This window comes from Bacillus sp. FSL M7-1020 (assembly GCF_038050415.1).
Classification (GTDB): domain Bacteria; phylum Bacillota; class Bacilli; order Bacillales; family Bacillaceae_G; genus Bacillus_A; species Bacillus_A toyonensis.
Genome location: NZ_JBBOTW010000005.1, coordinates 1 through 55,516, shown reverse-complemented (window position 1 = coordinate 55,516; position 55,516 = coordinate 1). Strand labels below are relative to the sequence as shown.

66 protein-coding genes are annotated in these 55,516 nt (G+C 34.9%); 48 read left to right on the top strand and 18 right to left on the bottom strand.

Features of this window, described 5'->3' with window-relative positions; translation table 11 throughout:
• From MHB70_RS30700 to MHB70_RS30615, 17 genes are all read left to right on the top strand, one after another.
• Window positions 1-2,561, top strand: a 2,561-nt coding sequence (locus tag MHB70_RS30700) for an ATP-binding protein (protein WP_341343748.1), incomplete at its 5' end; no start/stop codon positions are given.
• Window positions 2,562-2,566: 5 nt separating this feature from the next.
• Window positions 2,567-3,409 carry a replication-relaxation family protein gene (locus MHB70_RS30695; RefSeq protein WP_341343747.1) on the top strand — a complete coding sequence of 281 codons (843 nt, stop codon included), beginning with the start codon at window positions 2,567-2,569 and terminating at the stop codon, window positions 3,407-3,409.
• 222 nt (window positions 3,410-3,631) lie between these two features.
• The gene (locus MHB70_RS30685) at window positions 3,632-3,886 is read left to right on the top strand and encodes a hypothetical protein (RefSeq protein ID WP_086387855.1); all 255 of its coding nucleotides are present in this window, start codon (window positions 3,632-3,634) and stop codon (window positions 3,884-3,886) included.
• A gap of 13 nt (window positions 3,887-3,899) precedes the next feature.
• Entirely contained in the window at window positions 3,900-4,877 is a 978-nt protein-coding gene (locus MHB70_RS30680) for a conjugal transfer protein (protein ID WP_098001585.1), read from the top strand.
• A 9-nt stretch (window positions 4,878-4,886) separates the two neighbouring features.
• Window positions 4,887-5,138 carry a TcpD family membrane protein gene (locus MHB70_RS30675; RefSeq protein WP_000281809.1) on the top strand — a complete coding sequence of 84 codons (252 nt, stop codon included), beginning with the start codon at window positions 4,887-4,889 and terminating at the stop codon, window positions 5,136-5,138.
• A 27-nt stretch (window positions 5,139-5,165) separates the two neighbouring features.
• A complete protein-coding gene (locus MHB70_RS30670; protein WP_000659657.1) occupies window positions 5,166-5,714 on the top strand; it encodes a TcpE family conjugal transfer membrane protein in 549 nt (182 codons plus the stop codon).
• Entirely contained in the window at window positions 5,674-8,244 is a 2,571-nt protein-coding gene (locus tag MHB70_RS30665) for an ATP-binding protein (protein WP_341343746.1), read from the top strand. Before MHB70_RS30670 ends, MHB70_RS30665 begins: the two co-directional genes overlap by 41 nt.
• Before the next feature lie 58 nt (window positions 8,245-8,302).
• Entirely contained in the window at window positions 8,303-8,812 is a 510-nt protein-coding gene (locus tag MHB70_RS30660; protein ID WP_098162193.1) for a hypothetical protein, read from the top strand.
• Window positions 8,809-11,532, top strand: a complete 2,724-nt coding sequence (locus MHB70_RS30655) for a CD3337/EF1877 family mobilome membrane protein (protein WP_341343745.1) — start codon at window positions 8,809-8,811, stop codon at window positions 11,530-11,532. Before MHB70_RS30660 ends, MHB70_RS30655 begins: the two co-directional genes overlap by 4 nt.
• A 55-nt stretch (window positions 11,533-11,587) precedes the next feature.
• Window positions 11,588-11,986 carry a hypothetical protein gene (locus MHB70_RS30650; RefSeq protein ID WP_341343744.1) on the top strand — a complete coding sequence of 133 codons (399 nt, stop codon included), beginning with the start codon at window positions 11,588-11,590 and terminating at the stop codon, window positions 11,984-11,986.
• Between the two features lie 27 nt (window positions 11,987-12,013).
• Window positions 12,014-13,141, top strand: coding sequence for a peptidoglycan DD-metalloendopeptidase family protein (locus MHB70_RS30645; RefSeq protein ID WP_341343743.1), 1,128 nt, complete (start codon window positions 12,014-12,016; stop codon window positions 13,139-13,141).
• Window positions 13,142-13,165: 24 nt separating this feature from the next.
• On the top strand, window positions 13,166-13,750 hold the full coding sequence (locus tag MHB70_RS30640) for a hypothetical protein (RefSeq protein ID WP_341343742.1): 585 nt from the start codon (window positions 13,166-13,168) through the stop codon (window positions 13,748-13,750).
• Between the two features lie 21 nt (window positions 13,751-13,771).
• Complete coding sequence (locus MHB70_RS30635; RefSeq protein ID WP_341343741.1) at window positions 13,772-14,089, top strand: hypothetical protein; 318 nt, start codon at window positions 13,772-13,774, stop codon at window positions 14,087-14,089.
• A gap of 25 nt (window positions 14,090-14,114) precedes the next feature.
• Window positions 14,115-14,411, top strand: a complete 297-nt coding sequence (locus tag MHB70_RS30630; RefSeq protein ID WP_000636253.1) for a hypothetical protein — start codon at window positions 14,115-14,117, stop codon at window positions 14,409-14,411.
• Between the two features lie 127 nt (window positions 14,412-14,538).
• The gene (locus MHB70_RS30625) at window positions 14,539-14,859 is read left to right on the top strand and encodes a hypothetical protein (RefSeq protein WP_088024389.1); all 321 of its coding nucleotides are present in this window, start codon (window positions 14,539-14,541) and stop codon (window positions 14,857-14,859) included.
• A 31-nt stretch (window positions 14,860-14,890) separates the two neighbouring features.
• Window positions 14,891-15,103: a hypothetical protein gene (locus tag MHB70_RS30620; protein WP_341343740.1), complete on the top strand. Its 213-nt coding sequence runs from the start codon at window positions 14,891-14,893 to the stop codon at window positions 15,101-15,103.
• Between the two features lie 582 nt (window positions 15,104-15,685).
• A complete protein-coding gene (locus MHB70_RS30615) occupies window positions 15,686-17,137 on the top strand; it encodes a toll/interleukin-1 receptor domain-containing protein (protein WP_341343739.1) in 1,452 nt (483 codons plus the stop codon).
• A gap of 137 nt (window positions 17,138-17,274) precedes the next feature.
• Here MHB70_RS30615 and MHB70_RS30610 read toward each other — a convergent pair whose 3' ends face one another.
• The 4 genes from MHB70_RS30610 to MHB70_RS30595 all read right to left on the bottom strand — a co-directional run bounded on the left by MHB70_RS30610 (window position 17,275) and on the right by MHB70_RS30595 (window position 19,117).
• The gene (locus MHB70_RS30610) at window positions 17,275-17,697 is read right to left on the bottom strand and encodes an NUDIX domain-containing protein (RefSeq protein ID WP_073541871.1); all 423 of its coding nucleotides are present in this window, start codon (window positions 17,695-17,697) and stop codon (window positions 17,275-17,277) included.
• 130 nt (window positions 17,698-17,827) lie between these two features.
• Window positions 17,828-18,316, bottom strand: coding sequence for a DUF4652 domain-containing protein (locus MHB70_RS30605; protein ID WP_239695319.1), 489 nt, complete (start codon window positions 18,314-18,316; stop codon window positions 17,828-17,830).
• Entirely contained in the window at window positions 18,309-18,773 is a 465-nt protein-coding gene (locus tag MHB70_RS30600) for a restriction endonuclease (protein ID WP_073541870.1), read from the bottom strand. Before MHB70_RS30600 ends, MHB70_RS30605 begins: the two co-directional genes overlap by 8 nt.
• 158 nt (window positions 18,774-18,931) lie before the next feature.
• The gene (locus tag MHB70_RS30595; RefSeq protein ID WP_073541869.1) at window positions 18,932-19,117 is read right to left on the bottom strand and encodes a hypothetical protein; all 186 of its coding nucleotides are present in this window, start codon (window positions 19,115-19,117) and stop codon (window positions 18,932-18,934) included.
• A gap of 259 nt (window positions 19,118-19,376) precedes the next feature.
• Here MHB70_RS30595 and MHB70_RS30590 point away from each other — a divergent pair, with 259 nt between their 5' ends.
• The 4 genes from MHB70_RS30590 to MHB70_RS30575 all read left to right on the top strand — a co-directional run bounded on the left by MHB70_RS30590 (window position 19,377) and on the right by MHB70_RS30575 (window position 23,136).
• Window positions 19,377-20,732: an RNA-guided endonuclease TnpB family protein gene (locus tag MHB70_RS30590; RefSeq protein WP_097980151.1), complete on the top strand. Its 1,356-nt coding sequence runs from the start codon at window positions 19,377-19,379 to the stop codon at window positions 20,730-20,732.
• 1,104 nt (window positions 20,733-21,836) lie between these two features.
• Entirely contained in the window at window positions 21,837-22,409 is a 573-nt protein-coding gene (locus MHB70_RS30585) for a tyrosine-type recombinase/integrase (protein WP_097842827.1), read from the top strand.
• Window positions 22,410-22,427: 18 nt separating this feature from the next.
• The gene (locus tag MHB70_RS30580; RefSeq protein ID WP_000650389.1) at window positions 22,428-22,679 is read left to right on the top strand and encodes a YueH family protein; all 252 of its coding nucleotides are present in this window, start codon (window positions 22,428-22,430) and stop codon (window positions 22,677-22,679) included.
• A gap of 22 nt (window positions 22,680-22,701) precedes the next feature.
• Complete coding sequence (locus MHB70_RS30575) at window positions 22,702-23,136, top strand: NucA/NucB deoxyribonuclease domain-containing protein (RefSeq protein ID WP_205190591.1); 435 nt, start codon at window positions 22,702-22,704, stop codon at window positions 23,134-23,136.
• A 185-nt stretch (window positions 23,137-23,321) separates the two neighbouring features.
• Here MHB70_RS30575 and MHB70_RS30570 read toward each other — a convergent pair whose 3' ends face one another.
• Window positions 23,322-24,002, bottom strand: a complete 681-nt coding sequence (locus tag MHB70_RS30570) for a hypothetical protein (protein ID WP_225913372.1) — start codon at window positions 24,000-24,002, stop codon at window positions 23,322-23,324.
• Window positions 24,003-24,185: 183 nt separating this feature from the next.
• On the opposite strand from MHB70_RS30570, the gene MHB70_RS30565 reads away from it, so the two are divergent.
• From MHB70_RS30565 to MHB70_RS30505, 13 genes are all read left to right on the top strand, one after another.
• Window positions 24,186-24,893 carry a hypothetical protein gene (locus MHB70_RS30565; protein ID WP_205190590.1) on the top strand — a complete coding sequence of 236 codons (708 nt, stop codon included), beginning with the start codon at window positions 24,186-24,188 and terminating at the stop codon, window positions 24,891-24,893.
• Window positions 24,894-25,233: 340 nt separating this feature from the next.
• The gene (locus MHB70_RS30560; protein ID WP_000386590.1) at window positions 25,234-25,635 is read left to right on the top strand and encodes a YkvA family protein; all 402 of its coding nucleotides are present in this window, start codon (window positions 25,234-25,236) and stop codon (window positions 25,633-25,635) included.
• 161 nt (window positions 25,636-25,796) lie between these two features.
• Window positions 25,797-26,435 carry a recombinase family protein gene (locus tag MHB70_RS30555; RefSeq protein ID WP_341343738.1) on the top strand — a complete coding sequence of 213 codons (639 nt, stop codon included), beginning with the start codon at window positions 25,797-25,799 and terminating at the stop codon, window positions 26,433-26,435.
• Between the two features lie 105 nt (window positions 26,436-26,540).
• Window positions 26,541-28,136 carry a type I restriction-modification system subunit M gene (locus MHB70_RS30550; protein ID WP_341343737.1) on the top strand — a complete coding sequence of 532 codons (1,596 nt, stop codon included), beginning with the start codon at window positions 26,541-26,543 and terminating at the stop codon, window positions 28,134-28,136.
• Window positions 28,123-29,376, top strand: coding sequence for a restriction endonuclease subunit S (locus tag MHB70_RS30545; RefSeq protein WP_341343736.1), 1,254 nt, complete (start codon window positions 28,123-28,125; stop codon window positions 29,374-29,376). Before MHB70_RS30550 ends, MHB70_RS30545 begins: the two co-directional genes overlap by 14 nt.
• A gap of 24 nt (window positions 29,377-29,400) precedes the next feature.
• The gene (locus tag MHB70_RS30540) at window positions 29,401-32,559 is read left to right on the top strand and encodes a type I restriction endonuclease subunit R (protein WP_341343735.1); all 3,159 of its coding nucleotides are present in this window, start codon (window positions 29,401-29,403) and stop codon (window positions 32,557-32,559) included.
• Between the two features lie 200 nt (window positions 32,560-32,759).
• Window positions 32,760-33,182, top strand: coding sequence for a hypothetical protein (locus tag MHB70_RS30535; protein ID WP_341343734.1), 423 nt, complete (start codon window positions 32,760-32,762; stop codon window positions 33,180-33,182).
• A gap of 217 nt (window positions 33,183-33,399) precedes the next feature.
• The gene (locus MHB70_RS30530; RefSeq protein WP_000658305.1) at window positions 33,400-33,657 is read left to right on the top strand and encodes a hypothetical protein; all 258 of its coding nucleotides are present in this window, start codon (window positions 33,400-33,402) and stop codon (window positions 33,655-33,657) included.
• Between the two features lie 93 nt (window positions 33,658-33,750).
• Window positions 33,751-33,990, top strand: coding sequence for a DUF3961 domain-containing protein (locus MHB70_RS30525; protein ID WP_088024517.1), 240 nt, complete (start codon window positions 33,751-33,753; stop codon window positions 33,988-33,990).
• Between the two features lie 173 nt (window positions 33,991-34,163).
• The gene (locus MHB70_RS30520) at window positions 34,164-34,382 is read left to right on the top strand and encodes a hypothetical protein (protein WP_086390725.1); all 219 of its coding nucleotides are present in this window, start codon (window positions 34,164-34,166) and stop codon (window positions 34,380-34,382) included.
• 15 nt (window positions 34,383-34,397) lie between these two features.
• Window positions 34,398-34,541, top strand: a complete 144-nt coding sequence (locus tag MHB70_RS30515; protein ID WP_000690452.1) for a hypothetical protein — start codon at window positions 34,398-34,400, stop codon at window positions 34,539-34,541.
• A 94-nt stretch (window positions 34,542-34,635) separates the two neighbouring features.
• Window positions 34,636-35,139: a hypothetical protein gene (locus MHB70_RS30510; protein ID WP_341343733.1), complete on the top strand. Its 504-nt coding sequence runs from the start codon at window positions 34,636-34,638 to the stop codon at window positions 35,137-35,139.
• A gap of 55 nt (window positions 35,140-35,194) precedes the next feature.
• Window positions 35,195-35,551 (top strand): hypothetical protein, encoded by a 357-nt coding sequence (locus MHB70_RS30505; protein WP_341343732.1) that lies wholly within the window; start codon window positions 35,195-35,197, stop codon window positions 35,549-35,551.
• Window positions 35,552-36,138: 587 nt separating this feature from the next.
• Here the strand turns inward: MHB70_RS30505 and MHB70_RS30500 are convergent.
• The 3 genes from MHB70_RS30500 to MHB70_RS30490 form a co-directional block, all read right to left on the bottom strand.
• Window positions 36,139-36,324: an aspartyl-phosphate phosphatase Spo0E family protein gene (locus MHB70_RS30500; RefSeq protein ID WP_427306305.1), complete on the bottom strand. Its 186-nt coding sequence runs from the start codon at window positions 36,322-36,324 to the stop codon at window positions 36,139-36,141.
• A gap of 217 nt (window positions 36,325-36,541) precedes the next feature.
• Window positions 36,542-36,730: an RNA chaperone Hfq gene (gene hfq, locus MHB70_RS30495; protein ID WP_000990397.1), complete on the bottom strand. Its 189-nt coding sequence runs from the start codon at window positions 36,728-36,730 to the stop codon at window positions 36,542-36,544.
• Entirely contained in the window at window positions 36,727-37,584 is an 858-nt protein-coding gene (locus MHB70_RS30490) for a hypothetical protein (RefSeq protein WP_341343730.1), read from the bottom strand. Before MHB70_RS30490 ends, hfq begins: the two co-directional genes overlap by 4 nt.
• 306 nt (window positions 37,585-37,890) lie before the next feature.
• Between MHB70_RS30490 and MHB70_RS30485 the strand changes: the two genes are divergently transcribed.
• From MHB70_RS30485 to MHB70_RS30470, 4 genes are read left to right on the top strand one after another with little or no spacing between them, the layout of a single operon-like run.
• Complete coding sequence (locus tag MHB70_RS30485) at window positions 37,891-38,307, top strand: hypothetical protein (protein WP_341343729.1); 417 nt, start codon at window positions 37,891-37,893, stop codon at window positions 38,305-38,307.
• 10 nt (window positions 38,308-38,317) lie between these two features.
• Complete coding sequence (locus tag MHB70_RS30480) at window positions 38,318-38,641, top strand: hypothetical protein (protein ID WP_098859267.1); 324 nt, start codon at window positions 38,318-38,320, stop codon at window positions 38,639-38,641.
• A gap of 12 nt (window positions 38,642-38,653) precedes the next feature.
• A complete protein-coding gene (locus tag MHB70_RS30475) occupies window positions 38,654-39,817 on the top strand; it encodes an FtsK/SpoIIIE domain-containing protein (protein ID WP_341343728.1) in 1,164 nt (387 codons plus the stop codon).
• A complete protein-coding gene (locus tag MHB70_RS30470; RefSeq protein WP_341343727.1) occupies window positions 39,801-40,454 on the top strand; it encodes a replication-relaxation family protein in 654 nt (217 codons plus the stop codon). Before MHB70_RS30475 ends, MHB70_RS30470 begins: the two co-directional genes overlap by 17 nt.
• Window positions 40,455-40,482: 28 nt before the next feature.
• Here MHB70_RS30470 and MHB70_RS30465 read toward each other — a convergent pair whose 3' ends face one another.
• Window positions 40,483-40,704: a transcriptional regulator gene (locus tag MHB70_RS30465; protein ID WP_097980178.1), complete on the bottom strand. Its 222-nt coding sequence runs from the start codon at window positions 40,702-40,704 to the stop codon at window positions 40,483-40,485.
• 380 nt (window positions 40,705-41,084) lie between these two features.
• Between MHB70_RS30465 and MHB70_RS30460 the strand changes: the two genes are divergently transcribed.
• Window positions 41,085-41,543 carry an endonuclease domain-containing protein gene (locus MHB70_RS30460; protein ID WP_341343726.1) on the top strand — a complete coding sequence of 153 codons (459 nt, stop codon included), beginning with the start codon at window positions 41,085-41,087 and terminating at the stop codon, window positions 41,541-41,543.
• A 32-nt stretch (window positions 41,544-41,575) separates the two neighbouring features.
• On the opposite strand, the gene MHB70_RS30455 is transcribed toward MHB70_RS30460, so the two are convergent.
• From MHB70_RS30455 to MHB70_RS30420, 8 genes are all read right to left on the bottom strand, one after another.
• Complete coding sequence (locus MHB70_RS30455; RefSeq protein WP_341343725.1) at window positions 41,576-42,133, bottom strand: MerR family transcriptional regulator; 558 nt, start codon at window positions 42,131-42,133, stop codon at window positions 41,576-41,578.
• 109 nt (window positions 42,134-42,242) lie between these two features.
• Window positions 42,243-42,626, bottom strand: coding sequence for a hypothetical protein (locus MHB70_RS30450; RefSeq protein WP_341343724.1), 384 nt, complete (start codon window positions 42,624-42,626; stop codon window positions 42,243-42,245).
• Window positions 42,626-43,786, bottom strand: coding sequence for a ParM/StbA family protein (locus MHB70_RS30445; RefSeq protein ID WP_086387843.1), 1,161 nt, complete (start codon window positions 43,784-43,786; stop codon window positions 42,626-42,628). Before MHB70_RS30445 ends, MHB70_RS30450 begins: the two co-directional genes overlap by 1 nt.
• 229 nt (window positions 43,787-44,015) lie before the next feature.
• On the bottom strand, window positions 44,016-44,297 hold the full coding sequence (locus MHB70_RS30440) for a helix-turn-helix domain-containing protein (protein ID WP_001189040.1): 282 nt from the start codon (window positions 44,295-44,297) through the stop codon (window positions 44,016-44,018).
• Window positions 44,281-44,706, bottom strand: coding sequence for a hypothetical protein (locus tag MHB70_RS30435; protein ID WP_341343723.1), 426 nt, complete (start codon window positions 44,704-44,706; stop codon window positions 44,281-44,283). Before MHB70_RS30435 ends, MHB70_RS30440 begins: the two co-directional genes overlap by 17 nt.
• Window positions 44,707-44,754: 48 nt before the next feature.
• Window positions 44,755-45,198: a molecular chaperone DnaJ gene (locus MHB70_RS30430; RefSeq protein WP_341343722.1), complete on the bottom strand. Its 444-nt coding sequence runs from the start codon at window positions 45,196-45,198 to the stop codon at window positions 44,755-44,757.
• A gap of 197 nt (window positions 45,199-45,395) precedes the next feature.
• Window positions 45,396-46,322, bottom strand: a complete 927-nt coding sequence (locus MHB70_RS30425; RefSeq protein WP_341343721.1) for a tyrosine-type recombinase/integrase — start codon at window positions 46,320-46,322, stop codon at window positions 45,396-45,398.
• Between the two features lie 1,072 nt (window positions 46,323-47,394).
• On the bottom strand, window positions 47,395-48,399 hold the full coding sequence (locus MHB70_RS30420; RefSeq protein ID WP_341343720.1) for a Replicase RepFR55: 1,005 nt from the start codon (window positions 48,397-48,399) through the stop codon (window positions 47,395-47,397).
• A 450-nt stretch (window positions 48,400-48,849) separates the two neighbouring features.
• Between MHB70_RS30420 and MHB70_RS30415 the strand changes: the two genes are divergently transcribed.
• Both MHB70_RS30415 and MHB70_RS30410 read left to right on the top strand, forming a co-directional pair.
• Entirely contained in the window at window positions 48,850-50,016 is a 1,167-nt protein-coding gene (locus tag MHB70_RS30415; RefSeq protein WP_341343719.1) for an AimR family lysis-lysogeny pheromone receptor, read from the top strand.
• Window positions 50,009-50,155: a hypothetical protein gene (locus MHB70_RS30410; protein ID WP_000170513.1), complete on the top strand. Its 147-nt coding sequence runs from the start codon at window positions 50,009-50,011 to the stop codon at window positions 50,153-50,155. The genes MHB70_RS30415 and MHB70_RS30410 overlap by 8 nt, the downstream gene beginning before the upstream one ends.
• A 330-nt stretch (window positions 50,156-50,485) precedes the next feature.
• Here MHB70_RS30410 and MHB70_RS30405 read toward each other — a convergent pair whose 3' ends face one another.
• Window positions 50,486-51,121 carry a helix-turn-helix domain-containing protein gene (locus tag MHB70_RS30405; protein WP_095022356.1) on the bottom strand — a complete coding sequence of 212 codons (636 nt, stop codon included), beginning with the start codon at window positions 51,119-51,121 and terminating at the stop codon, window positions 50,486-50,488.
• Between the two features lie 123 nt (window positions 51,122-51,244).
• Between MHB70_RS30405 and MHB70_RS30400 the strand changes: the two genes are divergently transcribed.
• From MHB70_RS30400 to MHB70_RS30370, 7 genes are all read left to right on the top strand, one after another.
• Window positions 51,245-51,481: a helix-turn-helix domain-containing protein gene (locus MHB70_RS30400; RefSeq protein WP_000881199.1), complete on the top strand. Its 237-nt coding sequence runs from the start codon at window positions 51,245-51,247 to the stop codon at window positions 51,479-51,481.
• Window positions 51,482-51,646: 165 nt separating this feature from the next.
• Window positions 51,647-53,911 carry a SpaA isopeptide-forming pilin-related protein gene (locus MHB70_RS30395; protein ID WP_341343718.1) on the top strand — a complete coding sequence of 755 codons (2,265 nt, stop codon included), beginning with the start codon at window positions 51,647-51,649 and terminating at the stop codon, window positions 53,909-53,911.
• A gap of 32 nt (window positions 53,912-53,943) precedes the next feature.
• On the top strand, window positions 53,944-54,126 hold the full coding sequence (locus MHB70_RS30390) for a hypothetical protein (protein ID WP_087969562.1): 183 nt from the start codon (window positions 53,944-53,946) through the stop codon (window positions 54,124-54,126).
• 35 nt (window positions 54,127-54,161) lie between these two features.
• A complete protein-coding gene (locus MHB70_RS30385; RefSeq protein ID WP_086401320.1) occupies window positions 54,162-54,698 on the top strand; it encodes a type IV secretion system DNA-binding domain-containing protein in 537 nt (178 codons plus the stop codon).
• Between the two features lie 60 nt (window positions 54,699-54,758).
• Window positions 54,759-54,941, top strand: coding sequence for a hypothetical protein (locus MHB70_RS30380; protein WP_000802604.1), 183 nt, complete (start codon window positions 54,759-54,761; stop codon window positions 54,939-54,941).
• A 59-nt stretch (window positions 54,942-55,000) separates the two neighbouring features.
• Window positions 55,001-55,240 (top strand): hypothetical protein, encoded by a 240-nt coding sequence (locus MHB70_RS30375; protein WP_341343717.1) that lies wholly within the window; start codon window positions 55,001-55,003, stop codon window positions 55,238-55,240.
• A gap of 32 nt (window positions 55,241-55,272) precedes the next feature.
• On the top strand, window positions 55,273-55,516 hold a 244-nt coding region (locus tag MHB70_RS30370), incomplete at its 3' end, for a hypothetical protein (protein ID WP_341343716.1).

Here is a 55,516-nt window from a genome sequence, read left to right as displayed (position 1 = left end):
GATACGTATTATTCATTCCGCACATCGATGATGAAGTCACACCAGATAAACTAGGGCAAATGATTCGGCATGTACATGGTTCGGGCCGAAAGCCTTTAGAACGTCTGTTAAAAGGGCGCGATTGGTACCGCATGACAATGTATCGTCCAGAGGGAGAAAACGAGCGTGTTCGCTTTTATGTAGGTGGTCCAGAAGATAAAATCAACCAGGTTGTGCAAGCCATACAAAGCGCCTATACCCACAGTGAAATTTATACCGTCCCAAAGGAAGAAATGCCATTTCCAACAAGGAAAGCGGTAGGAGGACGGATGGTATTAAAGAGAAAGCGGCTAGATGCCACGTTATCACTAGCACGCTATACACGTGATGTATTACCGATGTTAGGAAGTGCGATGGAAGAAAAGACATGGGTTGATGTTGCTTTTACACCAGATAACGGGTATCAGCTGACAAAAGGGATTCGAAAAGCAGAAAAGGCCATTCGAAAGAAGAAAAAGCATGGGCTAGATGCCTTTGAAAAAGAAGAGATTCGCGCATTAAATAAACGGTTTGCAAAAAATGAAGTGGCGTTTCAAGTATCTGTTTCATTTGCAAGTGACTATTATCCTGGTGTACCTGTTATTAAAAATTTAGGGCATATGGTAGCAAGTGTTATGGCCGATGTGAATGAGCTTAGATACAGAAGGTTTAGACGCAGTATGCCAGCTGTACCACATCCCGTATACGGGAAAATGATATGGACGGGATCAGAGCTATTAAACTTGTTCCACCTTCCTAACGTAACAGGGGATAAAAACAGCAAGACAGAGCGCAACATCTTGTATCTAGATAAAGGGGAAAACATGATACCAAATGATTTATTGGCCGAAGGCATTTCAATTGGCCATGTGATGCATCCCTATATCAAGGATCGATTAGTAAAAATTCGAGAAGACTTTTTCAAGAATCATGGTTACATTACGGGGAAAGTTGGGTCTGGTAAAAGCACCATTGCCATGAGATTGATGCAAAGTGTCATTGATAAATGGCTAGAAAATCCGAATGAAGCGGGTGGATTGTCTCTATTTGATCCAACCGAAGATTTGGCATATGTAGCAATGAATCGACTATTGAAAGCGGAAAAGGATGGGAAAGAAGTGGATTGGAGTAAGGTTCACTTTATCCGTTTTCGAAACACAGATCATCCGCCAGCTTTGAATTTGTTTCATCGTTTTTCAAATGAAGATATCCAAACAGTGGTTGAATCCATTATGGAAATGATTAAGTTAATGATTCAAGGGCAAGCACAACAAACAGAACGATTACTAAGGGCCATTATTGGGACGTTGCTTTGTGATAAGAGTCAAATTCATACCATTTTAAGTATCCCACTCTTCATTAGTGATGAACTGTTTCGAGCAAATGTAATCGCCAATTTACAAGGACCAGAACAAAAATATTACTCTCACTTTTGGAAATATGAAGTAGGAAGCGCGTTAGAAGACAGCACACAAGCGATTTTAAACCGATTAGATATCTTCCGTAATACGCTGTATTTAAAGCGTATGTACGGGCAAACAGGCTTTTCCTTAGAAATTCGGAAGTGGATGGATGAAGGGCACCTTATCTTTTATGATTTAGCGGGCATGGGGAAAGAAGATACATTGCTGACAGTCGGCTACATTTGTAACCAATATCACCGTATCGCCCAACAGCGGCCGCATGGTTCAAAGCTACATTTAGGAGTTATAGATGAAGCACATGATGTGCCAGTACCCGTTCTTCCGAAAATTATTGCGAAGGATCGGAAACATGGATTTGGACTATGGGTGATTACCCAGCAAGTTTCGGGACAGTTAGACAGAGAGCTTACAGACATGTTAACCGAGGCGGGCGGAAACTACTTTGTATGTAGGCAAGGTCATAATTCCGCGAAAACGTTAGAGGGCATTATGCAAAAGCAATTCCGTACAGAGTATTTGCAGAACCTTCCTAACTTAGTTGTAGCGATTCAAACGCAAGATTATATCAGAGGTGAGGCAAAAAATGTGTGGTGCACAATACGTGTTCCACCATTAGACCGATACCTACCAAATGGAACAGCGGCGAATTATAAAAACGAAAAAGAAATTCATGCATCAAATGAATGGACCAGAGCAAAGATTCACTCTTTAGAGCAACAAAATGGGAAAGCAGGATTAGAAATCGATAAGGAAATTGATGAGTTTCTATATGGAAAAGGCAAGTATCAACAAGCCGAAAAAGTCAATTTAACCAAAGAAGAACCTGTTGTGACATCGGGGCTAGATGAATTAGAAGAAAAATTGTCTTCCAATGAAGAAATAAAAGAACCTGTTTCGGAAACACAGCAAGTGGAACTCACACATCAAGCGCAAATTATCCCATTCCGAAAACAAGCTACGACAACAATAGAAGTAAAGAAAGAAGATAAGCCAGTAAAAGAGCCTGTTATAACAATCGAAAAAGAACAAACAGTATCAATTGAAACAGAAAACGTAGAAATAAAAGAGGATACACCACAAGAAGAAGTGAGCATTTTCGACATGTGGGAAAAGGAGTAAGGGGCATGGGAAACATTTTATTTCAAATTTCAGATGAACAACTACTCATGAGTTTGCATACACACATCTACTTGGATATTGAGTACATTCATCAAAAGGTGTATGCAGATTATACAAAAAAATCTGTAACAAATCGTTTATATAAGCTAGAGCAAGCGGGCTATATCCGTTACGAGTATTTACCTGTTACCTCACCACGAAATCAGAAACGAAAATTTGCGAAACCACAACGAATTTATACGTTAACACCAGAAGGAGTCGAGATGGTTCGTGGGTTTCGAGGGGAAGTGCATTGGAAAAATAGTTGGTCCAAACGTTCAGCATCCTTTGTGTATCACAGTTTAATGTTAGCGAAAATTGAATGTTCCATGACATTAATATCTAAACGAGAAGGAAAGTTGGAACTAAAGGAATGGATTAATGAACCGCGGGCAACGTTTCAATATGCAAAAGGAAAAAATCGCGTTATACGCCCAGATGGGGTTGCGGTAATTGGATTAAAAGAAGCAATCGATAAAAACATCGGTGTATTCATGGAAATGGAACGTTCTTACGGATCAAAAGAAGTATTAGAAAAAAAGATTATCCGTTATAACGACTTCATGACGCAAGAAGGAAAAAAGGCAGACTATCGGATACATGCTGGTATGGGATATGAAATACCGATATGGCGCCTAGTATTTGTCGCAGGTAGTGAAAGTAGGGAAAAAGAATTGATTCGCTACTTAAAAGGGATAAGTAGTCCAGAAATTCCAGTGTATATCACACTGTTCCAAGATATATTACAAGACCCATTCGGGAATATTTATCGGAATATTCAAAATACAACAGAGAAAGTGAGGTTCTAAGAATGTGTTTCGGTTTATTTTATCGATAAGCGCCAGTATTTTTCTGTTAATTGTTTTTTCAGATTGGTTATTTGAAAGAGTACCAGGATCGAGAGAAGCCTGGGAAGTGGTAAAAAGTAAAGTGGTGGAAATTTACTATACGCAAGGATGGGAAGGCGTGTTACTTCTCTTCCTGGTGGTAGTGGGAATATGGAAGATGGTCGATCATAAGGGGGGATGACAATGGATATATTGGAAGGTTTGGAGTTTGTAAGGGGGTTTCGGGCTACAGATGGAACGTCCTTTGAAGTAGGGAGGGATGAAGACAAACGGTATGTGGTTCATGCTAGATTTCCATATATCACAGGCAGTCAAACGAAACTCAACAATTTTATCAATTATGCAAGAAATGAAATACAAGATGAATCAACCGCGGTTGGCATGGCGTCATTTGCTTGTGATTGCTACGAACGATCTTTACGCCAGTACCGAAATTGAAGGGGGGATAAATATGTTTCAAAAGGTGAAACAGTGGTTTGCAAAAACATTTGAAAGTAAACAAGGGAAGGCAAGGAAAGCCACAAGAATTCCTTCTTATAAAGGCCGCTTAATTGGAAAATGGGCCTTTTGGCTCCTGTTTTGTTGGATGCTAATTGTATCCGTCACAACCGTAGTAAAAGGAAAGGGAGATACACAAGCAAAGGCCAGTACCACTCCAAAGGAAGTCACACAAAAACAAAACCTTGCCTCGCGTCCAGAAGCGATTGAATTTGCGCGCGGATTCGCAAAGGAATACTTTACGTGGCAAAGAGGGGATGAGGGAAAGAAGAAGCGTTCAGAGCGCTTACAGCCTTATATACCGAAAACATTTGATCCACAAGTTGGTTTAGATTTCGTAAGTATGCAATGGGATTCAAATTTTCTATATGCAACTGTATTAAAGGTAGATGAGGTCACAGATAAAGAAGCAAACGTAATTTTTAAAGTGAAATACAAATTAAGTCGCATGAAAGCAGATAATAGCGGACCAGAGGATAAGGAGGTGATCCAGCAAGTGTCGGTTCCTGTTCAATCAGATGGAAAGGCTTTTGTCATTAGTGGATTCCCTCAAATTGTTAAGGTACATGAAAAAGCGGAAGTACCAGAAGGGAAAGAAGAGAAAGACCGAGAGGAAGTCCATGAACTCGCTGTAAAAGAAGACATTCGAGAATTTCTACCCACTTTCTTTAAATCCTATACAACCGCAACACAAAAAGAACTCGCGTATGTGCTAGCTAATACGGATATTAAAGGGTTAGAAGGAGCCATGAAATTTGAAAATGTACTTTCCTCTAAGATTTATCCAGGAAAAACAAAAGGCACGTATGAGGTACAAACAGAGGTATCTATGATTGATCCGCATTCTGAAACGAAAATGAAAACAGGTTACACGTTGTTTGTAAAACAAGATGGAAAGCAATGGGTTGTAAAAGACTTAAAAACAAAATAGGAGAGGGGCATGTATATGTTCAATATAAATCATTTTGTGTTAGGAATCGGTCTGGAAGGATTTTTCGAAATGATGAAGACACAAGGAACATACGCGTTATATTGTGCGTTTATCATTGTTATCTTGATCGTAGCGGCAAAGCGCGCATGGGGAAAAGCGATTACGTTAATTGTTGGCGGCGGGATTGTTGTATTCTTCATTAACAAACCAGATGCATTAAAAACAATCGGAACGTGGTTAGGCGGATTGTTTGGCGTCTAAGTAAGGGATGGAAAGGAAGAGGGCTACATGAAGGAAAAAGAATCAAAATCTATCATTGTCTATTGTTTCGGAAGCTATATGAACTATATGCGAAGACAGTACGAAATTATGGGGTATCGTCTTCCGCGTGCGGTTACATGGAGGGCACTTGGTTATTTTGCGGCGGTAGAAGCGGGGCTTGTAGCCTTCCGCTTCCTTCCTCCCTTTAAATGGATATTTGGGGATATGATCGATCAAGTTTGGCTCATGTATTATGGTGTGATCCCTCTTTTCCTTGTATGGGGCGCAGATAAATATAAAACAGATGGAAAATCACTTTTCTCTTTTGTTCGGTCCTGGATCACATTTCGTTTACGGAAGCATCAAAGCAGTCGATTGGTGAATGTACCCAAACTTAAAAAACATGTGTTTTATGGTCATGTATGTGTACAACATGACGTCAAAGATTTACCAATCGTACATTCATTCAGTGAAGAAGAGAACGACATACACGCTTATGATGTAACATTTTTACCCCAAAAGGAGGAAGTTGAATATGTTGAAAAAGATGAACAGACCACCATTAAAGCACGTTGAAAAGAATTTAGCGTTTAGTACAGACGGAAAAGTATCCGCAGTGTATGAAGTAGACGGATTTGAATACGATCATCAAGACGAAAGTACAAAAAAAGTATATTATCGCAATCAACTCGCTCTATTTACCCATCAAGAATATGATATCCACTTGCTTGTGATTCCTCGTACAACAAATTCAGATGAAATTCTGGATGAACATATTTCCACTTTAAAAGGGCCAATGGCCCCAACAGGACGCTTTCTTTTTAAAAAGGTAAAAGAATACTTACGAAATGCGGCCATTGCGAAAGAGAACATGGAATATCGCTTTTTCGTTTTAGTACAACTGAATATGGAACAGAAAGAAAGACAAATTCGTAATCCTGTCGTAGAAACATGGAAGTTTATGAAGAAGGTTAGAGAAGGATTTGCAGAGACAGCCCAAAACATATCGGGTATGAATGTGACGGATATTTTAGAAGAGGAAATTGAAAATTATTTAGAAGTAGAAGACGTGTTATTTAGCCAGGTTAGAGGGGCCTTTCATAATACAAGACGTGCGAAACCGTCAACAACGCGCTTTTTATTCCATCATAACTTCAAACGTGGCATGAAAGAACTGAATCGGGATCAAAACTGGAAAGTAGGTTCTACAGTTACCTTGAAAAATGAAGAAGGAAAGGTGGTAAAAGTACGTCGGCCAGATTTACAAGAAATGGTGCACTTAACGGATACGGTGATTGATGAAAGCCCAGGGCGCTCTCTGATACTCGAAAGACAAAATGAAGAAGGGGAAATGGAAACCTCTCATGTTGCTTTTCTTGCGGTGAAAGATATGCCCGAAATATCGGCTTTTCCTGGTGGAGAGTGGATTTATCGCATTCAATCTCATTCATTAAAGTTTCCTGTTGAAATAAGTATTCGAGCGTATCATTTAGAAAACCAGATGGTTACCCAAAAACTTTCGAACAGTGAACTGGAATTAAACGATCAACGCCAACAAGCGATGGTAGGTGGTCGCACAACAGATTTAACAATTGATCGTAAAGCAAGAGGCGTCAAAATTGTAAAAGATCGATTTGAAACAACGGGAGCACCTGGATATGAATTAAGTGTACTGTTTTGCGTGTATGCCGAAGATGAAAAAACATTAAAATCACGTGTAAATACGCTCATTACAGAATATCGCAAAATGAAAATTGAATTGGTCAATCCATATGGAGAACAATTAGCATACTTCTACGAGTTCTTACCAGGCTCTAAACGTTATAATACGGACTTTAAGTTATTTGTGGAACCAGGCGTACTTGCAATGGGCATGTTCGGGGCCACAACACAAATTGGCGACAATCAAGGGTTTTACATTGGAAAGACAAAAAAATTAAATCGTCCTGTTTTTGTTCGTCCCGAACTAGCGGCGAAAGCATTAGATAACATTGTGACAGCATTTGAGAGTTTATCGGTTATGTTTGCGGGGCAAACAGGGAAAGGAAAATCCTTCTTGATGAACTTACTCGCTTTCTGGATTGTTATGAGTGGCGGAAGAGCATTTATCATTGATCCTAAGGGCGACAGAACAAGGTGGCCCGAATTATTGCCAGGGTTCAATGAGGATACCTTGCAAGTATGGACGCTTGGAAAGAATAAGGAAGATGCGGGCTGTTTAGACCCATTCCGAATCAGCGCAACAATAGAAGATGCGAAGAGTTTAGCACTTGAAATTTTGACGTTCCTATCGGATGTAGGTTTAGAGGATATCCGATATGACTATTTATATAAAGCTATTGAACGAGTGGCGGAAAAAGAAGATGCATGTTTAACTTTGGTTCGTAAAGAGCTAGTGGAAATGAAGAAAGAACCTAACTTATTGCCAACTGAATTAGAACGGTTAAACGCTCTTACAAATCGTTTAGCAACCTTAGAAGGCATCCAGCTAGGAGATTTATTGTTTGGTAGACCAGGTCAAGATTACCGCGTATTAAGCCTAGAACGCCCATTACAAGTATTACAAATTCAACATTTACGCATTCCGAAATCAGAGGAAAAGAATGAAAGTGTTACAGACAAATTATCTCGTAGTATCTTAATTGCATTAGCGGCATTTGGTAAATCCTTAATGCATTCCGACCGTAGTATTTTCAAAGTATACCTACAAGATGAGGCATCAAGTATTTTGAAAAATAAAGAGGGTGCGGCGTCTTCTGACAAAATCATTCGAGAAGGACGTTATCACAATATCGGATTGTATTTAGGAACACAAAACGCATCCGATTATCAATCTGAAAACAAAGAGGTTGCAAATGTAGGTATGAAGTTCTGTTTTGCACTGAAATACGATAAGGAAGCGGAAGAAATGTTGCGTTACTATAACTTACCGGTCACAGAAGAAAATATCTTAATGCTACGCCAACTTAGACGCGGCGAAGCGTTGTTCCAGGATATTTTCGGCCGCACAGCGGTTGTAGAAATTGATCCTGTTTTCCAAGAATTAAAGACTGCATTTGATTCCTCTACGAAAACAGACGAAGAACGCGCACAACAATTGGCGTAATTCGTATTACAATACAGATAAGAGTATTCTAAATTATCTGTATATGGAGGATGGAACAATGAAAAAATTACGTATGTTATCTGGATTATGTGTAGCAGGAATGTTGATGGTAACAGGTGTTGCAGGTTGCTCAAATGAAACGAAAAGTAATGCAAACCAACAAGAGAATCAGAAAGAACGTGATATGAAAGAAGCGGATAAAGCCGCGATGGACTATGTAAGAGCCTATATTGAAATGGATCGAAAAAAATTGAATGAATTACAATACAAAAAATTTGATTTTGGAGAAGATCGAATTAAACATCCAGGTGCTAGTAAGGGAATGAAAGAGCGATATGACCTGTATCGGTTTGACTTAAAAGAAGGAGAAAATGAGTATTACTATCGTGTGAAATATTTTGATCCTGTAGAAAATGCACAGATGGGAATGAAATTGAAAGTAGTAAAAGATGAAAAGGACAGGAAATGGAAAAATTACGAATGGAACTGGGATGGTCATAATACTTTAGAGTCTATTGTGGGAAGTATAGAGCCAGTTCATGTTCATAAATGGGGGCAAAAGGAATGAAAAAACTTTTCTCTATTTGTATGATTCTTGTATTCTTTTTACTACCGTTAGGGCCTCATGTGGCCCTAGCGGAAGATACAAAAAAGGAAGAAAAACAGGAACAAAAAGGGGCACGAATTTCTGAAAATCTATTTAGTGGGTACACAGATGGGATTTACAAAGATAAGTATTACGAAATAGATACGTACCAGCCGAAAGAAGACGATAAAAACGTGTTTCAAAAAGTTGGTGGGTATTTGTTCGGTGATGATAGTGTTGGAAAAGACCTGCAAAGAATGTTATATACAACCTGTCAATGGTTTGGAAATATGGCCTTTCAGTTAAATGTGATTCTCGGCCAATTAACAATCTTTTTAGTCGATCAAGCGTTGAACCTGGACATTGTAGATGCGGTAGCGGATAAATTAGGAGCGGCTATGCAAAATATTGCTGGTATTGAAAAAGGCGGCTTTTTATCTTCTGGGCTATTCCCAGCAATTATCGGCATTGCATGTGTGTTATCAGCTTGTTACGCAGGCTATATCTTCTTTATTAAGCGCCAACCATCAAAAGGTTTAAGTGAATTAGTGAAAACGGTACTTGTTATTGCTTTTATTGTTACGTACATTGGAAACGCAAGTACAATTTTAAAGAGTGCAAATACGATTAGTTCTGAAATTAGTGTAACAGTATTAGCGAAAGCGACGGGAACGGTTGCGGGTGATCCAGGACGTTCCAAAGCGGATGCAATCTTTTCAGTGAAAAAGCAGATTTGGGATTTGTTAGTTGAACGACCATATTTATTTTTACAGTATGGAGAAGATTCAAAAGAAAAAATAGGAACTAAAAGAGTAGATGGATTATTAGCGAAAGCACCAGGTAAAGAGCGTGATGATTTGGTTAGAAAAGAAATAACAGATGATGGAAACCAAATGATGGTGATTTCTTCTGTAGGAGAGCGCCTTGTATTTACAGTTATGTATTATGTGGTGAATACATTCGCAGGTGTTCCAGTAATCGCGTTTTGTTTACTGATTGTAGCATTCCAATTATGGTTCCTTGTCATGAGTATTATCTCACCAATCGTCATGGCGGTGGCTCTATTGCCAGGACATCGTAGAGTCATTGAAAGCTGGGCTTCACAATGGATTCGCCCATTGGCATTAAAAATCTTTATGTCAGTTATGCTTGTTATCATTTTTACGATAGCAGAACTATTATACGTATTACCAGAAGCGGGCGTTGCAGGGTATGTGTCTACAATGATTTTCCAAATTCTTGTTTTTGTTCTCTGCTACCTGTTTAGAGGAAATATTGTTGCGGCCTTTAGTCGAGCACGTGGCGTGTATGAGACAGTCACAAATATATCTCTTATGACTGAAAACTTTGTAGATAAAGGAAAAGAGTACGCTGGAAATACAATGTCTTATATTGGAGATAAAATGGGAGCACATTTTAACAGCGCGGCTGAATTAGCGGCGGCAGGCGGCCAGTTAGAAAATGCAGGGACAGACGACGAAAAGGCAAAAGCCAACCCGTTAGTGCAAGCAAATATACCGAATGATTTACCGAATAATCAAGCGGAACAAGAAAAAGAAGAGAATCAAAAGAAAGGAAACCTTATTTCCTTACAGGATCGTGATAAAGATGGGAATTTACCACAGCAAGGAGAGGAAGGAAAAGAACAAACGTTACCAGGTGAGGAAGAGGCGCCAGTGCAACAAGACCTTATCAGCTTAGATAAAGAAGCATTAGAACAAGAAGTAGAAGGACAACAAGAAGGAACAGAGGTAGAAGAATCAGAAATGGATGTTCAACCAGAACTTGTATCTTTAGAGAATGAGGAAATTCCGACAGGGGAAGAAATACCAGCTGATATAGAGGGATATGAAGAAATTCAACCAGAAGTACCAGAACAAGAGGTGCCATTAGAAGACATTCCGACTGATATAGAAGTATATGAAGAGGTACAGCCAGAAGTAACAGAGCAAGAAATACCACTAGAAGAAGTTTCAAGTGGTATGGAGGCATATGAAGAAATCCAGACAGAAGTACCAGAACAAGAAATACCACTAGAAGAAGTTTCAAGCGATATGGAGGCATATGAAGAGATTCAAACAGAAGTACCAACACAAGAACTTCCATTAGAGGAAGTTTCAACAGATCATGAAGCATATGAAGAAATCCCATCCGATATCCCACAACAAGACATCCCAACAGAAGAAATTCCGATGGATATTTCAAGAGAAGAAATACAACCAGAACAGGAAACTTTAACACATATTCCACAACAAGAAATTTCAACGCCAATTGAAACAGAGGCAAATGAACCTTTAATACCAGATACAATTCGTGCAGATGTAAATGAAGAAGGTGTCATTGTACCTCATACACCAGAAACAACAAGTGCAGATATTCCAGATGCTATTCGTGCAGAAGTGAATGAAGCGGGGCAAATTGTCGCTAAAAAACCTGATATAGATGTCGAGTCAACTGTACAAGTGTCAAACTCTTCTGACTCATTTATCCCAACGGAATCCGTTTCCACTTCTGATTTGGCACAAGTAAATGAGAAAGAAGTAAGCAAAAATGAGCCGATTCAAGAAAAAGCGGTAACGATCGATACGCCAGATATACAATATGGAGCTGTAGCCGCTGGAAGTGAAAATTGGATGCCTTCTACTGATCCGCAAAACTTAGATAACTTAGATGATTTGGAGCCACCAAAAAAAGATGAGTAGAGTCCTAGATTTTTAGGACTTTACTATCTTTTCATAAAAAGGGAGAGATATAGATATGAAGCACTGGGGATTAATTTGTATGAAAATGGTGAGTACCAGTATTTTTCTTTGTATTGGGTGTTTGGGATGGATGAACATAATCATTCTTTTTATTAAAGGCAATTGGCCAATAGATTTATTAGGATGGATTGGTTTAGGGGGCCTCATCTGGTATACGCTCATTTTTCTTACTATTCGAGTCATCCATCAAGAGACGCATTTTCGTATTGATGGTGGGGCAAAACTAGCCTTTTTCATTTGGTTTGTAGGAATTGGTCATTTTGGATTACTACATTTTATACAAGACCAGCAATCTACTGTTTTAACGTTACTATTTCATGTTTTAGCGATTATACCCATTCTTTTAGCCCTTACATATGGGCTGATTGTTCGAAAATATTCTAATCAATCTTGATGCATGTTGTAAGGGGGGAGGGATGATATGAGACCAGAAATAAAAGAAGTCGTAGACAAAACGATACAAGAAGATATTGCACAAGAACAAAAAAAGAAGAAGAAAAAGAAATCCTGGTTACTGACATTTCTTTTTGGGAGTTCTACTTTCACAATAGGATTGTTCGTCTGTATTGGATTTCTTTTATTTATTGTTTTGGGGCAAGGGATTGGCAAAAAAGAAGAGGAAGCACCAGCAACCATCCCAAGTAATGGAATGACGGTCTGTCGTCCAGGTGGAAAAACAGTGGCACCAGAAGAATTACAGCCCCATTTAGGAGGCGTTTTTACAGGGAAAGCACAAGCCTTTTTAAATGCAGGAACACAAAACCAAATCGATCCCGTTTTATTAGCGGCCATTGCAAGATTGGAAACGGGTAATGGTACTTCTAATGCAGTAAAGAACTATAACAACCCTGGTGGCCTCATGGACCCTAGTAGTTCACAAATGAAAGGGTTCATGAAATTTGCCACCTTAGATGAAGGAATCAACGCTATGGCCCGAAACTTATATAAAAACTATATCGGTATGGGGATTACAACTATAGAAGCAATAGGCGCTAAATACGCACCACCAGGCGCCGCAAATGATCCGCATGGTACAAATGGTTTATGGCCTGTATTAGTAACAAAGTTTGTTACGCAAATGGGCGGCCTTACTTTTAATTGTGAAGCGGGAAAGCCAGGCGGCGTTGTAGATACTGGATCAGCAAGCTCACAAGGGTTTATTCGTCCTATCGCTCAAACAACGATTACAAGCCCATTTGGGCCACGCTGGGGCACTATTCATAAAGGTATTGATTATTCTTGCCAAGACGGTGTCACACCAATTGCCGCGTCGAAAGGTGGCGTTGTAGAGTGGGCGAAATTTGGCGCTTCCGGTTCGGGGTTTGGCGGATATGGAAACGTAGTTGTAATCAATCATGGGAATGGATATTGGAGTTTATACGGTCATATGTCGTCCATTACTGTACAGGAAGGTCAAAACATTGGAGTCGGTCAACAGGTAGGTGTTTGCGGAAGAACAGGGCAAGTAACAGGGCCACATCTTCACTTTGAGATCAAAACATCTTTGACGTTTGGTCAAGTCGACCCAGCACCTTATTTGCCGAAATAAGCGGAAAGAAAGGGAGGATTAGGGATGAAACAGGGAATCGTTGGTTTAATCATAGTTGTACTAGTGGGTATCAGTGTATGGTTATGGAATCAAAATCGCACCTTACAGCATAAAGTTGAGCAGACAGAAAAGAAATGGATGGAACAAGTAAAAGAGCTAAAAACAGAGAATCGAGCATTGGAAAAGCGTGTAACAGTTTTAACAGAAAATACCCAAGATAAAGGGCAAGAAGTAGCGAAACAGTTTGTAGAGCTGTTAATACAGAATGATAATAAACAAAAAGAAAAGCCGGGGTTTGAGAAAATCAAAGAAATGATAACAGGAGAAGCACGAAACAAATTATTAAACGCGCCAGAGGATGAACATAAACATATAGAAGATGATGGCTCTATGCATATTCAAACGAAAGCAAAGATAACAGATATGTACTATATCAAAACCGCTGATAATAAAGCGGATGTAACAGTTAAATATGATTATCTTGTAACGGTTGATGGAACAGAACAACAAGAAAAACATACCATGAAATTGAATTTATTGTTAGAAGGTGACAAGTGGTTTGTAGAAAATTATGAGTTCCAGATCAATACAGGAATTGAAGGACCATAGAGAAAGGAATGAGGGGAGTTGGTGAATCAAAATGTATTGCATCATATCGGGTATGAAATATTGCAAGAAACGTTTGTATTGATTCGAAATGTATTTTCCTATTCAGAGCAAGATGAATCCAGTGTGAAATATGTGCGAGAAATTGCGGATGCCTTGCATAATATCCCGCATTCAATTCAGAAACAACATGATAAATTCCTAGAATTTGAGTTCAAACTGTTAGAAGAAACATTAATGCAAATGGACTTTGGAAAGGTTGCCGCGCAAAACATTCCCTATTTTAAAATGTATGCGGCACGTGTACAGCAATTGTTACAGAAGCGCTATAAAGAGGTGTAATCGAGTGGAAATGGGGCGATAAAAAATGATCGTATTGGGAATTGGGCTGTCAGTTTTGCTGATAGCCTTTTTATTTATCCAGGTATATCCGTTCCAGGAACAAAAGTTAGAACAGAGAAAATATGATGAATATGGAATCTGGATCATTATTTGTACAGGGGTATGTCTCTATGTTTCGCATCATTTTTTACAGGAAAACACATGGCAATGGGGATTAAAAATCATAGGTGCAACTTTTTTTACAGGGTTTTCAATTGGATGTGTTGGAAAACAAAGTATATATGATTTTCAACATAAAAAGTTTCCCTTTCAGAAAAAATGACGCTTCAAATTCGTCTGTAATTAATTTTAAATTAGTTATTAATACATTTGGTATTGAATGAGGTTTCGTCTTTTATTCGGTGTTTTAAGTGGTTTAAATAGATTTTTAGAGAAAAAGGGGTGTGAGGATGATTTTTTTTAAGGTTATTGCATATATTTTGCTAAGTATAGGAGTTTGTACGCTTGTTTTGGCAGGAATAGCCGCGATTGTAAAGAAACAATTCATAATCGCAAATATAAATTTGTTGTTGGCCATGTATTATTTTTGTTCGGGAAGTCTTCTGTATTTGTGTACGTTATGGGAAACACAAGATATTTTACTACAAGCCTTTTTGATTTTAATTGTAGGCATTGCAATCATTCGATTGAGAAAAAGCTGGTATGTACCACAAATGCGTACCCATCTTCAAAAACTACAAGAGCAAGCGACAAATAAGAATGATCTGTGAGGAAATCAAGGAGAAAAGGGGTGGAGAAATCTTGATACATCAATATGAATTGAATTTTTCAGTGATGTATAGTGGCAAGGTAACAGACTCACAATCTACGATTATTCCAGCAAGTTCTTTAGAGGAAGCAAATGAGAAATTACAATTGGAAGTAAAGCGGCGATTAGGAAAATGTAGTATAAAAGTGAATACGGCAAGTTTATGTGTTTCCGAAGATAGTCGGTATGCAATCGAACAAAAATAGAAGTGGAAAGTCTTGTTTCTATAGCAAGGCTTTTTATTATTTTATGGGGTAATATTGACATTAAAATACTAATTGTAATAGGGTATTAAGTTACGGTTCTGAGGAGCGGAATAGCTTAAATTTTTTTGAGATGAAAATGCTAAAAAATGTTGAAATGACAATGTTTTTTCATAATACAGGTATATGTACTTGAGTCTATGTGGCTATTATTATGTGACGGTGGAGAGAAATTTTTAAAAAATGGAGCATGAGTTCCTTTGTTTGGATAAAAAATGAGCTGAAATGGCGTTCTAAAAGTTTAGATTGGATAGCATTTTGTATGAATTGGCGAATGGCATAACTTTTCAATTAATTCAACTAAAGCTTTCGTTAAGTTTTTTGCTTAATGTTGTAAATCCGTATAACCCCTGATGCCCCCAAAGATCACTAAAGAGTTGATTTTATTAAGATTCATTATGAAAGTCTTAACTTTATTTTAAAGCCACATAAGTAGCTATGATAGAATATTCATATCAACAAAATATAAAAAGCGAATAGATTTTTTTACAAGTATTATATTGACCCAAAGATAGGAGAATACAAATGGAACAAAATAAAGAATTTGGCTCAAGACCGCCTAAAGTGTTTATTTCATATTCTTGGACATCACCCGATTATAAAGAAAAAGTTATTTCATTAGCAAACCGACTTACAGAAAACGGTATTGAAGTTGTAATTGATGTATGGGATTTAAAACCTGGTCACAATATGTTTGCTTTTATGGAAAGTATGGTAACTGATTCAACAATTGATAAAGTTTTAGTATTGTGTAATAAATCTTATGCAGAAAGAGCATCATCTTATAATGGTGGAGTTGGCACAGAGACACAGATTATAGGACCAGAGGTATATACAAAAGTCAAACAGGAAAAGTTTATCCCTGTCATACTTGAACGTGATGAGAATGAAAAAGATTATATTCCTGTCCATATGAAAGGTCTTATTTATATTGATTTGCATATGAACTTTGAAGAGGGATATGAATCATTGCTTCGCCTATTATATGAACAACCACTACTGAGAAAACCAAAATTAGGTTCTCCACCCGCATATTTATTTGATGAAAAAAAAACGAAATTTAAAGTAAGTGGTGTCTTATCTTCTATACGTGATGCCATTGTTCGTCATCCAAATAGAGTAAAAGGCTTATGCCGTGATTATAAACAAGCCTTTATACAGGATTTAGAGGCCTTTAAACTTACATATGAGGAATTAAAGGAACCATTTGATGAAAAGATTACTAATTTAATACATGAGATGGTTCCTTTAAGAGATAACTATATTCAATTCATAGAACAGTTATGTGTTGATGAATCATTATTTGATCCCAAAATCATAACAAACTTTTTCGAAAGCATTTATCCTTTTTCAAATCTTCCGGTTGGGTATTCGGGGTCATTTTATACCATACAATTTGATCATTATAAATACTTGATTCATGAATTATTTTTATATACAGCAGCCGTATTAATCTCTAGACAAATGTATAAGAGACTAACTGAAATTCTCCATCACAGATATTTTGTACAAGGCAGTCATCTTGGAGAACTAAAGGATGGAGGATATGAACTATTTTATTTTTATTTAGAAAGCTTAGAGGCACGGAATAATCGACTGTCATTGAGTCGTGTTAGCGTTCATGGTGACTTAATCAGAAATTCATGTAGTTCTACTGAGTATTCATGGGAAAGCCTGATAGAAGCAGACTTTTTATTATACTACATTCATAATATACAAATTTTACAAAATGAAAACAATGCACCACGTTTTGGCTGGTATCCTATAACCTCTGCGTTCACGCGGTTCTCGAATCCTAGCATTCCATTGTTACACAGATTAAAATCAAAAACACATTTTGATGATATTAAAGGTTTACTTTCTATAGACAGCATTGAGCACCTTCAACAAATTATAGAACTCTCTGCAACAAAAGGACGTGAATCAGGGGTTCCAGCTTTTGCACACTTAGTACCACAAGAAATCGGTATTTACTAACCCTCACTACTTGGGGCCTCGCCAACATTTCGGAAAAAAGCACGCTAAGAAAAATAGACATTAAAAAGCTAATTCTTTGTATCCATGCATGAATTAGCTTTTTAAGTGTTATAAGTTATGTAATTGCTCTTTTTGTTTTACTTAGTTTGAAAATAATAAGGAGCTACTACTCCTTTTTCTAATAATTTTTGAACGCCATTAGGAAAGTAAAACATAATTTTTTCAGCTTCTTTTAGGTCTATCCAACTAATTTCAGTAATTTCATTTTGATCTTGAATAGAGATTTCTCCGCCTACTATTCTAGCTACAAAGGTGAAAATTACAGCATGTGCATGTGGAAAAAACTTTTCATTAATAGCAAATATATCTTTAATTTCAACTGTTAATCCTGTTTCTTCAAATGTCTCACGGATAACAGCCTGTTCCAATGTTTCCCCACTTTCTCTTGCTCCTCCTGGTAGGCTCCATTCACTACCATTTTCACGTTTGTTTCCAACCATAAGGATTTTTCTATTTGTATCATCATAAATAAGTGCATAGACCACATCGACTCGTTCCATAATTTCTCCTCCACTAAACAATTAAAATCTATATTATACCTTATTAATGAAATTTTAAAAATTTAACCAGAACTCAATGCAACACAATTTGAAATACCTAAAAAATAAAAAGATGCCATATGGCACCTTTTTATAATTGAATCACTTCTTCAAATTCAATGAATTGGTTTAAAGATTCATCTGTGTATTTAATACCTTTGCATTTAATTCTGTTTTCCGTTAAAATATCGAAGCTTGTAATTTGTACATTAAAATCATATGAAGTAATTTGCGTTTTTTCTTTACTTGTTAGGTTATATGTAAACAAATTTCCTCCGATTGCTACAGTTCCGTGCCCAAAGCCAATGATTACTCCGAGCGTTTCGTGATCGAGCCATTTCACAAATTTTGGAATGAAGTTTTCTTCGGGTTGGATTAATGTTGTAAATTCTCCAATAATGTTATTAAACATATATAAAGAACCTAAAGCTTCCCATTCTAATGGATCGATGAATACCGTATTTTGTCCATTTGGGGATACAATTGGTTCACTTGGATATTCAAAATCCATTTTTTCTTTGTGTTCATTTTCTACTTTATAAATAATACGATCATCATAATCATATTCTAATTTATACATTAGCTTCCTCTCCTTCTTCTGGTAAATGTCCGTGAAGTAGGACATATTTTAATTCTGTATGATCTCGCACAATTTCTTCTAATTCTGCCAAGGTAAATACTACTAATTTAAATCCCATATTTTGTTCGAGGCTATGTAAAAAATCATAAAAGTTTGATGTAGGATTATGTGGAGTAACTAATACCCACCCATCTGGATGGTGCTGTTTTGCCTTCACAATTTCATTAAATACTTCTGATTGTTGTGGCATACGTTTTTCACGTTTACATTGGAATATCCAGGTTTGTTCAAACCCTAGATTAAAAGGTAATTCGACATAATATTTTGCAACAACATCTCGTCCTTTATCTCCGCCGCCTCTTCCAAACCACTCTCTGTTTCGAAATCCCTTTCTTCCTAATACATGGAAAATGAACTTTTCGAAATGACGTGGATTAATTGAACTCCAATCGATCATATTCTCCGTCTCCTGTTCTTTTTATTGTTAGTATACCGTAATTTTATAGAATTTAAAAAATTGATGATGAAAGCAAAGCATTAAGATTAGTAAAAAATAATAAATGAAAAATTGAATCGTAATTAGTTCAGAAATAAAAGTAAGGCTATAGTCTGTTTTTACACGTATTTCGGTGGAACCCTTTCAATTAGTTGAATTTGAAAAATGTCATTATCCGTAATACCAAGCACCCTCATTTCCTCTTTAAAAGAGCGCCAGGGTTCAACCTTAATGGATTTAGTGCTTTTATCCCTTAACGTGTATTCTCTTATATAATATGATTTCTGTTCCTTATGTTCTTTCATAGTGAAGCCTCCATTGTGATAATAAGAAGGAGAGGAAAGCACTTTAAATGAGTACTTTCCTTTTTTGACATGTACCTGTGACCTACAGATTACTCTTCAATAATAATTATATATCTATTGAATAATATTTGGTTTCAATTTTTGATCTTTAATCGGAATTCCTCTGTTACTGTTTCAAATTAGCACAAATGTAACTAGTAGTATAATTTTTGCTGATTTGGTTAGGATGGTGACATCAGGAACATGAAGAGGTGACATTTTGGGAGTAACAATTAAGATAATGAAATATCAAATTTTATGTCCAATGAATGTCGATTGGACAATATTTGAAAAGCATTTACGAAACTTAACATATCAGGTCAGAACGATAAGTAATCGAACTATTCAACAATTATGGGAGTTTGATGCTTTATCTTTTGACTACTTTAAAGCAATAGGGACATACCCTACTGTCCAAGATTTGTATGGGTGTACACAGAAGAAAATTGACGGTTATATATACCATACATTACAAAGTAAATATCCAGATATACATAAAGGAAACATGTCTACCACTCTTCAAAAAATTATAAAAACATGGAAGAGTAGAAGAAATGAAATTAGAAAAGGTGAAATGTCAATTCCTTCTTTTCGAAATCGCATACCAATTGATCTCCATAATAATTCTGTAGACATAAAAAAAGAGAAGAATGGAGATTATATTGCTGGGATATCTCTTTTTTCACGAGATTTTCATAAGGAAAATAGCGATGTCCCAAAAGGGAAGATTTTTGTAAAGTTAGCTACCAAAAAACAAAAAAGCATGAAAATTATTTTAGACCGATTAATGAATCAAACATACAGCAAAGGCGCATGTATGATTCATAAATACAAAAATAAGTGGTATTTATCAATTACTTATAAATTCAATGCTATAAAAGAAAATAATTTTGATAAAGAATTAATCATGGGAATTGATATGGGTGGAATAAATACAGTTTACTTTGCGTTTAATGAAGGGTTTATTCGTAGCAATATTAAAAGTGATGAAATTAAAGCATTTAATGAAAAAATTCGACAGAGACGTATCAATTTACTGAAACAAAGTAATTATTGTAGTAATAGTAGAACGGGAAAAGGTAGGGCAAAACGGTTACAGCCAATAGACGTGTTAAGTAATAAAATAGCTAAGTTTCGAAATAGCACTAACCATAAATATGCAAACTATATAATAAAACAGTGCCTAAAACATAACTGCGGGCGTATTCAAATAGAACTTTTAAAAGGCATATCAAAAAATGATAAGGTTCTTAAAGATTGGACGTATTTTGATTTGCAGGAGAAAATCAAGAATCAAGCTGAGGTTCATGGAATTGAAGTTATTAAAGTTGCTTCCGCATATACGAGTCAACGATGTAGTCAATGCGGATATATTTGTAAAGAAAATCGTTGTACACAAGCGGTTTTTGAATGTAAGCAGTGTGGATATAAAACACATGCTGATTATAATGCGGCCAAAAACATTGCTACTTATGACATCGAAAATATTATAAATAAACAATTAGCGGTACAAAGCAAATTACATTCAAAAAAATGTATGGAAGAGTATATAGAAGAGTTAGGATACCTGGATTAATGTAGATAATTGAGTTCATATTAAATAATTTGGTGGATTTACACGCCATAAATGGAGAAGTAGCACATAAGAAATTTACCAAGTGCCAATACTCCGTAAGGTAGTATCGAATGTAAATAAACATTGATGCGTGGGCATTTTTCATGCTCTGAAGGGTGTAACACAAAAACCGTTACACGATACATCTAGTTGTTGGTAAAATAATGTTTAATGTTCATCTTACCAGGTTATTTTTCGTATCTGTTAAAGTATCTATCTTTATTTTATCGGGGTTTAGTACTAACATAAGATGTATTAAATATTCTGAGGTGTTCTGTGATTAATTTAGACATGTATGTTCAGTACTAACATAAGATGTATTTAAATCTTTGGCCGTTGAACCAATTAAAAACCCGATTAAAGTTTAGTACTAACATAAGATGTATTTAAATTGGGGAGAGTGCGCAAAGTGTTTTTGTAGATTAATTTGTTTAACACTAACACAAGATGTATTTAAATACTCCTTAAATTCCTTTCGCTACGCTCTAGTAACCACCTAACTTGTGATTGTTTAACAGTAGCATAAGATGTATTTAAATTACTAATGGTAAAACAAAACATAGCTTTAATGCATGATTTGACACTAACATAAGATGTATTTAAATTTTTATGCTCATCGCATAATTCAAGATGAAAAGGCGGTTTAATACCAACATAAGATGTATTTAAATTCGGTTTGGCATGAGCCATACAGAAGCTGAAAAGAATATAAGATGTATTTAAATACTAGCCTATCTTAAAGTATTACTACCCTCTATATCAGTTTAAGACTAACATAAGATATATTTACATGTGTTTACCCAAAGTATTAAACTAAGTTAAGAATGTATACTGATCCCCTTCACAGATTGTGAAGGGATTTTTATTCGAAAGATGAGTTTTACAAAAGATACAAAATGTTAAACTCACAAGAACCAGTGATATCATGCGTTTTTCTATGGTATTACTGGTTTTTTTCGCTATAAAATGAAAAGAAAAATATTGTCAGTTTAACAAAATAAAGTTATAGTTAAAGTAAGTTTTACATATTATAGATAACAGCATCGTATTAGGAGGTCGTGTTTTATGGTGAAAGGAGGACGAAAACCTGGAGCAAAAGAGCCGATTCGTTCATTAGAAAAAATTGAACAAATGAAAGATTGGTTATTACAAAATTCCTCATATCGAAATTACTTTTTATTTTACTTTGGAATTAATACAGGTTTACGTATCAGTGACATTTTACGATTACGTGTAAAAGATGTTCGTGGAAAAGATGTCATGAAAATTAAAATGGAAAAAACAGATACAACGGTAGAAGTGTATTTCAATTCAGTCTTACAACAAGAAATTGCGAAATACACAAGTAATCGTGCTGATTCTGATTGGCTTTTTCCAAGTCGTCAAGGAGATAAACCAATTACAAGACAAATGGCACATACTTTCTTGCATAAGGCGGCCGAGGCTTGCGGTATTGATTCAGAACAATGGGGAACACATAGTATGCGAAAAACGTTTGGATATCACTATTACCAGAGAAAGAAAGATGTGTACTATTTGATGAAACTATTTGGCCATGCGACGCAAGGTCAAACACTACAATACATTGGTGTAGAAGCTGATGAAATCCGTAAAACAATGGAAGATTTCACACTATAGAGTGAGGGAGGATAACAAATGAAGTGTGTTGAGTTTGAAGTATTAAAGCAATGCGGATCACCAACGGTTTATTTTTGCGAACATGTTATGAAACATAGTTGTTTGATTGCAATTCCATCCTGGAATTGGAGTTTTTTAATGGATTACACGATTAATTTTAAAGATGAAAAACCCATGTTAATGAAGGCATTGGAGAAGTATGTTTCTTATCAGCTTGTGGAGAATGTTGCAGATGCATTTTATGATTATGTGTTTAGTGAATTCAATTAAGGTTTTCATAAGGGGGAACATAATGAATTTTAAAGGATTTGTAAGTAGTTTTTTAGTGATAGGGTTATTATTTTCGGGATGTTCAGCAATTCAAAATTCAAATCATGCAAAACAAACAAGTGGTTCACAAGATGTTGCACAAGTTATAGAGTTTCCTTCAAATAAGTATCCAGAAACAGCGGCACATATTAAAGATGCGATTGCAAATGGCAAGACAGATATTTGTACAATTGATCGGGATGGAGCCGCTGAAAGGAGAAAACAGTCTTTAGCAAATGTTCCAACGAAAAAAGGATATGATCGGGATGAATACCCTATGGCCATTTGCAAGGAAGGTGGAAAAGGTGCTGATATTAGGCACATAAAACCAGCTGATAATCGTGGCGCTGGCTCGTATATAGGTAATAAAGTGGAGAAATTACCAGACGGTGCTAAAGTGAAAATTGTTGTAAAATAGAAAATACAGATGCATTTAAAATGCATCTGTATCTTTAAAAACAGGAGTACATAACCATGATTATAAAACTAACAGAATAGGTTGTCCCCAAAAATAATAATGAACTTTGGTGGTATAAAAACAAAGAATTTTCGTTTAGAGTGTATTTTAAAATCTTAGTTTAATCGGTATATGGTGTTACTCTATTATTTATGTAATCCCATTTGTTTGAACTCTCTCCATATGTCCTCTATAAAAATGTTTTGATGAAAATAGTCAGCATGACGCAATAATTCTACATACTCTCGATTATCTTCGAAAAATTGAGATGAATAAACCCTTCTCAGTGAAGCATTCGTAGCATTCTTAAATTTTGGATCTGCAAAAATACGTTCTTTTAATTCGTTTACTTGTTTGTCAATTTTATTCTTACGTTGACTCTTAATCTCTTCTAACTTTTCTTCTGGAGTTTCTTGCACTACTTCTTCAAGAATTACATCCACCATATCTTCATATTCAAAGAGGTTGGCAATTTCTTCTCTTTCTGTAACGTTGAAAAATAAAAATCCTTCTTTTATATAATACATGAATACAGCTGAAGGCATATCAAAATTAATTTCATCTATTATTTTATTATATTCATAAATTTTTCTACTTACTTGTTCTTGGATTTCCTTTTCATACCTTTGATGGTACTCATCAGGAATAATATAATTCTCTTTAGGATCATAGGAATAAGAATAAAATAGTAATTTATTTTCTACATGTACATGAAAATCTAGGAATTCATCCAGATTAGGTATTTCTATTAGAGTGTCTTTTTCTGAATTTATATGAGTTCTTCCATTAACAAGAGAAAAACCTTTTGTTTCAGCTATATTTTTCAAGTTTTCTTTAAGCCATAGTTGATATTACATAGTAAATCCTCCTTGATGAAATTAAAATCTATTTCTATGATACCCCTAATAAAGTGGGATATGAAAACTTAAACTTAATAGATACGGGGAAATATCTTACTTTAAATGGTAAAATAAAGGAAAATATAAGCAGGGAAATAAGGGGGAAGTATCATGGGATATTATGTTATTGATCCAGAAACAAATGAAGAAATTCACGTGTCTAAATGGAAAATAAAATATCCAGATCAAGACGCATCATGTGAAGTATGCAATACGCCTGTATATGTAAGAGCTGACGCTACACCAAATAGACAAGATCATTTCGCACATTACAAGCATTCTAATTGTCCTACTATAAAAGATGGACGTAAAAAGTATGAACACCTTCATCCTACAGAAAAAGATGAAGAAAATGCAAAGAAGATCAAAAGAGAAGTAGTTGCTAATTTATGGCCAATTTATCAAAAATGCAAAGAGATTATGAAAGGCAATCAAAAAGGAAATGAAGCATTTTTATATAAAAAAGAGTTTAAAGAAATGATAGAAAAAGCAGATGAAAGAAATATATGGGCTTATAAGGGGTTAACACTAAAATATGTCCCATATGTGCTATTAGTGAATTATGGGGTCTTTCCTAAAAAAGACCTTAGAAAGCGAAAAGTTCATTTTGTATTTGATTCTTTAATGAGTAACTACGATGATTTATGGATAGATTCAAAAGTGAAACAGAATATATGGCGTGTTTATCCAGATGAACAAAATTCGGTTGAAAGAGAGCAAATAGACTGGGATACTTCTGGATTAGAACCAGATTACTTTATAAATTTCATTACAGGAATTTCAAACGAAATATTGGAAGGTAAAAAAGTCCTATCTTGATACGGGTACGGCAAGAATTCGTTACTTTTGGAGCCACAGGGGGAAAAAAGACATAGAAGATGTCGTATACGTCATTTTTAATGAGATTGGTATAAAAGATTCCCGTCAATCCATCAGTTAACGAAAAGAAAAAGTGACGTAGAAATCCATTAATAACTCAAATCACTATTGTTTTTCGTGAATGGGTCAAAAAAGAAGTAATTCTTGTCTTACCCCTTAAACTTTACTTTGATTTTTAAAACTGTACCAGGGTACGTCTGCTTAAACCTGTTATTATTTGGACTACTGTTTATAGAATGTCTGATTCATTATATACTAATCATAGATTGGGGGGATTATTATGGATTATTCCAAAGAACAGTTAGAAAAAGAAATGACTCGTTCTAGTAGGCATTATTCTGATAATCAGTTTTGGGAGAAAGTAAAGAAGTATACTAAAAAGGCAGGAACTCAAGCTGTATATACAGTTTTACTATTGTATTATGTTCTTCAGAAAGATACTGTTCCAATGAAAACTAAGGGTATTATTATTGGGGCTCTAGGTTATTTTATTTTACCCTTAGATTTAATCCCGGATTTCACACCGGTTGTTGGTTATGCGGATGATTTAGGAGGATTAGGTGTAGCATTAATGCAAGTTGTAATGTATATAGATCAAGATGTTAAAAAGCAAGCAAAAGAAAAATTAGTAGATTTATTTGGTGAAGATGTAGATACTTCTGAAGTGGATTCTAAGATTTAAATTTAATTTATGAACCTCCTATTTAGGGGGTTTTTATTTTGATGGGGGAGTGTTAGGTTTTGTCCTATTGGGGTACACCCTGTTCAAACAAACCAAAGTTTAGTAATATAGGTATATAAAAATGTTCAAACAGACTTGTTTATTGAATAGAGGTGAGGAATTTGATTTTTGGATATGCGAGGGTTAGCTCCAAAACTCAAAACCTATCCAGGCAATTACAGGAATTAAAAGAATATGGTTGCGATCGAATATATGAAGAGAAGCAATCCGGGAAGGATTTTGAGCGACCGGTATATAAAGAGATGCGTTCAAAAATGCGATTTGGTGATGTATTGGTTGTGCATGATTTAAGTCGATTTGGCCGAAATAAACAAGAAATAAAGGATGAATGGGAGGCCCTTATCGAAGAGGAAATTGATATCGTTTTATTAAATATGCCAATTTTAGATACACGAAAATACAAAGAGCTAGAGGGAGTAGGTCAGTTAGTTTCTGATCTTGTGCTTACACTGTTATCATGGATGGTGGAAGAGGAAAGAACACGTATTAAGACCGCCCAGAGGGAAGGAATAGAAATTGCAAAGAAACAAGGGAAGTTTCGGGGTGGTAAAAAGAAATATCACAAAGAAGCAACTGGAAGAGATAAAGTGATTTATGATGAAGTAGTAAGGTGTTTAAACAAAAATGTAAGTGTAATGGATATTCATCGTAAAACGGGATTATCAAGAAATACAATTTACACGATTAAACAGGAAATTAAACTACCTGATACTAACTTGGAAAAGCTTATTTCTTTTTGAGAAAGTGTCAAGCTTTGGCAAAGAAACAAGAAGAACTTGAAAAGTATTTTTCTTTAGAAGTATTCAAGTAATTAGACCAATAATGGAAAAAGCGAGGAACGCAACATGGCTGATTTAAACTCAAAATTATTTAGTGCCGCAGACAATTTGCGAAGCAAAATGGATGCATCAGAATACAAGAACTACTTATTAGGATTGATCTTTTACAAGTACTTATCTGATAAGTTATTAGAAAAAGTAGTTGAAATAGCAGATGAATCGTTAGAAGAATACAGCACACAAGAAGAACAAACGGGGTTGTATAGAGATTTATTAGCAGATGAAGATATAAAAAATGACTTGATTGAAACGTTAGTGGATACATTGGGCTATGATATTGAACCAAAGTATTTATTCAATGTATTAACCAATCAAGCTAAACAAAACACGTTTCAGTTGAATGACTTGAATAAAGCTTTTATTGATTTGTCTACAAAATATGATCAATTTAATGGATTGTTTGATGATGTGGATTTAAAATCAAAAAAGCTGGGATCAGATGATCAACAACGAAACATTACCATTACGGAAGTATTGAAGAAACTAAATGATGTCGATGTGCTAGGACATAATGGCGATGTCATTGGGGATGCCTATGAGTTCTTGATTAGTCAATTTGCCTCAGAAGCTGGTAAGAAAGCTGGAGAATTCTATACACCTCATGAAGTATCTGACATGATGGCTCGTATTGCGGCAATGGGTCAAGAAGACAAAAAATTGTTTAGCGTATTTGACCCAACCATGGGATCAGGTTCCTTGATGTTGAATATTCGAAACTATATTAACCATCCAGATAGTGTAAAGTATCATGGACAAGAACTAAATACAACGACCTATAATCTAGCGAAGATGAACTTGATTTTGCATGGTGTTGATAAAGAAGATATGCGTTTACGCAATGGGGATACATTGAATAAAGATTGGCCGACAGATGAGCCTTATACCTTTGATTCTGTCCTAATGAATCCACCTTACTCAGCTAATTGGTCTTCAGATGATACGTTCTTAGATGATTCTCGTTTCAATCGATACGGGAAATTAGCACCAAAATCAAAAGCAGACTTTGCTTTTCTTTTACATGGATTCTATCATTTGAAAGATTCGGGATCAATGGCAATCGTTTTACCGCATGGGGTACTGTTCCGTGGAGCTGCAGAAGGTGTGATTCGTAAGAAATTACTAGAAGATGGCAGTATTGATGCTGTTATTGGTATGCCAGCAAACTTATTCTTTGGGACATCCATTCCAACAACAGTCATCATCTTGAAGAAGAATCGTACCACTCGAGATGTGTTATTTATTGATGCAAGTAATGAGTTTATAAAAGGAAAGAACCAAAATAAACTCTCTAAAGAAAACATTGATAAGATTGTCGAAACGTATAAGAAGCGAGAAGATGTGGAGAAATATGCTCACGTCGCTACCTTTGATGAAATCAAAGAGAATGATTTCAATTTGAACATTCCTCGATACGTAGATACCTTTGAAGAAGAAGCGCCTGTTGATATGGTAGCAGTGGGCTCAACTATCAAGGACATTAGAAAAGAAAAAGCAGAACTAGAATCCAGTCTATATGACATGATTTCTTCGCTACAATATGATGAAGAAAACGCTGAATGGATCAAGGGTGCATTAGAGGTGTTTAATCGTGAAAAAAAATAATATGCCCTGGGTGCGATTTGCGGGATTTATCGAAGAGTGGGGACAGTGCAAGTTAGGTGAGATTTCAGAAAAAGTAACTGAGAAAAATAAAGATAATATCTATTCTGAAACCCTGACAAATTCAGCAGAGCTTGGAATCATCAATCAACGTGATTTTTTTGATAAGGATATTTCAAATAAAAAGAATTTAGATGGTTATTATGTCGTTCATCCAGATGATTTTGTTTACAATCCAAGGATTTCTAATCTTGCTCCGGTAGGTCCAATTAAGAGAAATAAGTTAGGAAGAACTGGCGTAATGTCTCCTCTTTATTATGTTTTCCGTACGCATGACGTTGATAAGACATATTTAGAAAAATACTTCTCATCAAATAGTTGGCATTTATTCATGAAATTGAATGGAGATTCCGGTGCACGATCAGACAGGTTTGCGATCAAAGATTCTATATTTCGTGAAATGCCTATTCCGATTCCTTCAATTGAAGAACAAACCAAAATCGGGAACTTCTTTAAACAATTAGACGACACTATTGCTCTTTATCAGCAAGAACTAACCACCCTCAAACAAACAAAACAGGGATTCTTGCAAAAAATGTTTCCAAAAGAAGGGGAGTCCGTGCCTGAGATTCGGTTCCCAGGATTTACTGGAGATTGGGAACAGCGTAAGTTTGGAGAGATTTTTGATGTGCATACTGATTTCGTATCAAACGGAAGTTTTCAGGCATTAAAGGATAACGTGAAACTTTATACTCAAGAAAACTATGCATATATGATTCGGTTGCAAGATGCAAGTAATAATTGGAAAGGGCCTTGGCTATATACGGATAAAAAAGGGTTTGATTTTTTAAAAAAATCAACGGTTTACGAAAATGATATTCTAATGTCTGATAGAGGAACTATAGGGAAGTTTTTTCAAGTCCCAAAATTAAATAAACCTATGACACTATCATCTAATGCCGTATTACTGAGAAGTTCAAAAAATGATAATTCTTTTATTTATTATATGTTAAACACTGAAAATATTAAAAATCAAATAGTGATTCGAACTACACCAGGAGTTCAACCAATGATAAGTAAAACAGAGTTTAAAAAAATATTATCGTCTCTTCCGTTAATTGATGAACAACAAAAAATCGGCTCATTTTTCAAACAACTAGACGACACTATTTCTCTTCATCAGCGTGAATTAGATGCCTTAATAGAAACGAAAAAAGCATTCTTACAAAAAATGTTTGTCTAAGCAATATAGGGAGAGGGAAGAAACATGACAAAGATACCACATAATGATGAAGCTGAAGTGGAACGTCGCCTGATTGAAGTATTAGGGGAAGGACATAATCAGTGGAATTATCGTCCGGATTTAAAATCAGAAGAAGACCTATGGAAGAACTTACGTAAAATAATCACACAAAATAACTTATCAGAAATTGGGGAACATCCCATTTCTGATAAAGAATTTGACACGATTAAAACAGAATTACTATCGAAAACAAAGACACCCTTTGATGCTGCTAGATGGCTTAAGGGGGAGAATGGAATCTCTCGTATCACAATTGAACGTGAAGAGGTTTCTCTAGGTTCATTGTCGTTGGTGTTGTATTCCAACCAAGACATTGGTGGCGGAATCTCTACTTACGAAATCGTTCATCAGATTGCGAAAAAAAAGGCAAACGTTGATGATCGTGATCGCCGATTTGACGTGACACTTTTAATTAATGGTCTTCCAATTGTTCAAATTGAATTAAAACAGGTCTATGCCAAAGACGGTGTATTCCAAGCCTATAATCAAATCAAGAAATACGCAGAAGAAGGGATGTTTAGAAATAATATCTTTTCAACTCTTCAGTTATTTGTCATTTCCAACCAACAAACGACTCGCTATTTTGCCAATGCGATGCCAAAAGACATGCATAAGAAATTTATCTTTAGCTGGCGTACAACGGACAATCGAAAAGTAGAAAATCTCTATGAATTTGTGAAACAAGTTTTAAACATTCCAGATGCACATCGCTTGATTGCCAATTATACGATTGTTAGTGAGGACCAAGACAATAAAGCCTTAATGGTGTTACACCCTTATCAAATTCATGCGATTGAAGCCTTATTTACATCTGCTATGAAGCATGAATCAGGATATGTTTGGCATGCGACTGGTTCAGGAAAAACGCTGACAAGTTTTGTTTCTACGAAGTTATTAGCTCGCAAAACAGGTGTGGATCGTACAATTATGTTGATTGACCGGAAAGACTTAGATAATCAAACTACAACTGAATTCACCAAATTTGCTTCCGAGTTTAATACCGGTATTTCTTCTGGTAATGCTAAGTCTAATAGTTTGATTGTTGGAACCGGAAGTGCGAAAGAATTAAGTAATACCCTACTATCTGATGCCAATTCTAATACGGTGGTTATTACCACTCGTCAAAAATTAGAAGCTGCCTTGCGCTATTCTCAAAGACTAGAGGAACAAAAAGGCACCCAGCGTTTTAAGAAACTATTGGGTCAACATATTGTCTTTGTTGTGGATGAATGCCATCGTGCATTAAGTGCAGAAGGGATGGAAGTAATTAAGGGATTCTTTCCAAACTCTACGTGGTTTGGTTTTACAGGAACACCAATATTTAATGAAAATAAAAAACAAGCAAAGGGCCAATTAGCTCGCACCACTCGTGACCAATACGGAGAGGTCTTACACACCTATACAATTAAAAATGCGTTAGAAGATGGGGCTGTTTTAGGGTTTCAAGTAGAGCATGAAGATACGATTGAGCCAACATCATTAAACAATCATATTTTTAGGAAACTGCGTCAAAATGAAAAATATGCCAATCTTGGTGATGATGAAATAAATGACATGATCGATCAAATGGATGGAAAGGAAAAGGAAGCATATCTTGAACCATCTTCTTTCGAAGATGATACCCATATTCAAAAAGTCATACATAAGATTTTCCGACCAGATAATGCCTATACAAAATTTGATTTCCAAAACGGTCGTCCTCAAAAGTCTGCCATTTTAACAACAAGTTCCATTGATATGGCGAAACGCTATTACCAGGCAATTAAAGAAATGACCAAAGATCCCGAATGGTTGGCAAAGGAATTTGCTGGACATCCGATTCGAATGGGGCGTACGATTGAAGATCCAGATTTCCCACGGATTGCTATTACCTATTCGATACAAGAAAACGAAGATAATTCCAAAGAAATTCAAGATGAGCTGAAAGAAATTATTAAGGACTATAACGATTATTATCACACTGCATGGTCGATAGAGGATATTGAACGGTATAATGGCGACATCAACAACCGCTTGGCTCGTAAAAAGGGTGAGTTCAAAGAGTTTGGAAAGCAAATTGATTTAATCATTGTTGTAGATCGCTTATTGACTGGATTTGATGCACCAACGATTCAAACATTATTTGTGGATCGAAATTTAAGTTATGCCAATTTGATCCAAGCCTTTTCTCGAACTAATCGTACCTATCCAGGAAAGAAAAAGGGATTGATTGTGACATTCCGAAAACCTTCGACAATGGAACAACATGTAAAGGATGCGACTAAGTTATATTCTGAAGCACAGGAAGAATCTGAGCTTGTTTATCCAACTTATGATGAATCGAAAAAACGCTTTAAAAAGGCTCACAAATCATTACAAACTCTAGTGCCGAATCCAACCGATATTAATGAACACTCTCCACTTGAAAATCGGATTGAATTTGTGAAAGTTTTTCAAGAGCTAAATAATGCCTACGAAGCTTTAGTCACATATAATGAATACAACGATGATATGGAGAAATCAAAAGTACTTCAAGAACAGGTAAAGACATTGGAGGAATATATTGGTGTATACAACACAGTTAAGGGTTCGCTAGTAGATGAAGGGGGCCAAGATGGACCAACTCCGGATTTCTCAGACATTGAATTCTATGGAGAAAATGCAATAAAGATCTATGATATTGACTCAACCTATATTGATAGATTATTAGGAACGTACTCAGCCAATAATAAGAATATCCGGGACGAAATTGAAAAAACACTTCAAAAACTGAAGAAATCTGAAATTGTTAAAAATGTGTACCGTGTGATTTTAAACGCGATTGATACCAAACTAATAGATTCAGGTGAAGATATTCTTGTAGTGAAACGACGCTTTTTCACGGAATTCTATAATAAAGAGATTGAGAAATTTGCGAATACATGGTTTGTGGAAGAAGGAGAACTGCATTCATCCGCGATTCAATACGTGATAGGGACAGACCCTATTCCAAATATCAGTAGAATTATCAATAGCAAGCAATTTGATAAATATAAGGTTGTACATCCAGATGCAAAACCATTAAAATATGGACCAGAAATGAAGCGTCAGTGGAGAAAGGCATTAGATGAAGTGATTGTACCTTTGAATGATGAGTTAAAATAATACCTTTTTGAAATTAATGTTTTTCGACATGTTTCAAATATTATTAAGTTGTATTTTTGAAATAAAAAAGTCCAGTTTTTCAGCCGTGTCAAAAAGTGTACTTTTTTGACACGGTGTATAGATTTCTAATAGATTAAGTTAATTCCCCCATTTCGGGGATTTGGGCAAAACAACTTTATATGAAAGGACTGGGTATATATATGGAGAATCAACCAAATTGGCAACCTATCCAAAACCTGCCTATCATTACAAACCTAATCGATGGTCAATTTACAGATGCTAAGGAACAATATGTAAGTCTTTTAGAAGCCTGCAATAAACCCCATGTGTTGAATGATACAACCATACAGCGCACCATCCATGTTTACACAGAACAACTTGAATTTGTATGGATATTTGAAGAACAGCTTTCCAAATGGAAAAAAGAAGAGCGTTTAACACCTATCGAACAAAGTGAAATTAAACGCCTTCAAGGACAAGTGCAACAGTTACACAGCATTTTGACCGATATTCTAGCTCTAACAGAAAAATTAAAAGAAGGAACCTATGAAAAAGTAATGGAAAAAAGTGATTGGCAACTTGGAATAGAATCTTTGCAAAGGATTAAAAAATCCGATGACTGAGAAGTAATGTTGACATGAAAACAGAATAACTGTCATCTAGTGAGTAGCTCAAAAAAGAATGAATTCTTACCGAGCCCCTGATAGGGCTTTTTTATTTGTCGAAAAAATTCGAAAGAAAGAATAGGAAAACACTTGCCTTTTTAACCTATATAGGTTAAATTTTAATTGAAAGGAGGTTCATATAAAAATATTTATAGATTTAGAAAGGGATTTGTTAATGAAGGAAATTGATAAGTATATGTTTCTTCAAGAAGCGGCTATAAGATGGGGAATACCCTATGAAACAGTAAAAAACAAAGTAAAACCATCTTTAGCAAAAGAAGAACAAATTGATAGTATGATTGAACGCGGTTTGATTAAATATTTTGAACCGCCGCGTGATCCAAACCGCATATATAAACGGGATCAAAGGTCTTGGCTTGTATCGATTGACGCAATGCATGAATGGTTTGGTGAACCGAAAAATAAAAAGTAAAAAAACAAAAGAGAAAGATGTTTCCGCGCCTGCCAGCCTGGAAAAACACCTTCCTCTTATGGGCCAACATAATTTAAGAAAGGAAGAATGGCTATGAAACAAATCCTAATCAAAATTACGTCTGGTGAGCCTATTTTAACACAACCTCACCTTAAATTTAAATTCCTCAAAAAATTTTACTCATCTATTTCAGAAAATTACAAAAAGTTAAATTGTTACTTTGGTATTGAAGAAAATGTTTCCGATCAGATTTGGTTTTATGGTTTCTTTGCAACCTCCATTTTTATGATGCTTTTCACTTACTTATTTTCGGGTATCCTATATGGATTTTAGAGGGAAGCCATATGGAAGAACGCCTATTTTTAAAATCATCCCTCTAGAAAGGAGAGAAAAAATTGATTCAATCATTAAAGAATACCATGCAATTTATTGGTTTGATCTTAATTAGTGCGTTGATTGCTGTCAGCTTAGTGAATTAGTTCTTTAAGAAAGAAAGGAGCAATCACATGGAAGATTACAAATGTAGAGCGTGTGGAGAGATTGCCGCGGAAGGATTTGCGTTAGGAAGACTATGTTATTACTGCATTGAAGAAGTCGTAATTCATATGAAAAAACAGATAGAAGACAAAGAAATTTCTTGTACGCATGGAGATAATCAAACAATCGAAATCAAGGGAACAGATGAATCTATAACGGTTTGTCATGAGTGTGGAGAAGAATTATAAAAGGGAGGCAAGAAAATGAAAATCGGTGTATCTGTATGGAGAGTTCTTTGCAAAGAAACAAAGTTGAAATTGCTTCAAAATGCTATGCAAGAGAGTAAAAGCCGCTTTACAAAACAATCCCTTTCCATTGTTATAAAGCAACAGAAAGGGGAAGTGTGATGAGTGATCGTATTGGTGAAGGGCACAAGAAATAAGATGCCTTCAAAAATATTTTAGCATGTTCATTTAGGAAATAAAGGGGGAATTTCATGTGATGAGAACAGTTCAATTATTGAAAAGTGAAGAATTTGAAATTGGTACAACGGATAAAAACGGGCACAAATTAAGACAGTCTGATTTTGTTGTCACACAAGATGACTTTGAAGGTATTAGTATCTGCCAAATCTTATACAACAGTATTGAAAAAGAATTTGTGGCCATGAGTGATTCTAATTGGTGGATACCATATCATGATTTATCTGTTGCAACAGAAAGGCTAGATTATGTCATTGCGAAAGAGTTTTTGGGGCTAGAAAAATGCGGTACATATTGGGGTAAGAATCGCACACCATTTATTAGAATGCCAGTTGAATATTTTAATCCCGTTGAGGAATCCACTTTTATTTTAGAAAAATTAGGGAGGCAATATGACGATCTATTGAGCATAAAAGAAAATGGGTGCTGGTACCTAACAGTGAACAAGAAAATATATAGTGAAAAACGTCTAGGGATAGCCGCCTGTTTAGCCGCTGTTGATACTGTAAGAAACAATAAGTAGGGATTTGATTTTAAGGAAGAAATACAAATTTAAATTATAAATAGGGGGAATTAAAATGTTACATGCAGTTATGCAAGAGCAAAATTTCTGGAAAGGCCAGAAACAGAAATTCCGAAAAAATAATAAGAAGTTATTAATTTCATTAGAACCACATTTGCATGAAAGATTGGAAGAGTTCGCATTGTATAACGAAAATTTAGATCAAATTGCATCGGAGTTAGTAACAGAAGGTTTAGACTATATCTATATGGAGGATATACCTGTAAGGCAATCTCATGCTTTTCAGCATTTTGTAGAAATTGAATTATCACCATTTCAGCAAAAACTCTTACAACAATTGGCACTCAAACGAGGATGCTCAACAAGAAGAATGGCATATACAGTATTACATTTCATGCTCAAAACAAAGTAAAAGAATCCAATCATAAAAGAAGGATTCTTTCACCAGGTATTCGTTGGCAAATGACTTCACCTAAGGAATTGAGTCTCGTACACTCAATTCCTTTTTTATGTTATAAAAAAGAATATAATTTGTCAAAAAGCATTTGTTATAGAATAACAAATGCTTTTTGTTGAACTTGAATTGAACACTTTCAGAAAGTATTTATATTGTTTGCCTTTTTCTCTTGAAAAATTGTGCCCTCAATCACTAATTTTAACATAAAATATAGAAAATGTAGCGTTTTAATATCAAAAAACCCATTGGTTTTATATGGATTCTTTCTTTATAATAATGAAAGGTAGTTCCCGAATGTAGATAGGCTCTCATGCAAGAAAAGCACGAGAGCCTATCTATATAAAAAAGATTGGATATTTGCCAATCTTTTGGTGTAAGAGGTTTAATGACAGCTTGTTACTACAACTCTTTTTTATTTTTAAAAAATAATCAGAAAATTAAATTTGATGTTTTTCTCAATATGTCTTTTCATATTTTTGAATTATAATATAATTAATTCTTTTTATTTCTATATCTGTCTCTTATCTTCCTTTTATGAATCCTTATTGAAAGGATTCTTTTTTTATCCTAATTTTTTGGTCTAATCGATATTTCCCCATTGCTTCATAGATTAAAAGGTCTAATTTTTGACTAAAATCAATTACTTTTTGATGACTAAATCCATATTTTTTTACAAGATAGCTCAATTCTTCTTTTTGATCTTCTATCATGTCATGTAGTAATCTCATATCCACTTTTTCTTTTAAACTCCTTTATACATAGAATCTCGAAAAAAATTGTACCCAAAAAAATGCAAACAAAAAACAAGGCTGAAACCAGCCTTGCCTTAAAGGAAAAAACTAACTCTTATATCTAAGAGTACATTATGTATGGAAAATTTTGAATTGTATATGCCTAAAAAAGGATAAAAAGGTTATAATTGTAAGATTTTGAAAGTTTGTTATTCTATAAAGAAACAGTTGATATCGCTTGTTTATAAAGGAACATTTGCTTTCCATTGCTTAAAATTAGTACCGAAAATTTATCAACAGCGATAATTTTTCCAGGTACCCTGACACCGTTTATTAGAAAAACCGTCACTTCTTTTTTTTCTTCTATTAACTTTTCATAAAACTTCTCTTGTGTATACATCATTTTGATGGTTGCAACTCCTCTCCTTTTTTGGAACGGTTCATTGCTTCTAAGAATACATATTCTTTTACTGTTAACTCAACCGTGGGGCAATATTCAATCTTTGATAATTCGTGAAATAAAGAAAGGTTTTTTTGTAGTTTTTGAATCATTTCATCTAAAGTGATTTCTCCTACACCATACTCGATTACTGGATTTAAAAATACGTCTACATCTATTAAACTTGGTTCAATTAGAGAAACAATCTCTTGTACCTTTGGTAAAATAATTGTTTCATAACGTTGTTTGAATAGTTCTAAGTCTTCTGGTGCGGGTTCATTTTCACATAGCTTTTTGAAAGATAGTACACGAATATCATTTTGTAACGAATCAATACGCTCTTCATAAAAGGCCTTGTCGAACCCTTCTTTGTCAGCAACATCATAATGAAGTTCTGTTTGTGATCTACGCTTTTTCTTATAAGAATCCATAAGGATTTTTTCTTTTGCATTAAACATCATAATAAAAACAGTACGTTCTAGATTCATGATTTGGTTTGCTACGCTTAATGTTTCATCTAACACTTTTGTGCGTTCTTCTTCACTTAACTTTTTTATAGAGGATGGAACAAGGTTTTTGACATTCTCAAACGACTCTGAATTTGTAATGTGTTGAAGAGAAAATTGAGCGACCTCTGGTAAACAAGGATCAGTTGTTTTGTCTAAGAGTAACAAATCTTTAATCGTTCGCACTGTATTTTTGATCTCTTTTTGAGCTTGCTGAACTTTTTCTATGCTTCTTTCCATGTATTCTGGTTGTTTAAGACGATTGAAAATGTATTCTCTTCTTTCTTCAAAATGTTGTTGTAAAAGTGACATAGCTGTTTCCTTCCTCCTCTATTTTCTGAATTGATTTAAAATTCTTCTTATATTGTATCATTAAAGTTTACGAATTGGGACGGTAGCAAAGTTTATTTGGAAAGACAAGGTTTGAAATTGCATATCAGACAATCAGTGATACATATTCTTTACCAAAGCAATTACCAAAGTGGATATCAATCTTATAACCAAAGAACCTATCATGATAGCACTATCAAAAGAAATCTTCGACTATCACATATTTTTAGGGGATTTTGAGTTTTGTTTATAGTAGGAAGAATGGAATGAGAAAAAGGAGGAGGAACAATGAATAATTCTTATGAGATTATTGGGAATCAAATTAAATATTATTTGAGGGATGATCTAACGAGAGGATGGAATAACATTCCTAGTCCGCAATTTCGAAATGTGAAAGAAATTACAGAATGGTGTGGAAGTTCAACAAACGAAATTATGTGTGGGTGGGATGCGCTTAATCAAAATGCAATGAGTACAACGGATACAACAAATTTTTTATATAGGTGGATTAGTTGGTATGTGACAGAACCATTAGACAGTACAGCACAAGAAATACGAAAGTTACCAGATGAACTTGCGAATTTCATAACAAATGTACCTGTTGAGACATTTGAACTCATTAAGAATACCTCTCATATGGTGTTAGATTGTATATGCTTTGTATTGGACTGGATACCAAATTTGTTAACGATATTCTTTTTTTAGGAGGGAAAACATGCTGAATCGAAAAGAAACAATTTCTTTTCAAGCCTTTATGGACCAATCTTATAAGAAGAAAAAGCAAACAAAGATGTATAGTATTGGCCCTATTAGTCCGTTCGCATTTTTTCATATGTCATCACCGCTTGTTCATACGTATGTAGCCCTGGGAATAGTAGGCGGTCTTACAATTGGAGCTGTTTTGCTGGAAAAATACTTAGTACGAAATGATTATGTTTTTGCATCCAATCTCCTTTCTAATGGTCTGTATTACGGTGTAAGAATTGGAGGGATTGGGTTCATTGGTTATGTATTTATTCGCATTTTACTCATGTTGTAAGGAGGGTGACCAATGAAAGGATGGTTAAAAAAGAAAAAATATAAATATCAGTTAGAAGAAGTATTTAAGAAAGCGAAGCTATACGATGAGCACATTACACGAGGTGGAAAGGTCCCCATTTATCCTAAGATTCATGATGTTTTCGTAGGGAATGAAAGTGTACGGTATACTTTCACATTACCAAACGGCGTTGATCCAGCTCAAATTCATAAGAAATGGTTTTGTTTTCAGCAAATACTAGGTGAAAATCTTATGATGGAAGGTAATATTAAAAAGTTTGTACTCCATGTATTTCATTCTAATGCAAGTTTACAGCCTTACGATTACAGTTATAAACAATGGCAACCATTATTAAAACAATATCGTCTTCCAATCGTGGTAGGTCGGGATCAATTTGGTAATACGATTGTGTATGATATGGTTGATTCAAATACACCGCATTTACTGATTGCGGGAGAAACAGGAAGCGGAAAAAGTAGTATAGTACGTGTGATTTTAGCTACATTAATTCAACAGATGTCACCAGAACATTTACATTTGTACTTGGGAGATTTAAAAAATTCAGAGTTTCATTTTTTAAGAAGAGTGAAGCACGTGAAGTATGTTTGCATGGAAGAACATGAAATGACGAACATGTTAGCAAAATTATGGAAAGAGGTATTGCATAGAAGAAAGTTAATGGAAGAATATGAGCTAGGTCATATTGATGAATACAATCAAATAACAAAAGATAAACCCTTACCATATATTTTTATTGCCATTGATGAAGTAGCAATGCTACAGGACGAAAAGGAATGTGTCACCATAATAGAAAAAATATCAGCTGTCGGCAGATCGCTTGGTATCTTCCTCATGCTAAGTATGCAACGTCCAGATGCAAAAATACTTGATGGTAAGTTAAAGCTCAATTTGACGGTAAGAATGGGCTTTAAATGTGCGGATTTAATTAACAGTAACATTGTGGGGACGCCTGGATCAGAAAATTTAAGTCAATCGGGTCAAATGATTTTAAAATTAGATGGTTTAAAGAAGGTGCAGGCTCCTTATTTGGCATTGGACCAGGCGAAAGAAATAATAGAACCTTATCGTTTATCTAAAGAGCAAAGTATAAAGAAGGAAGAGTCAGAGCATCAAGAAGACAAAATCTTTGGGGTGTTAGATGATGCTAACCAATAGAGATAAGCAAATTATAGGCCATTTACAGCAGTTTAGATGTATGTCGCGTGATGATATTATTGATCTTCATTTTAAAAATGTAAAAAATGCAGTAACATGCTGTAATACTGTTACAAAACGGTTAAGCCGCGAAGGATACATTGATGTAGATACATCACAACGTCCATACGTGTATTTTCCTTATCCAAATACCATTCGTAAAGGAAGCCAAAAGATACGTCATTTTTTAGCGATTGTAGATGTATATAAGCAGTTATTGCGAACTGAAAGACCGAAGATATTTCAAGTAGAACCTAAGTATAAGAAAGGGTATATGGAACCCGATATATTTACCATTTGGCGCAAAAGTCCGTTTTTTATAGAGGTCCAGAACTCTATTTACAATAAGGCTACGATCCAAACAAAAATAAAGCGTTATGAATCGTATTTTCGTAGTATGGAATGGAAAAAAGAATCCTGGCAACCGAAACATAATATGGTATTTCCCTCACTTTTAATCCTTACTGACCTCAAATATTCAATCTCTAGTTCTAATTTCCGTATTTTTCAAGCGCCCTCTATTCAGCATTTTCTTACACAAGTACAGCAACCTAAAGACATATCGGTTCAAATAGGTTCAGTCAAAGCAAAATTATGAAAGCACAAGATACTGTTTCTTGTGCTTTTTACATTTTCCAAAAATCATGTGACTGTGCGTAAGGGTCTACTTTTCTAATAGCTTTCAAGAGTTTTTTCATTACAAGAGGTGTTGGAATATACGTTTTGTCACGACAAGCCTTTGTTAAAGTTGCACTAGATATTTTTGTAGTTTTAAGTATTTCTTTTTGTTCAATTCCATGACGATCTAACCATTTTTTGAAAAGAGTCTTGTTATCTTTAAAAAACATATGATACATCTCCTAAACTTGTATAATTTATTTACAAGTTTGGACATATATTTTAAAAAGTATTCTCCTATTGTTTTAAAAAAATAAATTTCTGATGGGAATTTCATAAATTCATAGATTAATCAGACGAACGATTTTATTAATTTTCTGCTTGGAATTGGGTATACATATAATGCAAAGATTTGACTTACGCATCATACAACAAATCTTTGCAAGGCGCTTTCCAAAAAAAATTAAATACGTTTATTCTTAGAGAACATGAATAAGGACAATTTTGTTTTACGCGTATAAGGTAAGTAATTGAAAAATGGGTAAATAGAAAGGGTTTGGACATATTACATTTTAAGTATTAACTCAAATTTGTATTGGGGCGTGAAAGGATGACCGGTTTATTCGTTGTATTGGGATGCACACTTGTATTTCTTCTTGTGTCACAAATTTCCACTCCACCATCTACCTATAATCCAAACAATGATACACAAAGGGCGAAATGCTCTAACAAATTAGAGAAAAGAGTATATGATGCATTGCGCTTTAATGGTTATTATCCGATTGTGCAATATAAAGTACCTAATAAACGTTTTAAGTTAGATTTTGCATTTTTTTCTCCAAAGGGTTTAAAAATAGATGTAGAAATTGATGGGCCTTTTCATCGAACACCAGAAGGAACCAAACGAGACAGAAGAAGAGATAAATACATGAAAACAAATGGTTGGAAAGTGATTCGTATTACTGATATTTCTTTAAATAATGGATTTGAAAAACAAATACTTTTGTTGATAGCATCATTAAATGAATTAGGGATAGAACCTTCTAAAGAATCAGAACTTGTTTGTTAGAAGAAAAATAAAGACGTATGATGTAGTTTTCATCATACGTCTTCACTTTTTGAAAAGAGCTTAGACCAGAAACCTTGTTTTTCTTTTGGAGCATTAAGAGCTTGTTTGCTTTCCTTTAGCTCCACGTGTAATTGCTCAATTTGTTTGGACTGTTCATGTAATAGTTTTTTTTGTTCAACCATTTCGTCTGAAATAACGCCTAAAATTTGCTTTAACTCACTATTTTCTTGTGCTAAAGTCTGTAATGCGTCCATTACATTTTCATAACGCGTTATATGATGCTTGTTTTCGTCTGTGACGGGGGGCGTAACAGGTGCTAAACTGTTAGGAGGATTCATTGATATAATAGCGTTTGCGGCATCATCTAGCGTCATAGATTTACTTTTACTTAATTCTTGTATTTTCCTTAGAATTATAACGTCTTTGTCAAAAAAACCGCGTTGGTCATGGTCGTTACGGTGGAAGTTATAGCCGCGGTCTTCTAATAAACGGGCATATTTACGTATAGTCCCTTCCTTAACTCCTAATAATTCAGCAACTTCGCGGGTCCAATAAACATTTTGTATATCTGTTACGGCGTCATGTGACACGTCACATACACCTCCTTTTCGGATAATATTATACACTTTTTAATAGAATCCTTGTGTATTTAATGAAAAAAGAGTCGCTCTTATAAAAGAACAACTCTTTTTGATTGCATTATGCATATGGATCATCGTCTAAATTATTTAGTTTATTCCATGATGTATTTTCTTCTTTATCATGGGATTCCCCAGGATTCGTTATCTCTTGACTTGTTTCGATATGAGTTTGATTCGAAACAGGTGTATGAACAAATGTTGCATCTTTATCATGTTTGATTGTTAAAGGCGTTGTTTCGTTATCCAGTGCAAATGTATATTTGCGCGGTAAAATTTCCGCTACATCTGTATTACCAATTTGTTTATGAAGCTGTTGCGCCGCATACAAAAAGAACATTGTTAGATCACTTTGTTTGTTAATAAAATCGATCATTTCTGGTGAAATGTCTTTCTTAATATAGACATTTGCTCTATCACCAGCTTTGTATATTTTACGAGCCATTATTTTTCACCGACAGGAGCAAGCGCTTTTTCTTTTAATTCTTCAAATCTTGGAGAGCATGTGTACACAAGTAACCCGCGTGCATTTACGAAAAGGGGGTCTTTTAAGAAAATAACATTTGTTAAACGTCCTTTTTGCTCTAAAATTTGCTGTAGGCTTTCTTTTACGATTGCGGCACCGCCACCATAAATGAATACATACGGATCGTCTTTCATATCATCAATTTTATTAATAATATCAGTTGCAATTCGATTTGCTAAACCTAATAATGCGCCGCGTGATGCCTCTTTTAAACGAATATGACGAGGATGTTCAGAATCAAGATAAATTGCATTAAATTCAGCAATACTGTCTATTGTCTTTTGTTTATTGTTTAAGTTCCAAACCTTGATAATATCAAGTAAAGTTTCTTTCACTCCATATGGTAAACCACGACTCATTTTATGTTTAAAACTAACACCATGAGAAACAACTTCTTCTGTCGTACCAGCGCCAATATCGAAAGATAATATTGTTTTGTCAACAAAGTCTATTTCTGTAGTTTTGTCTTCTGTAGTTTCTACTTTTCTTTTGATGGTTTTACCTTTTTCATCATAAACGATTCCCCATGAACCCGCCGCACCTTCTGGTAAACACTTGCAAAATTCAATTTGGATATTAACTACTACTTCACGTCCGCTTGGGTGATGGAATTTCACTGTATGATGATTCATATAACGCTCTACAAATTCTTGTGCTGTTTGAGGCGTGATTGTTGCGACAGGTAATGCAACAGAAAGATCATAAGTAACATCAATTTTATTTTTACTTGGTTGTTTTTTCATAGCTGTAATTGCTAAACCAGCTAATGTAACAAGTAGCACAAGATCATCTTTCGATTTATCCGATTTCTTTTCCATTTCAATACCTTTAATGTTTTCATCAATCACTTTTTGACCAATAATGTAACGCAGATTGTTTGCTTTTAAGGTAGGTGATGAAATTGTAACATCAATGTTATTTTCTAAATCTTCAACAGAAATATCCTCATCACTCAAAATGTTTGTTGCTTCTCCAATGTGATGTGAATAAATACTTGGTATGAATAAAGGATCAAGACCTAATACATTTAACTTTAAACCACTGTTTCCCGCGTCCGCACCAGCTTTAAGAATTACCATATATAAAAACCTCCTAAAGATTATTTTTTATCGATTAACTTAATTCCATTATATGCTAAACTCTTTTAAAAAGTCAATACAATTACACACAAATTAATACAATTTAATACAAGTCAATACAAAATTATTAGTGAAAATCTATAAAAATCATTAAAATACAAGTGTTTTTCGTATTGATTCGTATTTACTTGTATTCATTTGTATTGACTTTTATTGATTTTTACATAATTTAATTGTTTTTAGATCGTGGGGCCGACTGTCTTTTTGAAATAATCCACCTGTTACCTATTTTTTTGGCTTTTACTTCTCCCGCGGCACATAAATTTTTAATTGTTCCTGGTGGCATATCCCACTTTTCGGCGGCTTCTTCAACGCCCATGACTTCTTCTAATGGGTCGCTATCATCATTATTGTAATTAATCACTAATAAACGTAATGTTTCGCCTGGGGCGCTTGTTTTTTTAAGAAATTGCTCCCAGACATCGTCTGGAAGCCTAAATTTTCTTTGCATAAAATCCCATCCTTTCAATTTCGCAATGATATTCCTTTGCAAGCTGATCCGCATATTTTAAAGCCAGGTGACGTTCTCTACCCGTAAACATTTTTTCATGTTTATAAAAACCGTACACCCGTTCATTTTCTATATAATCTGTATTGACGTTTGGTCGCATTTCTAGTTGTACATGGTATTTCACATGATTTGTAGAATAATCTCTTCTCCTAACAAGTGTCACAACACTTTTAAATTCAGTATTTGCAACAGTTTGAGCGTGCTCGTAGATATCCATTTGATAATTTTTAAGCTTTTTTATAATTTCTTCTAATCTTTCTATATCCCGATCCACCATATCACTATAACTCTTTAATCTTTTCATATCATAGATATGCTTGAACTTTTCACAATTTGCATTTATATACATGTGGGCATCTCCTTTTTTTTTTAGAAAGATAAGAGGGGAGAACCCCTCTTATGCTTCAAGTTTCGGCTTGTTTTTCGTAACTCGTTTTACCTCGTGCATTGATCTGATTTCATCGAGCGAGAAGTCTTTGTTATGAAACTTCTTGTACTCTCCTTCATACCAATACCAAGCCTTTTTCTTAGATGCCCATTTAAATCCAAGTTGTTTTAATTCAGTTTTCAATGAGTAGGTGTTGCCTGTGATCCAAATCCAGGTCCCAATGATCTCAATTTCAATATCGTATTTTATAAGTTCGTCTATGATGTTTTGGTATGCTCCATTGTTTTGCTTTCCAGAGTTACTATGTAGCTGTTCAAAAAGTCTGTCATACTCTTTCTTTAATGCGATAAAGTCTTCATGTTTTCCGCCTAAGTCTGGATGATGTTTTTTTGCTAGTTTCTTATATTGCTTTTTTAGTTCTTCGATGGAAGTGACACTTTGAAAAAATTTCATGGTCAACAGCTCCTTTTTAATATTTGAATGCGCTAGCGCATTTCTTAATTTTATTTTACCATGCGCTAGCGCACAAAACAAGCGTTTTTTTACTTATTTTGAATTTTTCAGAAATTGTTTTTTGGATTAACAAATAGCATAAAAAAGCCCTAGTTTTACTTACACCAGGGCTTTTTTATGCTTATATAAAACGCTTTTTATTGCTGTTTATTCCAGAATTGAACGTATCTATGTAGGGCCTCAACGCTTTTCAATCCCAAATACGATTTAATTTCAATGGGTTTCATGTCATTTTGTAGCGCATTTAATATAAAACGGTTCCGTAACATAGTAGGCGTTATATGGATTTCAGCGCGTTTTGCTTCTTTCTGTAACATGCGTTGTACAGCGATTCGAGTTAAAGCGGCGGGTTGGTCTTTTTCATAATCCCAACGGAACGTTTGCGGGCCGAAATCAAACGCCACAAAGAAGGGATCGCCCGTTTGTTGGCGCGGCCTAACAAGACTAGGAATCTTGTTGCAATACGATAAGGCAAGTTTTACATGCTCTTTTGAAAGGGTAATAGATCGTTTGTGGGCGTGTAGCCCTCCTGGGGTAATCGTATTTGTCCCAAAGTGTACATCATGCATAGAAAGCGTGAGTATATCCTGGATGGATAGTCCGTAATCTAACATGAAATGAATCAATAAAAGGTTACGTTCTAGAATAAACTTTCTTCCTGACGCCTGGTAGTCGGTTAATCCGTTATAACTACGCATGAAGCGGAATAGCTTTTTAATTTCTTTGTCCGATGCAAAGTGTTTAGAAGTTAGTCCAGGAGGGGAGACATCACTTTTTAAATCCTGGGCCACGCCATGAAATTGTAAAAAGTTAATCAAAATGCCTCGTACACGCTTGATATTAGAAATTGACGCTCCACGTTCCTTTTTAAGAGATTTTAAGTATCTTTCTAATACATTTGTATCAAAAGAATAAAAAAACGATTCTGGAGGCAATTTGACGTGTTTCTGAATCCATGATGTGAAAAGTGTGAGATCGTAGCGGTATTGTTTAACGGTGGAAGATTTACGGCCATGTTTTAACAGATCAGCAAGGAAAACATCAACAGAAAGTTCCCAAGTCATGTTTATATACTCCTTTGTCCTAAAAATTGTGTACCGCAATTATAAACGAGAACCATACAAACAAGCAATAGGGGATTCTAGGTCGAGGTGTTTTTATTTTGTCTTGTGGGATTCCAGAGCCTGGACATTGCGGGGCTCTGCGGAGACATATGGGCCTGGCTAGACAGGGTGTGGTGTTGTGATATAGGTGGATATGTAGATGTGTTGGAATGAGTGGAAGGCGAATGATGGGCCGATGTTGAGGGAGGACGATATGCGAGGAATGGGAATGGCCGCCGCCCCGCCTACGTAGTTTTATGAAAATCTGCCTGGCAACGGAATCTGATTCATAGCTGAATCAAGATACCCTTACCAGGAGAGCTTCGTTTTTCTTTTTCTTTACGTATATAGAATAAAGCTAGCGTTTATGTACATTAACCTCAATTTTCACTCATGCCGAACTGATGCCGCTTTTCATCATGTATACATAACATAGACATCACATTTGCATCACTCTGGCATAACATAGACATCAGTATTTTTACTGTATATTTAGATAGAATTAGAACTGATAATGGATAAATGACTATCATGATATGTAGAAAATAAACGAATAAAGCTACTCATAAATAGTGTGTTTGTTCGGAAATATGTTGAGCATCTAAAATAGTGTAGATTTGCATATTAAGAGAAGATAAGATTTGTATTTTCGTATATAGATCAATTTTAGGATGATATGTAGAAGTTTATAAAAAAAGACACTCCCAGTATAGGATACTTTTTATTACTAAATCTTGTTTTAAAAAAAATTAAAACCATTAAATACATTAGGATTTATTTTCGCTCAATAAGCCTTACTCTTACAAGGGATTAGAAAATTCTTCTTATTTAATTACTGATTTAAAAGCAGATTCAATTCGAGTATAAATTTATAGTGGATTTGTTGTGAGAAATACGCTTAATTTATAAAAGTATAATAGATTGATAATATGTTTAAACTATTAAAATAAAGAATGGCATGACAAAAAGCCTTGTTAGGGGTGAATTTTTTGAACAAGGCTATAAAACAATTATTTTTTTTGAAAAAAGAGATTTAGGCGTTCGGATCAATCATTTTTTTGAATAAATCCATTGGTGGTATGAGACTCTTTTTTGGTTTACCAAACGTCATATTTCGTATATTTTCTTTTGCTTGTTGATCTCTACGCTTTCTATGTGCAGTTAGCTGTTGTGTGTAGACTTTCATGAAATGTGCAGGCGTGCTTACTTGTGATTTGTTTACCTCAAAAATCTGTACACAATCCTCAAAAGTCTTTCTTGCTTCCCAATCTACGTCTGGCGGCATACGCAATGCGATTGTATAAGCATCTTTTTCAGTAATATTTGTGTCTTTACTTAAGATGTATATATAAAGTCTCTTTTGATCTTCACTCATGAATCCATCCATTTCGTGGAATCTTAGTTCTAACTTTTCACCCAAAGTAGGGGCATTCTCTGGCTTTTTTTCTTCTACTTCTTCATTTATAGGAGCAACAGAATCTAATATATCTATTCCCTGGCATGTAGGCACAGTTGGTTTTTCAGTTTGTTCTGTAGCTTTCTCCTGTTTTTTACTTAGTTTTTTAGATAGAAACTTTGTAAATGTAGAAAAAATATCAATTGAAAAAGCCCATTTTTGCTTAAAATATTCAATAATTTTCAAATAATTGGTATTGAGGCTTAATATGTAAATAGATGGTGCAATCTTACCATGACGTCTTGTTTTGATTTGATGGCATACTTCAAGGTCCTCTAACCATTTCAGAATAAAGTTGATGATTGGTATAGAAATACCCGATTTTTGACTGATTTGTTCTTGTTTCATTTGAGAGTATCCTTCTTGTACTAGGTAAGATAAAACAACTTCCAATGCCTGATAGCGGCGTGGTGTTTGTATGAAGAAATCTTTAGTGGTTTTACCTTCATGTTCGAACAGAATAATATCAATATTTTTAATTACTTTTTGTACTGTTTTATTGATAGCACCTCGCGGAACATGAACCAGGTGTGGACTTAATTCTCGTTTTGCTGTACTTAGTAAAAAGTTATTTAGTAGCATAAAAAAACCTCCTATTTTTCCCACCTAAAATAAACAGAAAAATGCTGGAAAAACAGAGGTTCTATATTCACATTACATATACAATATGGTATAATTTCAGTATCAAGTATGATACTAAAAAAAATCATATAAATTTTTTATGTGAATGAACCCTGTTAGGGAGCTTTTATCTGGTGTCGTCGCCAAACTTCAGCCAGATAAAAGCTCGAGGTGGGTTTATTTTTTTTGTTGTTATATTTGTATTGTAAAACGTTCCTCGCAAAATATCAATAAAAGATGAATAAAACCTATTCGAAATTCCAATAAAAATTTTCAGAATTTTCAGAATTTTTAGTGTATATTTTTTCAACCGCGTTGGTAAAGATTCGTAATATTCTAAAATAAAAAACATGAAGATATGTTAAAATTTTGTAAAGGGTTAATAGGGTTTAGTGAGGAGGAATTGTCACTATGAACGAGATCATTACAAAAGAAACTACAATGAAACATCTTATGGATGAAATATCGCAAAAAATAAACGAAAAATATACATTACGTAAAATAGCCAAATTATCGGGGGTAAGTAGAGAAAAAATAACTAGGGCAATTGAATGTAAAAACAAATATGAAATGAAATTAGACAGCTTTTTAAAAGTGGTTAGCATCTTATATGACAATTTAGAGGTAAGACGTCAAAAAATTAATACCTTTATACTCTTAATAAAAAGTCCTTTGAACATTAGGAAAGCCTTGTGTTATTCGCATGTTTCTGGTGATTACGAGATTATAGATATATTAATAAAAAAACATATTGATACCGATAGTGTGAGTCAGTACCTATTAATTTATGATTTATTTAATCGAAGAAATAAAAATGAAATTAAGGGGCAAAAAATAGTTGATGAAATTAAAGATTTAAAACTTTCTTCTAACGCAGAGTGTCAAGCGTTATCAAATTTGCTTTATACTGTGGCTATGTATGATGAGGACGAATCAAATGCAGTTGCTCCTTTCGCAAAAGACGCGGAAAAATCTATAAAAGACATTAAACAAACATATATAAAAGATCATTTATATATGCAATATAAAGAAAGGCTTGCTTATATATATTTGTTGAGTGACAAAATTGATAAATGTAGAGAAGTCTGTGAATCAATCTTAAAATCAGACTTAGAGATTCCGATGATTAAGGCTGTTGCAAAAGGGTGTTTAGGAGAGAGTTACATATATGAGGACCCTTTGAGGGCAGAAATGCACATGGAATCAGCATTGGAGCTTCTTGATAATATCCATGTCCCTAGAAAATCTCAAAAATATTTTGCTTTTAAAACAACATTGGCACATCTTTATATTGAAAATAATTTTAATCTTCATAAGATTGATTTTGATTATATTCATATCGGCGAACATGCTCATTATGAATGTTTACATGGAGATCGAGAAAAAGGACTTGCAATGTATAAAATTTTGGAACAAAATGGATTTAGTGCACATCAATTATATTCTTATTCAAAAGTAATTGGAGACATACAAGGTTTAAAAGAGGCATTAATATCTTTTGAAAGATCTGGAAACTTGTTTTATGCTAGAGGTGTGAAACAAGCGCTATTGAAAAGCGAGGTGAATTTAGTTGACTAAATATCTAATGTGCATACTACTTGTTTTAGGGATTTCAGTAACTTCCTTACATAATGAACCAGTTGAAAAGTTTGCTAAGGTTCAAGATAATCCCTCTTTAACTTCATCTTATATGATGGTAGACCCTGGGACTGGTTGAGTCTAAATTTAAAAAACTGAATTTTAAAATGATTAGACGCTACTTTTTGTAGCGTCTTTCGTACTTTTTAGGGGGTGGTGCGATTTTTGATTCTGTAAAAAAAATACACCACCTTGACGCTGATTCTTAAAATATAAGAAAAGGACGTGGCATTGTCATGGAATTAAATATTCATTGGTTAGAGCAAAATGTTAAGACTAATTGTTGTACAACTGATGTATATACTATTTTTAACCTATATATGGATTTAATCCAAATATGTAAACAAGAAAGTGCAGGGGAAAATATAGAAAAGACAGGCTAATTTAAACATAATTATTTTAACTAAACCTATTTGATCTTTTTTTGAGATTTAAATTCATTCATATAGGCGATCAATTTTTTCTCTAATTCAGCTCTATGCTCATCTGGAACGCTTATGTATGTTTCAAATAAATTCTTAGATAAGCGCGAGATGAGTTTTAATGTATCTTCATCCCTAACGGCCGCTTCTGGATTCAATAAATCATTTATACTTACTTTATGGTATGAAGCTATATTATTGAGCGTGGAAATATCAGGTTCTCTGAATCCATTTTCCCAGCCAGCATAGGTACTATAGGGAGTATTTAATTCTTCGGCGATTTTTTTGCGACTTAGTCCCTTTAATGATCTTAGTCTTTTTAAGTTTTCTTCAAGTGGTTTTAGTACATCTTTTTTTTCTAGATTTTTTATCATATCTAGTTTGTGATTTTGTATCTCTATAGAATCTAATGAAATTATTTGTGTATTAACTAATTCATCAATAAGAAGATCATAGTAAATAGAGAACTTTTTTAAAGATAGCAAATCTGGTTCCCTTAAATCATTTTCCCAATTGTTATAAGCATAATAAGAGATATCAATTTTGGAAGCTAGCTCTTTTTGAGTTAGCTTTTGTAAGTTTCTGAGATGTTTAAGGTTTTGTCCTAGAAATGTATTGGTCATAATTAAACTCCTTTGCATGGATTTTAAAACAAAATTGCGTTTTTGAATAAGAATTATTCGTTTCGTGTTGACTTTCGGCTTTAAGCCGAATACAATGTAATTAAGGGAAGGGAGGGTGAAAAAATGCTAGCGTCACATGAAAACAAAACCGTTGTACGAGAATACAGGGAATCCAAAGGTTTAAGTATTAAGGAAGTTTCCAAAGGCGCTAAAATTCCAATCGGCACATTATATGATGTTGAAATTGGAAGAAGGAGTCTGAAAGACAATAAAGCTAAAAAAATAGCTGATTTCCTTGAAGTTCCGATTGAGAAACTTTTCAGACCAACATATTATCGTGCAATACCCATCACAGAATGAATAAACCTCATGTTATTGATTACATCTATCTAAGTGTATTGTAAATGAAATTCGGCTAAAAGACGAAATAATTATGACTAAAGTATATTGTTCTATATTTAGAAAGATAAAATTCTAAATATTCTGTCCTTTGAAAACTGAATAATCCTAAAGGAGCTGTAAAAAATGGTTTTGAAACGATCGTATCAAACACTACTACTCTTTACGAGTGTACTTTTATTTGTGATGAGCTGCTTGATTCCACTGAATCAAGCCAGTGCGGAGGTAATCAATCGTGAAAGGTATCAGATGGATTGGGCCTATAGTCCGCAGTATGGGAAAGATGTTCGTACAGAGCTACTAAAGAACGCCAGTGGTCAAATCGCGTATTGTCTGGTATACGGTTTAAAATCCCCAAATGGAGAGGATTTACCAGAAGCAGGCAAAACAGATGATGTATCCTATCGTGTCTTAATGAATGGATACCCACAGAAAACACCAGAAAGTTTAGGTGTTTCTAATTGGCAAGAAGCCCATTACGCGACACAACTAGCTCTTTGGAATGCACTTGGCCAGATTTCCATTGATGAATTACAGTTCAAAAATGCGGCTGTTCAAAAAGCGGCAAAGAACATTATTCATGCGGCAAATCAAAGCCAGGATACACAAGATGTTTGGATGAATGTCATTCCAACGGATAAACAAGAAGCACAATTAAACGGTGAATATTTCGAAACAACAACATACAACGTTCAAACAAATGCAAAAAAAGGTACATTTCAAGTACAAATGAACAATGCACCACAAGGCACACGTATTGTCACAGAACAAGGTGAAGGGAAAGAAACATTCCAACTAGGAGAAAAGTTCCGTATTCAAGTACCAAAATCCTCTAAGAGTAGTGAACTATCTCTAAAAGTCGTTTCAAATTTAACGAATGTTCATGCAATCGTATATAAAGGAACAAGTACGATTCAAGATGCAACTGTATTATTAGAGCGCAGTACAGAACAAGTAAGCACAGACTTACAAGTATTCTGGAAAGCAAATGGCGCCTTAAAAGTGATGAAAGTGGATGAAAACAAAAAGCCACTACCAGGCGCAGTATTTGAAATCGCAAACAGCAATCAACAAGTTATGGGAACGATTACAGCTGACAAAAACGGTATCGCTGAAATGGGTAACTTAGAACTTGGCACATACACTGTAAAAGAATTGAAAGCACCTGTTGGATATGTGTTAGATGCTACACCAAAGCCTTTTGAAGTGAAAACAGGTGAAATTGCTGTTGTTGAAATGAAAAATGTACAGATCAAAGGCAATATTGAAATTAAAAAGGTAAGTGATACAGGCAAGATTCTCCCAGGCGTTGAATTTACAGTATTTACGCCAGAAGGAAAGGCAGTCACAAAAGTAACTACAAATCAAGAAGGGATTGCGAAAGTAAATTCTCTTCCGTTTGGAAAGTATTACTTCCAGGAAACGAAAGGATTAGAAGGTTACTTATTAAATCAAACAAAGTATCCATTTGAAGTAAAAGAGAATAATCAAACACTTACATTCGAAGTGAAAAACGATCAAGTAAAAGGAAATGTACAGCTTGTAAAAGTAGATGAAGATGGGAAAACAAAATTAGAAGGTGCTGTTTTTATCCTAGCTGATGAAAAAGGCAAGAAAATCAGTGAGCATAAGACAGACAAAAACGGGTTAATCAAAATTGATAATATCCCATTTGGAAAGTACCAATTCATTGAAAAGACATCACCAGCGGGCTATGTGTTAGTAAAAGACCCGATGCCGTTCAGCATTACTGAAAACGGAAAAACAATTGAGCTAGTTGCAAAGAATACAAAGATTAAAGGCTCAATTGAAATTACAAAAGTAGACGTAGCCGATGGAAATAACAAGCTACCAGGTGCAGAGTTTACGATCTATAACGAGCAAGGCCAGGAAGTCGTGAAAGGAAAAACAAACGAACAAGGCATTGCGAAGTTTGAGAAATTATCAGCTGGTAAATACACATATAAAGAGACATTCGCACCAGAGGGATATTTAATCAATGAAGAAACATTCTCCTTTGAAATTAAAACAGATGGTGAGATTATCAAACATGTTGTAGCAGATCAGAAAAAAGAAGTTCCACCAACACCAGAAACGCCACAACCAGAGCAACCGGAACAACCACAACCACAGCCAGAGAAACCACAACCAGAGAAGCCACAAACACCACAGGTCATTGAAAAACCTGTACCAACACCAGAGAAACCACAACATATTGTAAAACAACCACAACCGATGAAAGAACAACCTAAGAAAGTAGAAAGTCATTTACCAACAACAGGCGGCAAAGCTGAAAATCCATATTGGAAATGGATTGGTGTTACATTTGTCGTTCTTGGTAGCATCCTAGCTATTTACGCATTTAGAAAACGTAAGAATCAAGAAGTATAAAACACTCTCAACTGATTAGGGAGGGCGGGATCATGTGCATATTTGATGTACATTATCAAATCAATGATAGGAAATATACGAAATCATATTTACTTGCATTGGTGGAAGATGGGTTTCAGTTGCGAAAAAATATCCAACATGTTCTGTTTCAAGAGCACCAACAAGAAATTAAGATTCTTTCTACTGATTTAGAGGAATTAGATTTAGTAGCTTGATAAAAAACTGATACGAATGGAAAGGTGAGATTGCTATGTGTGGAACATTTATTGGAAGAAGTGCACAAATCCCAGCATTTATAAAACCAAAATGGTATGACATGAGTAAGTCAAATTCCATTGTCATAGAGAATGAAGGGAACAAAATGAATCCTCAATTTGTATTTGGAGAAGAAAATAGAAATATCCTGGTACGAGGTGGAACAGGAAAAGGAAAAACAGGTTTGATGAAGCAACTTCTTACCCTTGTCATGGCGGATAATCAACAAGCGACTGTCTTAGATGGGGATGGAGAGTATAAAGAATACGAAAAAATGGGTGCTCAAATTATCACTTTTACATCAAAAGATTCTTTTCTAAGCAAAACCGAAATAGAAACATGCAAACAATCGAATGTCGTTATCATAGATGAAGGATTAAGGTTGTATTCCAATAATCCAGAGGGATTCATCAATCTTTTAGAAGAACTAGAGGAACTGAATGTAAGAGTTTTTGTGAGTTTTCAAGCGATACCAGAAGAGTTATTGCACAGATTTGATGTGTATTTAGAATTAGACCCACTCATCGCTTAAAACTATATAATATTTCTATTTAACGATATAGAATGATAAAACAATACAGGAGGTTTTCTTATGAAACCAATTAAGCATATGCGAAGTAAACGCGGTTTTTATATTGGTCGAGTTCCACATACAACACATACACCTTCAACAAATAAGCGTACAGAAGAATGGACGGGAAGAATGGGAAAGAGCATGATTTTCTCTTCCCTCTTAGTCACATTAGACCCCTATAAAAAAGCGCACAAATCATAATATTCATGGGAGGACATTTTTTCGCTGAATATCCTCCCCATTTAAAAGGAGGAAGCAAGATGGGAAAACAAGCGTATCAAAATCGTCAAGAATGCTGGGAAACGTTCTGGAAAGAACAAGTAACGGTAAATGGTGAATTAGATATCGAACAAGTGAAGCAAGAACTCTTCAACTATAAAACACTCTTAGATCAAATTAATCAACCTCAAAACGGGATCGTGCAACCTCAAATTTTGATTCAACTAGCCGCTGAAGAACGAACACAAAAGCATCGTGAAAAACTAGTAGCCCTTGCATAAGGCCATTTCAAGGATAGAAAGGAAGTGAAGAAGTGGCGCACAGCAAGCTCGACAAAGAAATTGAAAACTTCATAGAAAAGAACTGGAAAATGCTTTTAGGTATAGGAGCTGTCGCATTTGTCTGGTTTTCTAAAGAAAAAATCCTTACAGAATTGATGAAGCTGGTGCCAACTGTAGTCGGTGTGTTTCGTGGGATTGCTTTATTGATCCTGTTAGGAATTGTCATACGAATTGTTTTACATGGCATCTATTTATACCTAGAAAAGAAGCGGTATC

Coding starts and splice junctions, on each gene's coding strand:
- hfq (WP_000990397.1), bottom strand. CDS start 36,730: ATGATGTATACACAAGAGAAGTTTTATGAAAAGTTAATAGAAGAAAAA.
- MHB70_RS30400 (WP_000881199.1), top strand. CDS start 51,245: ATGCTAGCGTCACATGAAAACAAAACCGTTGTACGAGAATACAGGGAA.
- MHB70_RS30575 (WP_205190591.1), top strand. CDS start 22,702: ATGAATTTTAAAGGATTTGTAAGTAGTTTTTTAGTGATAGGGTTATTA.
- MHB70_RS30375 (WP_341343717.1), top strand. CDS start 55,001: ATGGGAAAACAAGCGTATCAAAATCGTCAAGAATGCTGGGAAACGTTC.
- MHB70_RS30460 (WP_341343726.1), top strand. CDS start 41,085: ATGACCGGTTTATTCGTTGTATTGGGATGCACACTTGTATTTCTTCTT.
- MHB70_RS30530 (WP_000658305.1), top strand. CDS start 33,400: ATGAAGGAAATTGATAAGTATATGTTTCTTCAAGAAGCGGCTATAAGA.
- MHB70_RS30605 (WP_239695319.1), bottom strand. CDS start 18,316: ATGTATAAATTAGAATATGATTATGATGATCGTATTATTTATAAAGTA.
- MHB70_RS30585 (WP_097842827.1), top strand. CDS start 21,837: ATGGTGAAAGGAGGACGAAAACCTGGAGCAAAAGAGCCGATTCGTTCA.
- MHB70_RS30640 (WP_341343742.1), top strand. CDS start 13,166: ATGAAACAGGGAATCGTTGGTTTAATCATAGTTGTACTAGTGGGTATC.
- MHB70_RS30420 (WP_341343720.1), bottom strand. CDS start 48,399: ATGCTACTAAATAACTTTTTACTAAGTACAGCAAAACGAGAATTAAGT.
- MHB70_RS30475 (WP_341343728.1), top strand. CDS start 38,654: ATGAAAGGATGGTTAAAAAAGAAAAAATATAAATATCAGTTAGAAGAA.
- MHB70_RS30580 (WP_000650389.1), top strand. CDS start 22,428: ATGAAGTGTGTTGAGTTTGAAGTATTAAAGCAATGCGGATCACCAACG.
- MHB70_RS30425 (WP_341343721.1), bottom strand. CDS start 46,322: ATGACTTGGGAACTTTCTGTTGATGTTTTCCTTGCTGATCTGTTAAAA.
- MHB70_RS30535 (WP_341343734.1), top strand. CDS start 32,760: ATGGAGAATCAACCAAATTGGCAACCTATCCAAAACCTGCCTATCATT.
- MHB70_RS30540 (WP_341343735.1), top strand. CDS start 29,401: ATGACAAAGATACCACATAATGATGAAGCTGAAGTGGAACGTCGCCTG.
- MHB70_RS30395 (WP_341343718.1), top strand. CDS start 51,647: ATGGTTTTGAAACGATCGTATCAAACACTACTACTCTTTACGAGTGTA.
- MHB70_RS30450 (WP_341343724.1), bottom strand. CDS start 42,626: ATGGCTCGTAAAATATACAAAGCTGGTGATAGAGCAAATGTCTATATT.
- MHB70_RS30600 (WP_073541870.1), bottom strand. CDS start 18,773: ATGATCGATTGGAGTTCAATTAATCCACGTCATTTCGAAAAGTTCATT.
- MHB70_RS30380 (WP_000802604.1), top strand. CDS start 54,759: ATGAAACCAATTAAGCATATGCGAAGTAAACGCGGTTTTTATATTGGT.
- MHB70_RS30680 (WP_098001585.1), top strand. CDS start 3,900: ATGTTTCAAAAGGTGAAACAGTGGTTTGCAAAAACATTTGAAAGTAAA.
- MHB70_RS30595 (WP_073541869.1), bottom strand. CDS start 19,117: ATGAAAGAACATAAGGAACAGAAATCATATTATATAAGAGAATACACG.
- MHB70_RS30485 (WP_341343729.1), top strand. CDS start 37,891: ATGAATAATTCTTATGAGATTATTGGGAATCAAATTAAATATTATTTG.
- MHB70_RS30470 (WP_341343727.1), top strand. CDS start 39,801: ATGATGCTAACCAATAGAGATAAGCAAATTATAGGCCATTTACAGCAG.
- MHB70_RS30560 (WP_000386590.1), top strand. CDS start 25,234: ATGGATTATTCCAAAGAACAGTTAGAAAAAGAAATGACTCGTTCTAGT.
- MHB70_RS30655 (WP_341343745.1), top strand. CDS start 8,809: ATGAAAAAACTTTTCTCTATTTGTATGATTCTTGTATTCTTTTTACTA.
- MHB70_RS30480 (WP_098859267.1), top strand. CDS start 38,318: ATGCTGAATCGAAAAGAAACAATTTCTTTTCAAGCCTTTATGGACCAA.
- MHB70_RS30630 (WP_000636253.1), top strand. CDS start 14,115: ATGATCGTATTGGGAATTGGGCTGTCAGTTTTGCTGATAGCCTTTTTA.
- MHB70_RS30505 (WP_341343732.1), top strand. CDS start 35,195: ATGTTACATGCAGTTATGCAAGAGCAAAATTTCTGGAAAGGCCAGAAA.
- MHB70_RS30430 (WP_341343722.1), bottom strand. CDS start 45,198: ATGAAATTTTTTCAAAGTGTCACTTCCATCGAAGAACTAAAAAAGCAA.
- MHB70_RS30490 (WP_341343730.1), bottom strand. CDS start 37,584: ATGTCACTTTTACAACAACATTTTGAAGAAAGAAGAGAATACATTTTC.
- MHB70_RS30390 (WP_087969562.1), top strand. CDS start 53,944: ATGTGCATATTTGATGTACATTATCAAATCAATGATAGGAAATATACG.
- MHB70_RS30650 (WP_341343744.1), top strand. CDS start 11,588: ATGAAGCACTGGGGATTAATTTGTATGAAAATGGTGAGTACCAGTATT.
- MHB70_RS30465 (WP_097980178.1), bottom strand. CDS start 40,704: ATGTTTTTTAAAGATAACAAGACTCTTTTCAAAAAATGGTTAGATCGT.
- MHB70_RS30435 (WP_341343723.1), bottom strand. CDS start 44,706: ATGTATATAAATGCAAATTGTGAAAAGTTCAAGCATATCTATGATATG.
- MHB70_RS30645 (WP_341343743.1), top strand. CDS start 12,014: ATGAGACCAGAAATAAAAGAAGTCGTAGACAAAACGATACAAGAAGAT.
- MHB70_RS30385 (WP_086401320.1), top strand. CDS start 54,162: ATGTGTGGAACATTTATTGGAAGAAGTGCACAAATCCCAGCATTTATA.
- MHB70_RS30525 (WP_088024517.1), top strand. CDS start 33,751: ATGAAACAAATCCTAATCAAAATTACGTCTGGTGAGCCTATTTTAACA.
- MHB70_RS30610 (WP_073541871.1), bottom strand. CDS start 17,697: ATGGAACGAGTCGATGTGGTCTATGCACTTATTTATGATGATACAAAT.
- MHB70_RS30675 (WP_000281809.1), top strand. CDS start 4,887: ATGTATATGTTCAATATAAATCATTTTGTGTTAGGAATCGGTCTGGAA.
- MHB70_RS30515 (WP_000690452.1), top strand. CDS start 34,398: ATGAAAATCGGTGTATCTGTATGGAGAGTTCTTTGCAAAGAAACAAAG.
- MHB70_RS30440 (WP_001189040.1), bottom strand. CDS start 44,297: ATGCAAAGAAAATTTAGGCTTCCAGACGATGTCTGGGAGCAATTTCTT.
- MHB70_RS30615 (WP_341343739.1), top strand. CDS start 15,686: ATGGAACAAAATAAAGAATTTGGCTCAAGACCGCCTAAAGTGTTTATT.
- MHB70_RS30670 (WP_000659657.1), top strand. CDS start 5,166: ATGAAGGAAAAAGAATCAAAATCTATCATTGTCTATTGTTTCGGAAGC.
- MHB70_RS30625 (WP_088024389.1), top strand. CDS start 14,539: ATGATTTTTTTTAAGGTTATTGCATATATTTTGCTAAGTATAGGAGTT.
- MHB70_RS30405 (WP_095022356.1), bottom strand. CDS start 51,121: ATGACCAATACATTTCTAGGACAAAACCTTAAACATCTCAGAAACTTA.
- MHB70_RS30685 (WP_086387855.1), top strand. CDS start 3,632: ATGGATATATTGGAAGGTTTGGAGTTTGTAAGGGGGTTTCGGGCTACA.
- MHB70_RS30500 (WP_427306305.1), bottom strand. CDS start 36,324: ATGAGATTACTACATGACATGATAGAAGATCAAAAAGAAGAATTGAGC.
- MHB70_RS30565 (WP_205190590.1), top strand. CDS start 24,186: ATGGGATATTATGTTATTGATCCAGAAACAAATGAAGAAATTCACGTG.
- MHB70_RS30665 (WP_341343746.1), top strand. CDS start 5,674: ATGTTGAAAAAGATGAACAGACCACCATTAAAGCACGTTGAAAAGAAT.
- MHB70_RS30695 (WP_341343747.1), top strand. CDS start 2,567: ATGGGAAACATTTTATTTCAAATTTCAGATGAACAACTACTCATGAGT.
- MHB70_RS30415 (WP_341343719.1), top strand. CDS start 48,850: ATGAACGAGATCATTACAAAAGAAACTACAATGAAACATCTTATGGAT.
- MHB70_RS30510 (WP_341343733.1), top strand. CDS start 34,636: ATGAGAACAGTTCAATTATTGAAAAGTGAAGAATTTGAAATTGGTACA.
- MHB70_RS30660 (WP_098162193.1), top strand. CDS start 8,303: ATGAAAAAATTACGTATGTTATCTGGATTATGTGTAGCAGGAATGTTG.
- MHB70_RS30520 (WP_086390725.1), top strand. CDS start 34,164: ATGGAAGATTACAAATGTAGAGCGTGTGGAGAGATTGCCGCGGAAGGA.
- MHB70_RS30445 (WP_086387843.1), bottom strand. CDS start 43,786: ATGGTAATTCTTAAAGCTGGTGCGGACGCGGGAAACAGTGGTTTAAAG.
- MHB70_RS30550 (WP_341343737.1), top strand. CDS start 26,541: ATGGCTGATTTAAACTCAAAATTATTTAGTGCCGCAGACAATTTGCGA.